This window comes from Desulforamulus putei DSM 12395 (genome assembly GCF_900129195.1).
In the GTDB taxonomy this organism is placed as follows: domain Bacteria; phylum Bacillota; class Desulfotomaculia; order Desulfotomaculales; family Desulfotomaculaceae; genus Desulfotomaculum; species Desulfotomaculum putei.
In genome coordinates this window covers 1-57,484 of the sequence record NZ_FQUY01000003.1, presented here as the reverse complement: position 1 = coordinate 57,484, position 57,484 = coordinate 1, and the positions used below count along the sequence as shown (strand labels likewise).

The window sequence follows — 57,484 nt, the reverse complement described above, 5'->3', positions numbered from 1 at the left end:
CTTCCCAGGCATCGGCCACTTTTTCCCATTCTTCGTCACTTTCAATGTCCACCAGGATTTCGTTGCCGTCTTCGTCACTGGCAAACTTAAGAATGACAGCCTCATCGGAGTCGTCTTCTACCGGTAACAAAATAGCATATTCGGAACCATCTACTTCGATAACGTCGATTACATTAAAATCGTGTTCTGCTCCGTCCTCATCAATCAAAGTGATTACTTCATCTTGTTCTGCCATCATGTGCACCTCTTTTCCAAAGATTGTCTGTATTGTAACCAAAAAACCTTGCCATGTCAAGGAAATCCGGGTTAAAGCCTGGTTATCCCGGTTAATTTTCTTTAGCCCACCTACTTGGCTCCCGCATCCAGGTAGCCCTGCAGTATCACGGCAGCCGCCATTTTATCAATCACTTTTTTGCGCTTACTTCTGCTGACATCCGCCTGGATGAGCATCCTCTCGGCGGCTACGGTGCTAAGCCGTTCATCCCACGTTTTGATGGGTAAATCAACCTTTGCCTTTAATTCTTCGATAAAAGCCAGTACCTTCTCCCCCTGGGGACCCATGGTGGCATTCATGTTTTTGGGCAAACCCACCAGAATTTTTTCAACGCCGTATTCTTTGATGATCTCGCACAAACGGGCAATGTCTTTGTCAATGTTCTGCCGGCGTATCACTTCCAGTCCCTGGGCTGTCCAGCCCATAGGATCGCTTAAAGCCACTCCTATGGTTTTATCTCCTACGTCCAAACCCATAATTCTCATAATGTTAACTCCTATTCCTAAATAACCTTGATGGCAAACAGCGGGCAGGCGGCGCCGCAGTAACCGCACAGGCGACACAGGCCGGCTTTTACCCGGGCTCTCTCTTCCTCTAAATAGAGGGCCCCCGCCCCGCACATTTCCACACAGGCTCCACACCCCTGGCACCATTCCTCGATATGGAGTCTCCTGGGCTGCCGGACCACCTGCTCCTTTAACTCCTCCGGTATATAAGTTTGACTAAAAAATCGTACATTATAATCCACCTCGGCAAAATTTTGCATGCCAACCGCCACTGCTGCCAGTTCCGGCACACCCAAAACGAAGGATAAAGCTTCTTCGGCGGTGGCAAGCAAATTGCCGCCTCCCAGCGCCTTCATGCCGTAGATCCCTTTACCGGCCCGGTGGGCCTTGCGGATGGCTGACAGCATATCTTCGGCGCTTCCGTCCGCGATGCCCACCCCGGCCATATTCAGAATGGGATGGATTACTTCAATTTCAGGGATCTCCGCCGCGGCCAGAACCGCCGCCACGTGATGGGTGGAAATTCCCACCGCCCTTACGATCCCTCTGGCTTTCGCTTCCAGCAGCGCTTCTACCGCTTCCCAGTGTCCCCTGATGGTAAGCAAGGATTCCTGCTCGTGCAGCATGAAAATATCGATATAGTCCCGGTCGATCCCCCTCAGGGCTGCCTCCAGACTCTCTTTCATGCCATCCCGTGTATAGGCGTAACTCTTGCTGCAAATAACAATTTCTTCTTTCCTTCCCTTAATGGCCTCGCGAATATACGGGTAGGTGCGGTACAATTCAGCCGTATCGATAAAGTTTACGCCTTGTCTCAGGGCCCTGTCAATGACTGCCGCCCCCTGTTCCAAGGGCAGTTTGGCCTGAAGAGGACCAATGGTGAGAGCTCCAAAACATAAACGGGACACTTTTATGCCTGTGTTCCCCAGTATTCGGTAATCCACAGCGCCACCCCCCCAACAACAGGAAAGGCGCGCTTCAATCAGTTTCCCTGACACGCGCCTTTCGGTAGTTTATTTCTGAGCCCTACCATCCATATGGCCGGGAATAAATTCCTAAAGTAAAACAAACCCCCGGGTAAGGGGTTATTTCTGTTCCAGGTAATTTTTTACGAGTTCTTCCAGCAGTTCGTCCCGCTCCAACCGGCGGATCAAACTGCGGGCGTTTCCATGACTTGTGATATAGGCCGGGTCGCCGGACAAGAGGTAGCCCACCAGCTGATTTATCGGGTTATAGCCCTTTTCCTTTAAAGCAGCATAGACAGCCAGCAGTATTTCACGGGCCTGGTTAACTTCTTCCGCCTGGACTTTAAACATTACTGTCTCTTGTGAAAAATCATTAGCCATGGCAAAGACCTCCCAGTCCTAATATTACCTGTACTAGCAATATTAATTCAACAAAATGTTGCTTTTCCCTCTATTTGTCAAAAAAATAAAAATAAAATACGAAAAATATTATTCTTAACAGTATAATGTTACAGTTCGGCCCTGGGAATCATTTGCAAAAAACAGCACCGGGGGACGGTGCTTAATAAATCTGCAAAACAATCTCAAGACATCATTCTTAACAGTTGTTGAAGCAGGGGATTCACATATGGGTTTCCTTGCGGTCTGGATGTTTCCCGTTGCACAGGTTTTACGTTTTGATACTTCGCAACCTTGGATTTTACCCTTAAAAATTCTTTTTGCACCGTCTCCATTTGAACAGAAATGGCTTCGGCAGCTTCCTGCATTTTCTGGATAAAAGCCACCAACTCTTCCAATTCGCTTTTAAAACCCGGACGCTGGCTTAGACCCATCATCAACAGGGTGCCAAGCAGTTGAAAGTGATCTACGTTTAAGTTCAGCTGTATTCCAGGTATTCCTGATATCACCGGCATACCCTTGGGGGGCGGGCCGGGCCTCCTGGGTGGAAAAAACATTGACATGACCCCCTTCCGGAAAATAAGAGAAAGATCTTCTGATTCTTCATCATATGAATGATCAAAGAATAAGGTTCCAAATACCGGGGGTGAATACAAAAAAGAGAGACGGCTGTCGTCTCTCGTGTAGACATAATTATTTTGGTTACTTAAGTTGTCCTTCCACAACAGAAGCCACTTTGTCGATGGCCTCCTGTAATTTGGCGGGGTCCTTACCGCCGGCCTGGGCCATGTCCGGCCTGCCGCCGCCACCGCCGCCTACCACTTTAGCAATCTCCTTCACCAGATTGCCGGCATGCAAGCCGCGGCCCAGCAGATCTTTGGTTACCGCAGCCACCAGGTTTACCTTCTCCCCGGCCACGCTGCCTAATAAGATAACGCCGGTTCCCATCTTATCCCGCAGCATGTCGACCATGTTTCGTAAATTGTCCATATCCGGTGCGGCAACCACAGAAGCAAGAACAGGCACACCGTTAATCTGTTTTACTTTGCCCAGGATTTCCTGTGCCTCGGATTTGGCCAGTTGACTTCTGAGGGTATTTATTTCCTGCTCAAGGGCTTTATTCTGTTGTATCAGCCCTTCAACCCGACGTACAAGTTCATGTACAGGACTCTTTATGACAGTGGCTATCTCCTGCAGTTGCCCTTCTTTCGCTGCCAGGTATTTTAACACGCCCGGGCCGGTCACCGCTTCGATACGCCGCAAACCGGCGCCGACGCTGGTTTCATTAACAATCTTAAACAGTCCCACTTCGGCGGTGGAAGTTAAATGAGTACCACCGCAGAGCTCCAGGCTGAAATCGCCCATTTTGACGACCCGTACTTGCCTGCCGTACTTTTCGCCGAAAAGGGCGGCAGCTCCCATTTCTTTGGCTTTGGACAAGAAGGTTTCAAAAACTTCGATGGGCAAGTTGGACAACACTGCGCCATTGACCAGGTCTTCGATGCGCCGCAGTTCCTCCGGTGTGACCGCTGCATAATGGGTAAAGTCAAAACGCAGGCGATCGGGCTCCACCAGCGAACCGGCCTGGTTGACATGGTCACCCAGCACCTCTTTTAAGGCCTTATGCAACAGGTGGGTGGCGGAGTGGTTGCGGGCAGTATCCTGCCGGCGTGTGCGGTCCACCATTACTTTAAGGGAATCGTGGCGCCTGAGAATGCCGGAGAGCACTTTGCCACGGTGAACGAACAGGCCTTCCACCGGTTTGCTGACAGAGGTTATTTCAACTTCCACATCGGGACCCTTTAATACGGCATAGTCTGCCACCTGCCCGCCGGATTCGGCATAACAGGGGGTCACGTCCAGAATAATCTCTACTTCTTCCCCGGCCACCGCGGAAATTTCCTGCAGACCGTCCTTTAACAGGGCCAGCACATTGGAGTCGGTTTCCAGGGTGCTGTAGCCTATAAACCGGGTTTCGCCCAGTTCCTCCCGCAGGGCTTTGTACAAAACACCCCGCTCGGATAAATACTCGGTCTCCTGCCGGGCGCTGCGAGCCCGTTTCCGTTGTTCTTCCATGGCGGCGGCAAAGCCATCCACATCCACGGTGAGGCCCTGTTCCGCCGCAATCTCCTGGGTTAATTCCAGGGGAAAACCAAAGGTATCGTATAATTTAAAGGCATCCTCGCCGGTGATCTCACTGACCCCACTGGCTTTGGCTTCATTAATCAGGGCAGACAGGATATCACTGCCGGCAGCCAAGGTTTCCAGGAACCTTTCTTCCTCGGTACGAATTACCCGCAACACGTGCTCGCTTTTTTGCCGGAGCTCCGGGTAAGCATCTTTCATTTGATTGATAACAGCCTGGGATACCTTATAGAGGAAAGGCTCGTGGACGCCCAGCACCCGGCCAAAGCGAACGGCACGGCGCAGCAGGCGGCGAATCACATAGCCCCGGCCTTCATTGCCCGGTAATGCCCCGTCGCTGACGGCAAAGGTCACAGCGCGACAGTGGTCGGCGATTACCTTTAAGGCAAGATCGATTTTGTTGTCCTGACCGTATTTTTGTCCTGCCAGGTCGGCGGTGTAATCCATGATTTCCCGGAACAAATCGGTATCAAAGTTGGATGCCACCCCTTGCAGAACAGAGGCAACCCGCTCCAAACCCATACCGGTGTCAATGCCTTTGTTCTTCAGTGGAGAGTAGTTGCCCTCTTCATCTCGGAAGAATTGGATAAATACTAGGTTCCAAATCTCCAGAAAACGGTCGCAGTCACAGCCCACCCGGCAGTCCGGTGAGCCGCAGCCCCTGGATTCCCCTAAATCAACATAAATTTCCGAACAGGGACCGCAGGGACCCACGCCAATCTCCCAGAAATTGGTGTCCTTACCCATGCGGACAATACGTTCCGCCGGTACACCCACCACTTTATTCCAGATTTCAAAGGCCTCGTCATCGTCCAGATAAATGGTAACCCAAAGTTTCTCCTTGGGTAAATTCAGATGTTCGGTAACAAATTCCCAGGCCCAGGGGATGGCGCTTTCTTTAAAATAATCCCCAAAGGAAAAATTGCCCAACATTTCAAAAAAGGTATGGTGTCTCGCTGTCCGGCCAACGGACTCAATGTCCGGCGTCCGAATGCATTTCTGGCAGGTGGTTACCCTTTTGTATTCCGGTACCGCTTGTCCGGTAAAAAAGGGCTTAAAAGGGACCATCCCCGCAGCGGTCCACAGAATACTGGGATCGTTATGAGGAATAAGGGAAGCACTGGGCAGGATCTGGTGTCCTCGCTCTTCAAAAAACTTGAGATACTTCTCCCTGATTTCTTTGCCGGTCATCAATTTATATTCCTCCTAATTGCATAAGGCTACAAATTCTTCAAATATTTATATCTTAATGCATAATTTACAGGTGGTCAAGCCAGCCTTTGGCCATTGGCTCTTGGCTATCGGTTATTGGTTGTTGGTCATTGATCAATTGGCCGTTGGCCCCAGGAATAAATATAAGGCCAAGGGCTGATGGCCGATGGCTGAAGGCCAGACCCCAAAGGAATACCCCAAAGACTAGTTCAGTTTTTCCCAGGCAAAAGAAACCAGAATACGGGCGATGGCGGCCAGGGGTACCGCCAGGAGCATACCGGCAATACCAAACAGGTGACCGCCTGCCAGCAGGGCGATAATGATGGCCAGGGGATGGAGTCCCACGCTGTGGCCTAAAATCTTGGGTGAAATAATATTACCCTCCAATTGTTGAATGACAAAAACGGCGATAACCACCTTCACGGCCAGCCATTTGGACTGCAGCAAGGCCATGGCCACCGCCGGTATAGCACCGATAAGGGGGCCGAAGTAGGGAATCAATTCGGCTAAACCGGCAATGATTCCCAGCATGGTGGCAAACTGGAGGCCGATCAACATGAAAGCGATACTGGTTAAAACCCCCACGATCAACACCACCGTCAGGTGGCCGCGGATAAAGCTGGCAAAAACATGGTCAATTTGTTTGGCCAGATACAGGACGTCCGTAGTCCATTCCCCGGGAACCTGGGAAATTGCCCATTTTTTCAAATGCTCTAAATCCTTCATCATATAAAATGCCAGAACAGGGGCCAGGGCAAAATTAAACAAGTTTCCTAAGAGAGCCAGCAGGAGGTCCATCACCTGGCGGACCATGCCCATTAGCCTCAATTCCGCCCAACGAATACGTTCATCCACAATCTGGTGCACACCGGGAGGAATTGTACTGTTATCAAAGCTTTGTTGAATGTTCTGTACCATTCCCTCCACCTGGTCGGTATAAACCGGGATGCTTTCCACCAAAGTTTCCAATTGATTAACCATCCTGGGCACTCCGTACATGAACAGGCCGGTTACCACAATAATAACTCCCAGGTAAAGAATTAAAATGGCCGCTACTCTGGGGGAGCCTCTTTTTTCCATGCGTCCTACCACGGGGTTTAACAGGTAAACAAGAATAATGGCCAGGATGAAGGGTAAAAACAGTTGCCGCACCAGATATAAAAAATAAAGTATCAGACCGATTAATATAGCAAGAAAAAGGTAGCGGTAGGTCCGTTTTTCCTTCCACCAGGACATAGGTTCCTCCCTCATGACCAAAAAAGTGAGGACCAGTGTCCCCACTCCCTGTTTTACTTGATCATATCGCTTACTCTCTTGGTCATACCCTTCATTATTTTTTGTGCCCTGCGACCGGCTTTTCGGGTGGTACCCAAAAACATGCGCTCAGGTTTTCTTTGTGGTCTTAAGGCCATACCCAGAGCTGCTCCCAACAGGCTGCCGGTAATAACGCCCCTCCAAAATCCCATCCTATTCACCCCCCAGGAACTTAATATAAGGCTGTATTATGCGGGTCAAAGGCAACCAGACTGCCGTCTTCTGCCACTTCAAATATGTCTACGCCTTCTTTGTTCATCCGGAATTCCACGCAGCAATCCCAGCAGTAATACTGATCGATGCCGACTTTGCCGGTGGCTTTCCCGCCGCAAACCGGGCAGTTCACCAGACGAGGCCCCCTTACACTCAGATTCTAACTGTCCATTATTATTGCCCAAATAAAAATCAAAAATGCGTCCGCAAACAAAAACCGTATCCACCGGCACCCGCGCAATTTTTTTACAAAGGCTTAGCAAACTTCCTCCCAGGCTTAATGTATCCTTAGTATCTGCTTTACAATGACAATTTATAATGAAAAAAATAATTCCGTGGGGTGTGATATGTTAAACGTTACAGCGATGTTCAGTTGGTCCGTTTCCATCGCTTCAAAATGCATTTCATCGTTTCCCATTCCTGTGGAATGGTTCAGAGGAACCAGCAGTACACACCCGTTTATAAATGAACAAGCCAGGCATATCTTAATGAATGACGGTTACAAACAGGCGGCGCAATTCTTTAATATGTTTGCTGACCAGTTAGACAGCGGCGTTGTATGGGTAGACAACGGTTTGCAGAGCGCCTGCCACCTTTACGACCCGGATACCAAGTCTGGAATGTGGCACTGGCCCAGCGCCGCCGAAAAATGCGTCGAATTTTACCACAAAGCTTTAAAACTTTGGCACAACAAAAAGCATGCCCGCGCCATGTTCTTTCTGGGAGCAGCCCTTCATCTGGTGCAAGATGTTTGTGTTCCCCATCATGCCTCCTGCAAGATCTTTAACGGGCATGTGGATTACGAAAGCTGGGTCGAAATCAGAAGACACCATTACCTGACAGAAGACGGCGGTATCTACCAAATTTCTGATCAACCGCAAGATTGGATTACAGAGAACGCAAAATTAGCCAAACAGTATTTTTCCCTGGTTAGCCAGGGTTTACCAGAGGATTATCACCGGGCAACCGCAGTATTGTTACCCAGGGCTCAGCAAACAACCGCCGGTTTTTTATTGCATTTCTACAACCAACTGTAAAATCCGGTTAGAAATCTGTAAAAAAAAGAGCGCTGTTGTGGCGCTCTATTGGTCCCCCTATGTTTTATTAACTGCCTTTTCAATGGTTCCGCCGCCCACCAGGTAGTCGCCTTGATAGTAGACCACTGCCTGACCGGGGGTGATGGACCGCTGAGGATATTTAAATGTCACCTTCACCAGCCCCTCTTCCATGGGCTCGATGACCGCCGGGGAGGGTTTGCTGTTGTACCGGACCTGGGCTTCCACTTCCCTGGGGCCGGTGAGTTTTTCAAATAAAATAAAGTTGTTATCCGAAGCCACCAGTTCGGTGCCCCAGATGGCATCTTCGGGACCCACGATGACGGCGTTTTTCTCCACATCAATGTCCACTACGTAAACCCTTTCCCCGGTGGCCAGACCGAGACCCCTGCGCTGGCCGATGGTATAAAAGGGAATTCCCTTATGCTGACCGATCACATTGCCCTGCAAGTCCAGGAAAGGACCCGGTTTAATACCACCTTCGGAACGCTCATCCAGGAAATTGCGGTAGTTGTTGTCATGTACAAAACAGATTTCCTGGCTTTCGGGCTTGGAGTAGGTGGGCAGCCCCCACTGTTTGGCCATTTCCCGCACCTGCTCCTTGGTGTACTCGGCTAGGGGCATCAGGGTATGGGCGATTTGGTCCTGGGTAAAACCGTACAGTACATAGGTCTGGTCCTTTCTCTCATCCCGCGCCTTGCGTACGGTATAACGGCCGTATTCCTTACTGTAGCCCAGCCTGGCATAGTGCCCGGTGGCAATGTAATCGAATCCCATCTGGCGGGCCTTTTGCAGCAATGCCTCGAATTTGACAAAACGGTTACAGGCGATACAGGGATTGGGAGTTCGTCCCCGGAAATATTCGTCTACAAAATATTGGATAACCTTTTCAGTAAACAGTTCCCTGAAATTCAAAACATAATAGGGGATCCCCAGGACGTCCGCCACCCGCCGGGCGTCGTCCACCGCGGTCAGGGAACAGCAGCCCACATAGTCGCCGTCCACCACCTCCACATCGGGGTCCCAAATTTGCATGGTTACTCCGACAACCTCATAACCCTGTTGCTGTAAAAGGGCGGCGGTGACAGAACTGTCGACCCCGCCGCTCATGGCTGCCATGACTCTTTTTTTGGTTGCCAAAAGGCTTCACCTACGCATTTTGTTTTTTTAGATAGTCCTCAATGGCTGCTTTTAAAGCATCGGCCGCCAGGTTGGAACAGTGCATCTTGGCCGGGGGCAGTCCTTCCAGGGCTTCGGCTACGCTCTTATTGGTAATTTGCAGGGCCTCTTCAATGGTCTTACCCATGGCCATCTCTGTTACCATACTGCTGGTGGCAACGGCGGCGCCACAGCCAAAAGTTTTAAATTTAATATCTTTAATGACGTTATCTTCAACCCTCAGGGTAATTTTCATAATATCACCACAACTAGGGTTGCCAACTTGACCGACACCGTCCGGATTCTCAATCTCGCCCACATTGCGGGGATTGGTAAAATGATCCATTACCTTTTCACTATACATAATGATAATGATACCTCCTCGTTCCCTTTCTATATTATCTAAAATTCCTCTTCAATTTCCCCGTGATCATGGTGATGGTCTTCCTCATGAACAGTGCAGGTACTGCAGGCACAGGGGTTGCACCCTTCACTCAAGGGGGACATGGCTCTCAGCCTTTCAATGATGGGAGGCAGTGTCTCCAGGAAGTACTCCACGTCCTCTTCCGTATTGTCTTTACCCATAGTCAGGCGCAACGAGCCGTGGGCAACTTCCTTGGACAGACCGATGGCCGTAAGTACATGGGAGGGTTCCAGGGAACCGGAAGTACAGGCGGAGCCGCTGGAAATGGCAATCCCTTTCATATCCAGCATCAGGAGCATAGATTCACCCTCGATAAAACGGAAGCAGAAGCTGACGTGGTTGGGCAAACGCTCCTTGGGATGTCCTGTTAAAATGGTATGGGGGATTTTTTCCAGAACCTTGGAAATAATGCGGTCACGATATTTGGATAAGCGCTCGGCATCGGCGTGCATGCGCTGGGTGGCCAGTTCAACGGCCTTGCCCAATCCCACGATGCCTGCCACGTTTTCCGTGCCGGGCCGCCGGCGGCGTTCCTGACCGCCCCCAAACATAATGGGATGCCAGAAGGTCCCCTTGCGGATATACATAGCGCCGACTCCCTTGGGCCCGTAAATTTTATGACCGGACAGGGTAAGCAAGTCCACTCCCAGTTCGTCTACATTGACGTGTATTTTACCCACACTTTGTACCGCATCGGTATGGAAAATGATCTTCCTTTCCCGGGCCACTTCACTGATTTCTTTGATAGGCATAATAGTGCCAATTTCGTTGTTGGCATGCATAATGGTAATTAAGATGGTCTTATCGGTAATGGCATCCGCCACCTGTTGGGCGGTCACTCTGCCGTATTGATCCGGCGGTAAAACTGTTACGGAGAACCCCTCCCGCTCCAACTGCTTACAGCAGTTGAGCACCGCGCTGTGTTCCACTGCAGAGGTAATAATATGATTTCCTTTATGCCGGTTGGCATAGGCTACACCACGGATGGCCATGTTATCGGCCTCGGTGCCGGTACCGGTAAAAGCGATTTCACCTACGCTGGAAGCGCCGATGGCGGTGGCCACCTGCTGCCTGGCCTTTTCAACGGCCTTGCGGGCTTCTCGTCCAAAGGCATGAATACTGGAGGGGTTGCCAAAATGTTCCGTCAGGTATTTCATCATTTCTTCCGCAACAGCCGGGTCCACCGGCGTTGTTGCCGAGTGGTCGAAGTAAACCTTTCTCATGATCTTCCTCCTTAAACGTTTGTCAGTCTATAAATCCGAATTATGCATCTGGTTTTTCTGCGCATCCCGGCACATATCTTCCAGGGTGATGGAGTCCAACACCTCCGCGATGCTGTCGCGGACCCTGGCCCAGATATCCCTTGAAATGCAGTAATCAACCTTTTCACAGGCTGCCGGTTCATGCTCGCTCACACATTCCAGCGGGGCAATGGGGCCCTCCAGAGCCCGCACGACATCTCCTACTTTTATTTCCGAAGGGGGCTTGGCCAATATGTATCCCCCCTGGGCTCCCCGGACACTTTTGACCAAACCAACCTTACGTAAAACCGCCATCAGCTGCTCCAGGTAGTTCTCGGATATGCCTTGCCGCTCGGCCACTACCTTTAAAGGGATTGGCTCGGATCCGTAATGCATCGCCAAATCAAACATTGCCTTAAGTCCATAGTGTCCCTTGGTGGACAGCCGCAAGCAACATCCCCCCCTTTATTAATCCCAAGTAATCCGCTCGGTTTTATAGAATATGATATCACGCGTCAAAGTCACTGTCAATCATTAAATCCGACTAAATTACTCAAGTTTAAAATATAGAAAGTCTAATATAAGAATAAATACCACCGCTGGGGTGGTACTATGCAAGGATGCTATAATATTTTGTTTAGGTTATGACTCGTATTCGTTATCCCCAGGATGTCCCGCACCACCGCTCCGGCCAGGACCAGTCCGGCGGCGGCAGGGACAAAGGAAATGCTGCCCGGCGCAAAGGAATTGCTCTGGCTCTCCGGGTCCGCAGAGTCCGCCTTGACCCTAGCTACCCTGACCTTAGGTGTGACAGGTTGCTCCGGGGAGAAAACCACTTTGACCCCTTTGTGAATCGCAAACTTTCTCAATTCCCGACGAATCACCCTGGCCAGGGGGTCCACCGAGGTCTCGGAAATGTCCGCCACCCGGAAAGCGGCGGGGTCAAGCTTATTACCGGCTCCCATGCTGGAGATGACAGGAATGTTCTGGAAGTAACACCTTTTGATGATGTCTATTTTACCTGTAACATTATCAATGGCATCCACAACGTAAGAGTATTGGGGCTTTATCAACCGGTCCCCTTTTTCCGGGGTATAAAATTGTTTCAGTGGGATGACTGTGGCCCGGGGGTTAATAAGTTTGACCCTTGCCGCCATTAAATCTACCTTGTTTTGGCCAACGGTATTTTCCAGGGCATGCAACTGCCGGTTAATGTTGGTAATATCCACCGTGTCAAAATCCACCAGCGTCAGTTCCCCAATGCCGGCCCTGGCCAGGGCTTCCACCACGTAGGAACCTACACCCCCCACACCGAAAACAATGACCCTGGCAGATGCCAGTTTGGCCAACCCTTCTTCACCTATTAACATAGCTGTTCTGGAAAACCTGTACTGTTCCACGGGAACCTCCTGATCATTCGTGCATTTGCTTAAGGACCGGGAATGTTACCTTGAAAACACTCCCCTTCTTGAGTTCACTCTCAACGCTGATTTCCGCCCTGTGCTGTTCGGCAATCCATTTGGCAATGGACAAGCCCAGCCCGGTTCCTCCCACCGGCCTGGATTTATCCGACCGGTAGAAACGTTCAAAGATCCGGTTTAATTCACCGGGGTCGATGCCCATACCGGTGTCTTTGACCAGCACCTGTACACGGTCCCCGCCGCATGCAACCGACAGTTCCACCGTACCCGCCGGCGGAGTAAATTTAAAGGCATTATCCAATAGTATGAGTAACAGCTGCTTAACATAATCAGGGTCAGCCATGATATAGGTGTCTTTGCAGCGTTCGTCGATGTCAATTTTAAAGTTGATTTGGCCGGCCAGGATTTTGGCTTGCCGACCAACCTGCTGAAGGATTTGGACAACGGGCAGGGGTTGCAGGGACAGGGTGAGACCGGCATCCGCCCTGGCCAGCACCAGCATATCCGAAACCAGCCGGCTCATACGCTCAGCCTCGGAGGCAATGTCCGCCAGGGCCTCTTGCCGGATGGCGGGGTGTTCATCCCCCATTTTCCGTAATAAATCAATATTGCCCCGGATGGTTGTCAACGGCGTCTTTAATTCATGGGACACATCCGCCACAAATCTCCTCTGGGCGGCGTGGGATTCCTCCAATTCCCGGTAAGCCGCCTCCAGGCTGTCCAGCATCCCGTTCAATGTTGCTGACAGCCGCCCCAGTTCATCGTTGGGTCCTTCCCAGGCAATTCGCTGGTGGAGGTTTAACTCCTGACGGATGAGGGCTGCCGTCTTTGTGATTTCCTCAACGGGCCGCAGGGCCGTCCTGGCCAACCACCAGCCAATGGAACCGGCTGCCAGGATCATTAAGCCGCTCAACAGCCACAACAACCATTTCAACCTGTTCAGGGCCGCTTGTATCCCTGAAAAAGGTTGACCCACCTGGAGCAGTCCCACTACACGGTGTTCCGCCATTAAAGGATAATTATAGGTCCGGATCCTCTGGCCGCCCACCTGCAGCCATTCGTAGAAGCTCTGTCCGGTGACACCCAGCTTCAAGGTGTCTTCACTTAAGGGCAAAGTCTGGTTGGACAGGTTGCTGGACTTCGCCACCAGGCGCCCGTAGGGATCCACCACCTGCAGGTAGGTATTGGGATAGCCAAAAACATCCACATCCGGCAGTACAATCTGCTGCTGGCGAAACCAGTTGGGCCCCACCACTTTGATGGACCGGACCACCCCAACAGCCCGCCCCGCCAGCTCCCTGTCAATCTCCTGGACCATGCTGTACGAAAGAAACGTATAGAGAATAAAGGAGAAGGCAATTAAGGTTAAGCTTACAACGGCACTATACCATAATGTAAGTTTCAGCCTGACGGTCATCATTCCTGCTCCCTCAGTACATATCCCACTCCCCGGACGGTGTGGATCAGCCTTGGTCCATGTTCCTCCGTCTTCTGACGCAGCATATTTATGTAAACTTCTACCACGTTGGAGCCCCCGGTGTATTCCAGGCCCCAAACCCGGTCAATGATCCGATCCCTGGTTAACACCTGGTTGGGATGGTTTAGAAAAAGGTTCAACAGGTCAAACTCCCTGGAGGTGAGGAATAAAGGTTTGCCGGCCCGGCGTACCTCCCTGGTCTCCAGATCCATTTTCAGGTCGGAAAACTGGATGACCTTGCTGACATTGGCCTTGCGGCGCAGCAGGGCCTGGATGCGGGCCAGCAGTTCTTCCAGAGCAAAGGGCTTGCCCAGGTAGTCGTCGGCTCCCAAATTGAGACCCTTTACCTTACTTTCCACTTCATCCCTGGCACTGAGGATAAGAATAGGAATCACGTTTTCCTTGCGAAAGCGCTGGCAGATTTCCCAGCCGTCCAGCCCCGGCAGCATAATGTCCAATATCAACAATTCCGGCGGGTTGTTTCTGGCCATGTTCAGGCCGGTATATCCGTCGTTGGCTACCTCCACCCGGTATCCTTCATAGGTCAAGGCCCTTTGCAACATGGCCGTAATTTTGGGGTCATCATCAATTACCAAGATCCTGGCGCCCATTTCCTTCCCCCACTTTGTTTCCTAAAAAACCGGGCCGGGGCCCGGTTAAATTCTCCTGGTACTTTTATCTCCTATTATGACCTGTACTTCTTTGCTTTGTCCAGCCCTGACAACCACCAGCGTCACTTTTTGTCCCGGCTGTGTTTGATCCACCGCATCAATTAGTTCCTGGGGGGTCGTTAAAGTTTTGCCGTTAAATTGCAGAATGATGTCCCCGGGTTTTAAACCAACGGTCATAGCCGGGCTGTCCGGCGCCACCCCGGAGACTACCACACCCCTCTGATCCTGTGAAGGTTGGATGTTAACTCCGATATAAGGATGGGCAACGGTTCCTTTGGTTATTAGTTGATTATAAACCGAGGCCACCGTTGAAGAAGGAATGGCAAAACCAATTCCCTGGGCCTTTGCGTTTACTGCTGTGTTTACCCCTACCACTTCACCGTTCAGGTTGAGCAACGGCCCGCCGGAGTTGCCGGGGTTAATTGAGGCATCGGTCTGCAGGAGGTTACGGAATCTCCTGTCCCCGATGTTCACCGGCCTGCCCTTGGCGCTGATGACTCCCACTGTTACCGTATGGTCCAGGCCGTAAGGGTTGCCGATGGCAATGACCCAATCTCCTACTTCAATCCTATCGGAACTGCCGAATTTCAAAGTGGGCAGTTTTCCCTCTGGATTAATTTTAAGCACCGCTAAATCCAATTCCCGGTCAGCTCCGACCACCCTGGCCCGGTATTGCTTGTTGGTGGCCAGCGTAACCTGGATCTGGCTGGCTCCTTCAATGACATGATAATTCGTTACAATATAACCGTCTTCCGAAACAATGAAGCCGGAACCCATGCCGGTCTGCACCTGGGTTCTCGGCACTCCCTGGATACCGAAAAACTGCCTGAAAAAGGGGTCGTTAAGAAAGGGATCCATCTCAACCTCCGACTGAACCACCGTCTCAATCTTTACCACCGCCGGCGCAGTCTGCTTAACCACTGCCGATATATTGGCCGGTCTGATAAAGCCCTGCTCCGCCATGGCCGGCTTGTCTCCAATGGAAATCAAATGTTGCTGGCTGCTTGACCAGTGAAGTCCTACAACCACTAACAAAATCATCAACAGGCTCTTGGTCAGCAAAACAAAGAGTGGTTTGGAAAGTTTTTCCGCCCTTACTTTCATAAACATCTCTCCCTTGCATATAATTTTAAATTTATCATAAACATTGATCCTTAAAATTACCTTAAAAAGAAAAAACATCTCACCAGAGATGTTGCAGAAAAATTTTACGTAAACCATAAGGAAACCCCACCGTGCCGTGTTTTTACCCAAAGTTTTTTGAACCTGTTCTCCAACAGGTGGGTGTCCTTCCGCAATTTCCTGTTTCCTTATCCTAAGTAAGGTCTACATTCCCTTGCGTGAAACCGGGCTCCCTTTTTCTTCAATGTTGGCTCAAAACTTCAGGTATACCACGCACAAAGCAGGGCAGTGTTTTGTGCAAAATATAATTTTTTCAATCATTATGTTAACATATCGTTATCAAATTCGCAAGTCCTCCAGTGCTGCTTCGGATGCTCTGATTTTTCCAAAAATCAAAAAATAACGACATTTTTTGTGTTGCCGGCTAATAAAATAATCACCCGGCTCACTGCGTGGTCTCTTTGGACTGCACAAAAGAAAAGGCAACTGGGATACTGTTGAGTCCAGTTGCCTGATAAGATGTTTATTATTTCGTTCCGTTATTCTTAATGACCGCTGTGCTGCGGATATGCAGTTCGGCCAGTTGAGCCGGGTCCACCAGGTCCGGCGCCTGGGTCATCAGGCAGGTGGCGCTGGCGGTTTTGGGGAAAGCAATGACGTCACGGATGCTGTCTTTGCCGGCCAGCAGCATGACCAACCGGTCAAAGCCAAAGGCAATTCCTCCATGGGGAGGAGCGCCGTATTCAAAGGCCTCCAGCATAAAACCAAATTTTTCTCTGGCCTCCTCGGCACTGAGACCCAGTGCCTTAAACATCAATTCCTGCACATCTCGGCGGTGGATACGGATGCTGCCCCCGCCAACCTCCACACCGTTTAATACCATATCGTAGGCCCTGGCGCGGACTTTGCCGGGATCGCTCTCCAGCAGCGGCAGGTCCTCTTCCACAGGGGACGTGAAGGGATGGTGCATGGCAAAATACCGGCCCTCTTCGGGGTCGAATTCCAGCAGCGGAAAATCAGTAACCCAGAGGAAATTCCACATTCCCTGGGGAATCAGGTTCAGACGTTCCGCCAGGTGTACCCGCAGGGCGCCCAGGGAGGCTGCCACTACCGCCGGTTTGTCTGCCACAAAGAGCAGCAGGTCCCCCGGCTGCGCTTCCAGCTTATCCTGAATGGCCGCTATTTCTTCCGGTGTAAAAAACTTGGCAATGGGTGATTTCACCGAGCCGTCTTCATTGATAATGAAGTAAGCCAGGCCTTTGGCCTTGTAAACTGCCACATAGGCTGTCAAGTCATCAATCTCCTTGCGGGAGAAAGCACCACAGCCCCTGGCGTTGATGCCTTTTACCTGCCCGCCGCCGGCGACGGCGCTGTGGAAGACCTTAAATCCACACCGGGCGGCAATGGGTGTGATGTCCTTCAATTCCAGTCCGAATCGTGTATCCGGTTTATCAGAGCCAAAACGGTCCATGGCTTCCTGATAGGAAAGGCGAGGGAACGGTGTAGGGATTTCCAGACCGATGGTATCCCGGCAGACCCGGGCAATCATTTGCTCCATGAGGCCCATGACATCCTCGGCGTCCACAAAGGACATCTCCAGGTCGATCTGGGTAAATTCCGGCTGGCGGTCCGCCCGCAGATCCTCATCCCGAAAACAGCGGACAATTTGGAAATAACGCTCCATGCCGGCCAGCATCAAAATTTGCTTGAATAGTTGGGGGGACTGGGGCAGGGCATAAAATTTGCCGGGGTTAACCCGGCTGGGCACCAGGTAATCCCTGGCCCCTTCCGGGGTGCTTTTGGTGAGCATGGGAGTTTCAATTTCCCAAAAGCCGTGGTTGTCCAGAAAATCCCGCACGCTTTTGGCAGCCCGGTGACGCAGCATCATGGCCCGCTGCATTTCCGGACGGCGCAGGTCAAGATAACGATAGCGCAGGCGTAAATTTTCATCCACATCAATGTTGTCCTCAATATAGAAGGGAGGCGTTTTGGCCCGGTTCAGCACCCGCAGGGCATGGGCATAGACCTCCACTTCCCCGGTGGCCATATTGGGGTTGGCGGTACCCTCGGGGCGGGCCGTCACCTTGCCCACCACCGCCAGGACGTACTCGTTTCTAACGCCTTCGGCCTTTTTAAAGGCTTCTTCATTCACTTCCGGGCTGAAAACCACCTGGACAATGCCGGAACGGTCCCGCAAATCCACAAAGATCAATCCACCGTGGTCCCGACGTCTTTGTACCCAACCCATCAGCACAACTTCCTGACCTTCATGTTGTTTCCTCAAATCACCGCAATAACTGGTCCGGCGCAAACCATGCATAGATTCAGACATTTGTTGTACCCTCCATTGCTTTACCTTTCAAAATATTTCTATAGAAATTAAACATTGAACATTAACTTTTGGCTTTTATATAGTCCACCATGCCACCCATGGGAACTTCTTGCTGTTCACCGGCCTGCATATCCCGGACCACCGCCACTCCCCGGGCCACTTCTTCTTCACCCAGGATGATGACCAGCCGGGCGTCCAATTTACCGGCGTACTTCATTTGGGCCTTCAGACTGCGGCCCAGGTAATCCTTTTCGGCAGCAATCCCCTGCCTGCGCAATTGCTGCAGCAGTGTGAAGGCCTGCTTTTCCACCTCGGTACCGACGGTGGCAATGAAAACTGCGGGTCCCCTGGTGACCGGGAAAGTGATACCCTGGCGTTCCGCCGTCAATAAAATGCGCTCCAACCCCAGCGCAAAACCAATGCCGGGGGTAGGGGGACCGCCGCATTCTTCAATTAACCCGTTGTAGCGCCCGCCCCCGCCGACGGAGCTCTGGGCACCAATATCCCGGGCCATAATTTCAAAGGCGGTACGGGTGTAATAATCCAATCCCCTGACCAGCCGGTTGTCTACGATATATTGAACCCCCACTGCATCCAGGTAAGACTTTACCAGCTCAAAATGAGAATCGCATGCGGCACAGAGAGCGTCCAATGTGGTTGGCGCATGACGGCCGATATTCTGGCATTTTTCGTTTTTACAATCCAGGATGCGCAGCGGGTTTCTCTCAAACCGCCCCTGGCAGTTGGGGCACAGGTTTGCCAAGTGGGGGCGGAAATGCTCCTGGAGTTTTTCCCTTAAAATCGGGCGGCAGTCAGGGCAACCCACACTGTTGATATGAAGTTCAAGGTCTTTTAAACCAATTCTTTCATAGATATCCATGGCCATGGCAATGACTTCAGCATCCACAGCGGGACTGTCAGACCCAAATACTTCCACCCCAAACTGGTGAAACTGGCGGTAACGTCCTGCCTGGGGCCGGTCATAGCGGAACATGGGGCCTATGTAAAACAACTTGATCGGTTGGGGCATGGCGTACAGCTTATTTTCCACATAGGCCCTCACGGCAGCGGCGGTGCCTTCAGGCCTCAGCGTAATGCTGCGGTCACCCCGGTCGGTAAAGGTGTACATTTCTTTTTCTACAATGTCGGTGGTCTCCCCGACGCCCCGGGCAAACAACTCGGTATGTTCAAAAACAGGCGTTCGAACCTCGCCGTAGCCATATTCCCGGCATACCTGCCGGGCGAGCTCCTCCAGGTACTGCCACTTTTCAACTTCTCCCGGCAAAATATCGTTGGTACCTCTCGGCCTGGTCGTTAGCACAAAGTAAACCTCCTTGCCATCATTCCATTTACAAAGCATGCTGTTTGCCAAAGCAAAAATAAACTCCCGCCCCGGGCATGCCGCAGCATCGCCAGGGACGGGAGATCTTCCCGTGGTGCCACCCTGATTGAACATAAAAGTTCCTCTCAAGTCAACGATAACGGTGTTGATCCGTACCGGCCTACTGGGACTTCATCCTTTCGGGGGTAACTCCCGGGGGTTCTTCAGCCAAAGTTCTTGCAGAGAAGCTTTCAGTCCGGGGCTTCTCCTCCCTGAGCAAGGTTTCTCAAGCCTACTCTCCCGATCATAGATTTATCCTTATTAAACCTGAGAATTATTGTATGCAATAGAACGAAATTTGTCAATGTCACAGGTTATAAGCACACTTTCTAACTGTTAAAAATGGTGGCCAATGCTATAATAGTAATAGTATTAGGATGCTTCGGGATCGAACTTGTTCCCCTTGGGCGCCCCATGCTATACTAAAAATTGAGGTGATTTCCATGATCACAAAGGAACTGGTTGATAGAATTAACACACTGGCCCGTAAGCAGAGGACCGAAGGGCTGACCCCGGAGGAAAAGGAGGAACAGCACCAACTGCGCCAGCAGTATCTCAAGGGTATTCGCGGGCAAGTGATTAACGCCCTGAACAATATCAGATTTGCCGAGGGTGAGGGTTCCTGCGGCTGCGGGTGCGGTCAGCCCAAGCATCAACACCAACACCGGCCTCAGCACGGCAAAAACGGCGGCTGTGGCTGCAGCGGACACCATCATGGTAAAAAAAGCCCCTTACATTAGAATACAACCAAAGCGGAGGAAAACATGCTGAAAACCATCCTGTTCGATTTGGACGGCACTTTGCTGCCCATGGACCTGAATCGCTTTCTAACGAGTTACTTTGATCGCCTGACCAAATCCTGTTCTCATATTGTGGATCCCAAGGTGTTACATAAAAATATCTGGGCTTCCACCGAAGCCATGATTCGGGATAACCGCCCGCACAAAACCAACCAGGAGGTTTTTATGGAGGATTTTATCCCCCGCTTTAACCTGCCTGCCGATGAATTAATGCCTTTGTTTGATAACTTCTATAACGGTGAGTTCAGGGAACTGATTTGCTGCACCACCCCCACCCCGTTGTCCAGACAAATTTGCCTGCAATTAGTGGACAAGGGCTACCAACTGGTGCTGGCCACCAACCCCATTTTCCCTGACGTTGCCACCGCTCACCGGATGCGCTGGGCCGGTATCGATGATATACCCTGGGCCCTAGTCACCACTTATGAACACTGTCACTTCTGCAAACCCAACCCCAACTACTACAAAGAAATTCTGGAGAAAGTCGGCGCCAAACCGGAGGAAACCCTCATGGTGGGCAACGATACCAAAGAGGATTTAGTGGCTGGGAAATTGGGCATTAAAACCTACCTGGTAACCGATAATCTGATCGACCATGGCAATCCCGACTACGATGCGGACTTTGAAGGACGCCTGGAGGATTTCATGGAATTTGTCAGGAAGCTGCCAAAGGTAACACGCTAATAAAAATTTTTGTAATCATTTTTTAATACCTTTTTAAACAATACCTGGTATTATTGAAATTTAAAGACCAGGATTTTTTTTGATATTTTTGGTATGCAAACAACTGATTTGCTGGTAACTACAATATTGACGGGGGCTGAGAAATGAAACCTTTGATATGGTTAACGGCGGTTTTTCTGATGCTATTCACAAGCGCCCTGCCGGCTATGGCCCAGTCCGGTGGTGAGATTACGGTTTCCATAGATGGCTTGCCGGTGGCCTTTGATGTAAATCCGGTCATCGACAACAACCGTACTCTGGTTCCTTTCCGTGCCCTGGCAGAAGCCTTAAATGTACAAGTCACCTGGGATCAGAAAACCCGGACCATCGTGGGGGCAGACGGTAAAAACACCATTACCCTTCAAATAGGCAGCAAAACAGCCTTGCGGAACGGTATGGCAATACCATTGGATATGCCGCCCAGGGTGTTGAAAGGGAAAACCTTAATTCCCTTGAGGTTCTTCAGTGAGGCCTTTGCCTGTCAAGTGGCCTGGAGCCCGGCTGAAAATAAAATAAAGATCCTTTCCCCACCCCGGGAGATGACTGTCATCGGGTTTTATGCCCTGGGGGATCGGCAGACCAGCAGTTGGACCAATCTTTTTGGCAAACCCTTTCCTGACGCAGGTGTGGGCAATACTGATGTAGTGAATACCGTGGCCCTGGGTTGGTACAGTTTGGACCGGCAAGGCAATCTGCTCACCAAGAGTAGCACCGGCTGGCAGAGGCCGGATGATTATGAAAAGGTTTTGGACAAGGCTGAAGAATTTGGTTTGAAAACCCAAATGGTGCTTCACATGACCGATGGAGACGGTTCTCTTACTAACTTGTTGGCTAACGAGATCGCCATGAGGAAGGCTGTAGCAGCCATCATAGAGGAAGCTAAAAACTACCAAGGGGTTCATCTGGACTTTGAAGGATTGGGCCGGCAGGACAAGGGCGAAGGTTTAACCCGGGTAAGAGACAGCTTCAGCAACTTTGTCAACCTGTTATCTCAACCACTCAAGGCGGCAAACCTCCCGTTAACCCTGACCCTGCACGCACCTAACAGTGCTTATCAGGGTTATGATTATAAAAAGTTGGGGCAAATGGCCGACGAAATTATTATCATGGCCCATGATTACGGGGTAAAGCCCGAGCCGGTGGATCTGGTCACCCAGGCCGTCAAGTGGGCCAGCCAGATGATGCCGCCGGAAAAATTAATCCTGGGTATCTCCGTTCCCAGCGAAACACCGGAAAGCCTGGTAACCAAAGTAGGCATTGCCAAGCGGTATCAACTAAAAGGGATTTCCCTCTGGCGGCTGGGACTGGTATCTGAAGAAATGTGGACCTCTCTGAGAACTTGTGTTGTTACGCGAAAACAGAAAACCTGAGCATGTCCTCTAAAGATTACAGCCCACCTGGAAAACCGGTGGGCTGTATCAACATAACGGATGCCGGTCAGGGAAAAGATAATCTTAACTCCCTTACGGAAAGGATGATACCATGCCTCGCAACAAGAAAAAAACCGAGAACAAGAGCCCTGTCGTAGCCCCCGGCATGTATGATTTTCTAGAACAGGACGCAACCCCTGAAGAAATCAAACGGGGTGAGTTTACCCGGGTAACTATGTTATCCTATGATGAAACACATTGATGCTTTTGATAAAACCTCAGGACTTTTCCTGGGGTTTTCTTGCGCAAGCCAGAGTGTTGACAAACCCGGGGGTGGGTGTTTCTATTATCCCCGTTCGTTCAAGGTCTCAGCGCCGACAGCACTGAGATTATTTCCAAATTAAATACAGATGTTTTAATTTTTGTATTTATAGATTAGAGATTATTTTGGCACAGTTTTAACTATTTATTTTAAGAAAGGATTATTTCACCCATAATAGAATTAGCCATTTAGGGACTTATTATAAATAAAGGTCAACCGGGAGTGATTTTACTGTGAGAATTGGCGTCATCAGCGATACCCATGGAAGCTTGCTGCATTTTGAAAAGGCCCTTGAAGTAATAGGAAATGCTGATTTTATTATTCACGGGGGCGATGTTTTATATCACGGGCCGAGGAATCCCCTTCCGGAAGGTTACTCTCCCAAGGAGTTGGCTGAAAAAATCAATTCCATGAATAACCTCATTTTTGTCAGGGGAAATTGCGATGCCGATGTGGATCAAATGGTGATCAAACACCCCTTGCAAAGTCCTTATGTTCTTTTACAACTTGGTAAGCTTAAAATCCTGGCCGTCCACGGATATACCCGGGAAAAACACCAGTACATACAAATGGCCAGGGATTTTAAGGTGGATCTTTTTATTTATGGCCATACCCATGTCAAAGAGCTCTATAAGGACGATGATTTAATTGTCTTAAACCCCGGCAGTACCGCTCTGCCCAAGGACGGTATTCATTCGGCAGCAGTCATCGACGATCTATCCATCCGGCTAACCAATTTAGACAACGGTCAGGTTGTCAAGGAGCTTCCTCTGGCTTAGGCAAAAAACAGAAATGGTACCCCGCCAACGAAAAAAGAGAGGCACCCTCTCTTTTTTGTTTGAGAAAAACATATCAAATATTTAAAACAGTTAACGAATATTTATGCTATAATCGTTTCTAAAATACCGACACTTATCGGAGGAATTTATGGATTGGACAGGATTATCACCTGATGAAGCCAGAAAGCTGCTGGTGAACAAGGATAAATCGAAACGGGACAAACGCATGGACCTGGCCAGGGCCGTTGCAACCTTTGTAAGGGACGGGGACAACATCGGGATTGCCGGTTTTGTCAACAGCCGGCAGCCGGTTGCCGCAGTCCACGAAATCATTCGGCAGGCTAAAAAAGACTTAACCCTCTCCTTCCACTCCGCCGGCCTGGCCGTTGAGTACTTGGCAGGAGCAATGGCATTGGAAGAAAGCAGTTGTACTATTAAACGCCTGGAATTTGCCTACTGGGGCATCGAGTTGTTTGGCATTTCCCCCATGCTGCGGTACCTGGCGGAAAACGGCAAGGTGGAGTTGGAGGACTGGAGCAACTTTAACATGTCGGCCAGGTTCAAGGCGGCAGCCATGGGGCTTCCCTTTATGCCCTGCCGCAGTCCCCTGGGCAGTGACGTCATGAAAGCAAACCGGGCCAAATTGATGGACTGTCCTTTCACCGGAACTCCCGTGGTCCTGGTGCCCGCCTGCCATCCTAATGTCGCCCTGATCCATGTCCAGGAAGCGGATATGTACGGCAACTGCAGAATTGAGGGACCGTTGTTTACCTGCCCTGAAATCTCAATGGCCGCCGGTTATACCATCGTGACCTGTGAGCGAATCATCGACCATGAAGAAATGGTGCGAGACCCTAACCGCATCAATATCCCGTTTTTTGCTGTTGACGCAGTGGTGGAGGTCCCCTTTGGAGCCTACCCGGGCAATTGCCACAGTTGGTATTATTTTGACGAAATACATATACGGGAATTTCGTTCCGCGGGAGAAGCATTTCGTAAAGGCCATAAAGATTCTTTGAGGAGCTATTACAATCGATATATCTGGGGCGTTCGGGATACAGACGGGTTTATTGAACAAATTCCCTATCGTCAATTAAAACATATCCAACAAATTGAGCTGCGGGAATTTCAACTTATGCGCAGCCAAAATTAAAAAGATTTAGGTGAAACTCCATTGGGAGGTAAATCATGCCGAATTACAATTTTTCACCCCAGGAAATGATCGTTGTTGCAGGTGCCAGGGTTCTGGAAAATAACAAGGTGGTATTTGCCGGCACAGGTTTGCCCATGGTGGCCATCACCCTGGCCCAGCTCACCCACGCTCCGGGAATCATTCCTGTTTTTGAAGCGGGAGCCGTCGGTCCCACCTTAAACCGGGGATTGCCCTTATCGGTTGGTTGTTCCCGCACCACCAGCAAAGCCATGTACCTGCAGGGCTTGAATGCCGCCTTTGAACTGGCCCAGAGAGGTTTCTGTGATTTTGGCTTCATTGGCGGAGCCGAAATTGACATGTATGGCAACCTGAACTCCACCATGATCGGGCAATTCCCGGAAGCATACCGGAGACCTCAACTCCGGCTGCCCGGCAGCGGCGGCGCCAGCGATATGGCGGCCTCCTGTGAGCGTACCATCGTTATCATGTCCCACGAAAAAAGAAGATTCAAAGAAAGGCTGAGCTATCGAACCAGCCCGGGATACCTGGACGGCAGTCCGGACGCCCGTCAAAGGGCCGGCCTGTTGGGGCAGGGTCCCTACCGGGTGATCACCAGCCGGGCCATCCTGGGATTTGACGAAGCTACCCGTCGCATGAAGCTCCTGGCCACCATGCCGGGGGAAACGGTGGCAAGCGTGCAGGAACATACGGGCTTTGAACTGCTGGTGGATGATAACGTATACCCGTATGAACCCCCTACACAGGAAGAACTGCGTTTGATCCGGGAAGAAATCGACCCCCGGGGCTATTTCATCGGGAGGAAGGGATAGTGTAAAAATAAGGAAATCCTGTAAGTAGGATTACTGCAGGATTTCCTTTGGTAGGATTTCTATTTTGTTGGTGGTTCGGTCTCTATCCCCTGTTCCTTCAGATATTCCTTTATTTTCTCTACGATGGCCCTGTCGTCGGGCTGGTTCATTAAAATAATCTCCCTTATGTTCACCAACATGGCTGTTAAAGCAGCCTTATCTCTTTCGTATAAATCAATAATCAGTTCGACATCGGCACTTGTTTTGGGCCTGCTCAGCATGTTTCAGCCTCCTAAAAAACGCCACAGTTTTCCGTGGCGTTGATTTTTTACAAAAAGGGGTTATGTCTTTTTTCTTCACCGATGGTGGAGGTTGGGCCATGTCCGGGATAAATCTTGGTATCTTCCGGAAGCGCCAGCAGTTTACTTTTAATGGACTTGATCAATGTGGTATGGCTGCCCCCGGGGAAATCGCTGCGTCCGATGGATCGGGCAAACAGCGTGTCACCGGTGAACAGGTCTTTGCCGGCTCTCAGGCAGATGCCGCCCGGGGTGTGGCCGGGGGTATGGATCACCTCCAGGGTGACAGTCCCCACCTGAATGGTATCTCCATCCTCCAGCAGCCTGTCGGCGGGCTTAAAGGACAGTTGCTCCCCCAACCAGGCAGACAGGTTGCGGGCGGGGTTGGTCAGCATTTCCCCGTCCTGGGCATGAATCATCACCGGCGCGCCGGTGGCCTTTTTTAGCTCCCCCACCGCCCCGATGTGATCGGCATGGCCGTGGGTCAGGACAACAGCAGCAACCTTTAATCCCCCTTTGGCCAGCCTGTCTAAAATGCGCCCGGCTTCGTCACCGGGGTCCACCACGGCTGCCTGGCCTGTTTCCTCGCAGCCGATGATATAACAGTTCACCTCTAAATTTCCCACTGGTAATGTTTCAATGATCAAAGGAACCATCCCCCAGTATGTTATTAAAAAGTTTTACGGCTGTCCAGCAATAGTGTAACCGGACCGTCATTAATAATTTCCACCACCATATGCTCCTGAAAGACACCGGTGGCAGTGGGCAGGCCGTTACATATCAGTCTCTGCACAAAGACCTGGTAAAGTTCCCTGGCTACTTCCGGGGGAGCCGCCTCGGAGTAACTGGGCCGCCGCCCCTTACGGCAGTCTCCGTAAAGGGTAAACTGGGATATGGCCAGTACACCGCCTCCCACATCCTGTACGGAGAGGTTTAACTTCCCCTGATCGTCATCAAAAATTCGCAGTTGGCTGATTTTATCCGCCAGGTAGCGGGCATCATCGGGGGTATCTCCCTGTCCCACCCCCAGCAAAACCACCAGACCGTGGCCGATTTCGCCGACCAGTTCGTTGTTGACTGTAACGGATCCTCTTTGTACACGCTGGACCACTGCTCGCAAGATTACACCTCCGTTTGGCCGTTGGCCATTGGCCATTGGCTTTTGGCTATTTATGGTCTAAAGGTTAAACATATTATTTAATGATTGAATTTCATAAACATGGTTTTCATGGTATACCCCAGTGGATTCTTCACTTCCTAAAAGCCAATGGCCAACGGCTAATGGCTAATGGCCAACAGCTAAGGGCCAATGGCCAACGGCCAATGTCCATGGCTGATCCTACCCGGTGGACACCCGCCGCACCCCATAGGTATCCTTAACCTTCTTAATCTTATTAACAAGATATTCCAACTGCTCTGTGTTGCGCACCTGCAGGGCCAGTTCAATGGTTGCCACACGGTCCTTGCGGGAGCGGGCATTCACCCGGCTGGCATTGATTTTTAAGTCAAGCAACACGTTTAATATCTCGTTGAGAAAACCAGCCCGGTCCAGACCGGTGATCTCCAGTTTTACATGAAAAGGTGATTGGAAGTCTTTATCCCAGGCCACTTCAACAATCCTTTCCGGCTCGTTGCTTTGGATGGGCTGTAAGTTGGCACAGTCCGCCCGGTGGATGGAAACACCTCTGCCCCGGGTGATATAACCAACGATGGGGTCGCCGGGTACCGGGTTGCAGCAATGGGCCAGGCGGATCAACAAATTGTCAATCCCTTTTACCCGAATGCCCTGGGTGGGCTTACCCCATTCCGCCGCCTTGCTCTCGGCCTTCTTCATCATTTCCTCGGCCAGCGGACGGCGTTCCTTTTCGGTGCGGTACTCTTCCCGGATCCTGGTTACTATCTGACTGGGCATCATCTGCCCATCCCCGATGGCTGCGTATAAATCATCTACCGATGACTGGGCCAGTCTCCTGGCGTATTCCTGCAGTTTTTCGCCCCGTACCAGTTCCAGATCCAGTCCCTGCTTGCGGGCTTCCCGTTCCAGGGCATCCCGGCCCCGGGCGATGTTTTCATCCCGCCTTTCTTTCTTAAACCACTGCCGAATACGGTTTTTGGCCTGGGACGTCTTGACGATGTTAAGCCAGTCCCTGCTGGGACCGTTGCTGGCCTTGGAGGTAATAATTTCTACAATGTCGCCGTTTTTTAGTTTATAATCCAGGGGCACGATGCGCCCGTTTACCTTGGCCCCCACTGTCCGGTGTCCCACATCGGTATGAATGCGGTAAGCAAAATCCAGGGGTACGGCGCCGGCGGGCAGTTCCATGACGTCACCCTTGGGAGTAAAGACAAATACCGACTGGGAGAACAAATCGATTTTGAGGTTTTCCATGAATTCCCTGGCATCCCGGGCCTCATGCTGGGCATCCAGCATCTGGCGAATCCAGGCCAGTTTCTTATCAAAATCCTTTTCTCCCTGAGCGCCTTCTTTATACCGCCAGTGGGCTGCAATACCGTATTCTGCAACCCTGTGCATTTCCCAGGTGCGGATTTGTATTTCCACCGGCTCACCGTTGGGCCCAATCACCGTGGTATGCAGGGACTGGTACATATTGGACTTGGGCATGGCAATATAGTCCTTGAAACGGCCGGGAATGGGTTTCCAAAGGGTATGGGCGATGCCCAGGGCGCCATAACAGTCTTTCACCGAATTTACCAGCACCCGCACAGCCTGTACATCAAAAATATCTTTTAATTCCTTTTGCTGCTCTATCATTTTCTGGTAAATGGAATACAAGTTTTTCGGCCTGCCCTGGATTTCTGCTTTTATGTTGACGGCGGCCAGCTTTTCCGCCAGTTCTTTGATAACCCCTTGAATGTATTCCTCACGCTTGGCCCTGGATTTGGCGATTTGCGCCTTCATGCGCTGGTATTGCTCCGGTTCCAGATAGCGAAAGGATAAATCTTCCAGTTCCCATTTAATCTTGTAGATCCCCAAACGGTGGGCCATGGGGGCAAAAAAGTGCAGGGTCTCTTCGGCCACTTCCTTTTGCTTCCGCTCGGACTGAAACTGGAGCGTGCGTAAATTATGCAGCCGGTCCGCCAGTTTAATTAAAATAACCCGGATATCTTTGGCCATGGCCAGGAACATTTTACGAAGGTTTTCCGCCTGCCGCTCCTCTTTGGTCTGATACTGAAGTTTGCCCAGTTTGGTGACGCCGTCCACCATGGTGGCCACTTCCGGGCCAAAGTTGTTTTCAATATCCGTCAGGGTAATGCCCGTGTCTTCCACCACATCGTGCAGCAGCCCTGCGGCCACCGTCTGCACATCCAACTGCAGTTCCGCTAAAATGATGGAGATGGCCAGCGGGTGAACAATATAGTCCTCTCCGGAGATGCGCTTCTGGCCCCTGTGGGCATTCTCTGCAAAGTTATAGGCCTTACGGAGGAAAGCAATGTCCGCCGAAGGATTATAAAGCAATACCTTTTGTTCCAGTTCAAACAGTGAAGACATGCTTCACCTCCTAACACCCGACTAAATTAATCTATGCTTCCAACTGCAGCAAAGTGACAACGGGATAGCCGCTGAGTTTTTCCCTGCCGTCCAGTCCCAGCAATTCAATCAGGAACGCAACGCCGGCAACCTCTCCACCGGACTTTTTTACCAACTCCACAGCTGCTGCAACCGTGCCGCCGGTAGCCAGTACATCGTCTACCAAAAGCACCTTCTGCCCCGGCTGAATAGCCCCTTCATGGACTTCCAGGGCATCCGACCCGTATTCCAACTCATAGCTGTGGCAAACGGTCTTGCCCGGCAGTTTACCCGGTTTTCTAAGCAGCACCACCCCTTTGCCCATGGCATAGGCCAGCGGCGCACCCAGTACGAACCCTCTGGCTTCCGGACAGGCAATGACATCCACAGCCAAACCTTTGCATAACTCCACCAGTTCGTCCACAGCCTGTCTAAAGGCTCCGGCGTCCTGCAGCAAGGTGGTAATGTCCCTGAAATTAATGCCGGGTTTGGGGAAATCCTTAATTAATCTTACTTTACTGGCTAAGTCCATTGCTTCTCCTCCTCAAAAGCTGCTGTTGAACAGCTGCAATAATTGTTCCCCGGTGGCCGACAGGTAGTGCCGCTGGAAACGCAGGCACTCTTCTTTGGTATGTAGGGCCCGGTGATAGGTTTGCGAATTTTTCAAATCGGAACGCACGTTTAGATTTATTTTAAAGAAATAAGTATTTCCCTGTTTACTGTAGTCTATAAGTCCCAGTTCCCGGAAAACAGTTAGACCGATCTCTATGGCAAGGTCGGCAGCCCGAGGATAAAAACCTTTTAAACATTGACGCAAATCTTGTTTGCCGGCTTGTCCTTTGCCCTGGTGATCAATCTTCAATCTTAAGAATTTAAACAATGCTGCCAGGGCTTCCCGGTCCGGCGCCATTGCCTGGATATGCTCCCGGGCCTCCAGTGCCTGGGCCTTTCCCCCCAGTAAGACCACCTTCCGGGTCCGCCAGTTGGCAATATGGCATTCTCCGGGATGGAAGGGTAAGTGAAAGAATATCATTTGGTCAAAATGAACCCCGTTAAAAGGTGCAAATGTGGTTGCAACCACCACTTTCACCCGGTTTGCCCGTAAATGGTCCGCCATTTTTTGCACTGCGGCGTCCTCCATAAGAGGGTGATAGACCAGCACTTCCCGGCGCCAGGGATATTCCCTAGTACATAGAAAAGCTGCCACTTGGATGGCCTGGGCAACACTCTCTACCATTACCAGGCTGGAGTTGTCGCGGTCAATTATTTGCAGAAGCTGGGCTAGCCGGTCCGGGCAGTCTCTGAAATCTTCCAGTTCTATATCGGTGTGGTTAAAACTTTGGCCGGGCTTATTGTTTGTATTGCCCCAGCACCATTGCAATATCCCCAAGGGGATCAGGCCCTCCGTAACTTTTTCTTCCGGTAGGTACAGAGCCTTCCTTAAAAACTCCTGCATTCCCTCCGAGGCCCCTAAACCATCCTCCCGGGGGGTAACTTCCCCTGCCTCTTTAAACTCCTTTACTTCCAGTTGCACAGAGGAACGGCCGTTCCAAAAGTTGATGGAAGGAACAAAGGCCATATCCACAGTATCGCCGGTGGCCAGCATTTCGCTGTAAGAGGCCAGGTTAAAGCCAATGCCGTCCAGAATCACCTGGTCTTCCCGCACCTTTATTTTTAAGTGACTGCCGTTTTTCCCCACTTCCCGGCAATGAAGCACCGTAGCCTGGCAGCATCCCAGGATGGGCCCGGGGTTGCAGTGCCCAAAGGGTGAAAGCTGATCCAGTTCCTGTACGGTATCCAGGGATAACTCGGTGAGATTCACCAGCGCATCCAGGTCCAGGTTCGGGGTTAAATGTTCCTCGGTTAAAATTTCATCGGCCAGTTTGTTGACAGCCCTGCGAAAGTCCATAATTTTATCCTCATGGATGCTGAAACCTGCAGCCATGGCGTGCCCGCCAAACTGCTCCAAATGTTCTTGGCAGCTAACCATAGCCTGATACAAATGAAAGCCCGGTATACTTCTGGCGGAACCTTTTCCTTTGCCCTCTTCGAGGCTGATCATGAAAACCGGACGGTAAAAGCGGTCCACCAGCCGGGAGGCCACGATGCCAATAACCCCGGGATGCCAGTTGGTGGACGCCAAAACCAGCACCTTTTCTTCCGCCATGGCCGGGTCTGCTTCCACCAGGGCCAGGGCCTCTGCCAGGACCTTTGACTCTACCTGTTGTCTTTCCTGGTTTCCTCGGTTTAAAGCCTCAGCCATGTGCTCTGCCTTTAAGGGATCGGTGGCCAGCAGGAGTTCCACCCCCAAAGCGGCATCCCCCATTCTGCCCGCCGCATTCAACCTGGGGGCCAGAGCAAAACCCAGTTCACGGGTTCCCAGACTTTCATTTTTAACGCCGCTGACCTTGATCAAGGCCTGCAGACCGGGGCGGTCGGTACGAGCGATTCTGTTTAACCCGTGCTTAACCAGAATGCGGTTCTCCCCCTGGAGGGGAACAATGTCCGCCACGGTGCCAAGGCAAACCAAATCCAGATATTCTTCCCACTCTCCCTGTCCCAGCCCGGCCCGTTCAAAGATGCCTTGAATTAACTTCAGAGCAACGCCCACCCCGGCCAATTCCTTAAAGGGATAGGTACAATCCGGCCTTTTGGGATCTAAAACCGCCATGGCTGCGGGTAACTGCTCCGGCGGTTCATGATGGTCGGTAATGATGACATCCAGCCCCAATTCTTTGGCTGTCTCAACTTCAGCGGCGCCGCTGATGCCACAGTCTACCGTGACCAGCAGGGCAACCCCTTGCTCCACTGCTCTTTCCAGCGCCTCCTTGTTGAGGCCGTATCCCTCTTCCAACCGGTGCGGTATAAAATAATCAACCCGGCAGCCCAGTTTGCGCAGTGCTAAAACCAGTACGGTCGTTCCGGTAATACCGTCCACATCATAATCGCCGTAAACCAGAATTTGTTCACCCTTTTGTCTGGCCTGGAGGATGCGTTCTACGGCTTTTTCCATATCTTTCATCAGCCAGGGACTAAAAAGCCTGTCCAATTCACTGCCTAAAAAAGCCCTGGCCTGATCCACTGTATATATTCCGCGGTTAATTAGCAACTGAGCAAGGATTTTTGAAATCCCTACTTCTGTGGCAAGGATTTGCCGCAAGGCGGCATGAGGCGCTTTGACACGCCATTTCTTTTGTCTTCTCATTCTGTCCCCCGGCAAATTCGATAAAGTATAGTATAAATTATAAATCAGTCACCCCCCCAGGTAAAGAAAAACACCTTTTCCGTTAGTTTTGCTATTTTATAATAAAATTTTTCTAAACTAACGAATAAATCAATGGAATTCGGTCAATAATTTGTTTTAGAAGAATATTAACTAGCTTTTTAGTAAGGGGGTTGCAAAGCATGACAGAACTTACCATGAAACAATATTTTAAGGAAGTGAACAACAGGCTGCCTGTGGAAGCGGAAAGAGTCCTCAGGGCGCTCATTGATGAGGGGAAGATGAATAAAGAAGAATTGTCCTTAACCGCAAAGGTTAAGCGGGCCGTGTTGGACCACGTCGTGATGCAGCTGTTCGCCCTCGGGCTGGTGGAAGTCACTTCCGAAGGCAAGAGCAAAATTTGCTCCTTAACCAAATTAGGGGAAGACTACCTCCAATTGATGAAGGAAGCCATTTGAGATGTGAGAAGTGAGAGGTTAGAGGTGAGAAACTGATAAACCAGGGCTAACTTAACTCACACTCAGTAAAACTGAATAGTAAGTACAGACCCCACCTTCCGGTGGGGTCCCTGTTTTGTTTATAGAATTTTATTTAAGAAAGATCTGGTGCGCTCGTTTTGCGGGTTGCCAAAGATTTGCTCGGGAGTGCCTTCTTCGATCACTTTTCCTTCGTCAATAAACAGCACCCGATCGCCCACTTCACGGGCAAAGCCCATTTCATGGGTTACCACCACCATGGTCATGCCGTCCCGGGCCAGGTCTTTCATAACGGCCAGAACCTCTCCCACCATTTCCGGGTCCAGGGCGGAGGTAGGCTCATCAAACAGCATCACCTTGGGCTTCATGGCCAGGGCTCTGGCAATGGCCACCCTTTGTTGCTGGCCACCGGATAACTGGTCCGGATAAGAAGACTCTTTATCCTGCAATCCTACCTTGCCCAGTAAATCCCTGGCAATAGCAATAGCCTCGTTTTCTGTGAGTCCCTTTACCTTTATGGGGGCCAGTGTAATATTCTCCAACGCAGTCTTATGGGGGAACAGGTTAAAACGCTGGAACACCATCCCCACATTCTGGCGGATTTTATTGATATCGGAGGTCTTGTCCGTCAAACACATGCCGTCAATAATAATTTCCCCGGAGGTGGGTTCCTCCAGTAGATTCAAGCAGCGCAGGAAGGTACTTTTACCGGAACCGGAGGGGCCGATAATGACCACCACTTCCTGTTCCTTTACATGTAAATCAATACCCCGGAGGACCTCAAGATGACCAAAGCTTTTGTGCACGTTTTTAGCTACGATCACCGGCCTGCAGCCTCCTTTCCATACGGTTCACAAAGAATTCGGAAATGAGCACCGTCAAAACAATATAGAAGATGGCAACCAGGAACCAAATCTGAAAGGCATTGTATGTGGTAGAAACAATAAGTTGTCCCGACCGTGCCAACTCCACCAGGCCAATGACCGACACCAGGGAGGTATCTTTCAACATAGCGATAAATTCATTGCCTAGGGGAGGAATAACCCGCTTAAAGGCCTGGGGCAAAATGACGTAACGCATGGCCTGTGTATGGGTCATCCCCAGGGAACGTGCGGCCTCCATTTGCCCCCGCTCAATGGACTGGATACCGGCCCGGAAAATTTCTGCGCAATAAGCGCCACTGTTCAAGCTTAGTACGGCTACCGAAGACCAAAATTTATCAACAGAATGACCCAGCACCTGAGAAAGACCGAAATAAATCAAGAAAATTTGTACTAACAAAGGGGAACCCCGGAAGAACTCCACATAAACCACCGAAGGAATTTTAATCAGTGGAATCCGGCTCATTTTACCCAACCCGACAAACAGACCGATAATAGAACCAAAAAAAACTGCCAAAACAGTAAGCTGAATCGTTAGTTTTAAACCTACCATCAATACCGGTAGAGCATCTTTCCAAATTTGTAAGAGTTCCATACCTTCACCTACCTAATTGACTAGTCACACAAAATATGCGTAACATTAACTGTTACGCATACTCTATTGTACAGGATATCCTTTTGTCAGTCGACTATTATTTTGGTTCTTCGCCAAACCACTTCTTGTAAATTTCGGCATACTTGCCGTTCTCTTTTAATTTTTTGAGAGCGGCGTTAATCTTTTCCAGGGTCTCGGTCTTGCCCTTGGGTACAGCAATGCCGTATTCTTCAGCGGAGAGAATTTCACCAACCAGTTTCACATCGTTGTTACCCTGTTGAATGAAGTAAGCGCTTACAGGATAGTCGTTAATCACCGCATCCACGCCGCCGTTTTTCAGTTCCAGCAGGGCCTGGTCGGTGTTGGTAAAGTAAGTGATCTTATCCTTGTCAGTGGCCTTTTCAGCCTGCATAGCGCCGGTGGTACCGCTTTGTACAGCAATCTTTTTACCTTTCAGGTCATTAAAACCTTTAATATCATTGTTTTTGGCTTGAACGGCTACAATCAGACCGGACTTGTAATAGGGCTCGCTGAAGTCTACTACTTTTGCACGTTCAGGGGTAATAGTCATAGCCGAAATGGCGGCATCAATTTGATTGGCCTGCAGAGCGGCAATTAAACCGTCAAAGGCCATACTTTGGAAATCCAGTTCGTAACCGGCTTCATCAGCGATGGCTTGAATTAAGTCCACGTCAAAGCCGATATATTTGCCGGTTTTAGGATCGGTAAATTCAAAGGGTGCAAAGGTGGTGTCGGATCCGACCACTAACTTGGGTTTAGCATCCGTTTTTGCGGGTTCCTTGGCTTGTTCTTTTGGCTGGCTGCCTCCGCAACCCACTGCGCTGACTACCAGGGCCAGCGCCATTACTGCCAGCATGGCAAATTTGAAAACCTTTCTCACCGAAACGCCTCCTTAAAAGTATTAAAGAATATAATTCCGCACCCCAGGTGCAAAAACTGCGACAGGGAATAAATACTTGCTGCAATTCATAAAAATGAATTCTCCTTCTTTTTGCAAATTCCTTCTTAACGTAAAGCTAAAATTCTAGAAATTATGATAAGATATGGTGTCTAAATTGACAGGCCAGGTTTTCGGTGAGAAAATATACAGGAATGTTCGCTGTCGGACGGAGGTGGGTTTGGGAGATATGTCGAAAATAAAGCAGCTGCAAGCTGATCTTGCTTTACTGGCGGTTACCTTTGTCTGGGGTGTCACCTTTGTGGTGGTTCAAGACGCCCTTTCCGGCATCGGACCCTATTATTTTATAAGCATCCGTTTCGCCATTGCCTTTGCCTTTCTGGGGCTCATTTACCGTAAGAGGTTTGCCCGTTTGGACATGGAAACCTTAAAGGCGGGTTTTATAATCGGCGCCGTTTTGTTTGCCGGCTATGCCTTTCAAACAGTGGGTTTAAAATATACCACCGCTTCCAACGCAGGGTTTATTACAGGATTGGCGGTGGTGCTGGTACCTCTTATTTCATCCGTAACTACAAAAAAACTGCCGGGTCCTGCCGCTCTGTTGGGAGTAACCAGCGCCACGGTGGGTCTGGCCCTGCTCTCCCTGGGCGATAACCTGACGGTGAATTTCGGAGATGTGCTGACTTTCTTCTGTGCCTTATCCTATGCCGGACATATTATCCTGGTGGGCCGGTACGCTCCCCGGCATGACCCGGTCCTGCTGGCCATCCTGCAAATCGGCGTGGTGGCGGTCATTAGCATGGGGTGCGGGGCCCTTTGGGAAACCATGCCCGGTCATTTTACCAGACCGGTCTGGACGGGACTCTTCATTACAGCCATCCCCGCCACCGCCCTGGCCTTTTTAATACAAAACTCGGTACAGAGATTTACCTCCCCCACCCATACCGCCATCATCTTTATCATGGAGCCGGTCTTCGCGGCGGCAACCGGCTGGCTGGTGGCGGGGGAAATCCTCACTGCCCGCCAGTGGGTGGGCTGCCTGTTGATTTTGGCAGGTATGCTGGTGGCCGAACTTAAAGATAGTCTGGTTACGGAAACACAGGTAAAGGAAGCCAAAGGAACCTGACCCGGCGGGAGACGGTACAACACATACCGTCTCTCTTTTGGTTTGCAGATAAATTTTTAAGTGTATTTTTTTGATACAATTGTTCCGTTTTAGAACGCGAAAACACCCGGGTTTGTCTCCCTTCGTTTCATTGCTGCCCTGCGAAAGCTGGCACATCTTTTGCGTAATCATTTGTTCAAAAAAGCACCATGCGCATCATGAAGGGAGTAACGATCATGGGGAAATTATACTTCGGCGGGCCCCTCAGTGTCATTAAAGATATTATCACCATGGGCTTTCAGCCTGGACAGATCTTGAGACATCATTTATTGGATGCAATGCTGGACGCCCGTAATGCCGTTGGTTTAAACCGCCGTTTCAGACCGGCAGTCTTAGTGCTGGAAAGGCCGGGCAACCTGCAGGTCCTTCATCAAAACAGTAATGCGGACATAACGGTGCTTGCTAATTTTTTACCCATGGCCTCAGAAATATTGTTGGTAAAAATTGATTTTAGCGCCCCCAGGTTGGTTCGAGCTGCCGGGACCATCTCTCCCCTTACCCTGTTTGATATGGGAAGCCACAGAAAACATTCCTCCTGCAAGAGAGTTGCCCGGGTAAAGAGGGTGATATCAACTTAACACAGAACACAGAATGCATGAAAGCCGTGGCAAACCACGGCTTGGTTATTTTTTATCCGCTATGGGACAGCGCCCCTGCGGGCAGCTGTCCTCCTTATCACAGGACGCTGCAGGACAACTTCCGTCAATACTGCAGGGTGCTGCAGAGCAATTAGCCTCCAGGGGCTCCTCCGCTTTCTCACAGGGCTCACAGTGGATCAATACTTGCACCTCGGGTAACGCCTCTTCGATTTCCTGCTCGATGCAATCACACAACATGTGAGCGGTCCCCACCGGCAGGTGCCTGGGAACCACCAGGTGCAGGTCCACATAACGATAAGGCCCCGATTTACGGGTTCGCAAACCATGGTACTCCAGGAATTGGTCCGCGTGCCTCAACAGCACCCGCCTGATAGCTTCCTCCTCCTCTGAGGGCAAACTAACATCCAGCATAACCCCCATGGACTCCCGGATCAAATCAAACCCGGCTTTCACAATGAGAAGGCCCACGGCGATCCCGATAATGGGGTCGAGAATGGTATAGCCCGTCAGATAAATGGCCCCCAGTCCGAAAAAGACACCCAGGGATGTGTAAACATCCGTCCGCAGGTGCCAGCCGTCCGCCGTTAGGGCCGGTGAGTCGGTTTCTTTGCCGACTCGTATCAGCTTTCGGGAAATAAGAAAGTTTACCGCCGCCGAGATGATCATGACCGCCGCGCCCCAGCCCAGGGCCTCGATTTCGCTGCCGCCGTGTAAAATCTTGGGTACCGCCTGGACAAAGATGCCGATGGCAGCAGCCAGGATCAACAGGGCCTCGATGATACCGGCCAGGTTCTCAAATTTGCCGTGGCCGTACGGATGGTTTTCATCCGCCGGTTTACCGGACTGCCGTACGGCCATAAAGGCGATTAAAGAAGCTATCAAATCCAGACCGGAGTGGACAGCTTCAGAAATGACTCCCACCGATCCCATGCTCAACCCCACCAGCAGTTTGCCAATGGTTAAACAGGTATTGGAAAGGATCGAAAGACGCGCCATTTTCAATTTTTTATCCAGTACGTGTACGTTTCCCACCGGTAGCCCCCCAGTCATAACAAAACCCGGGAGACCTCATCTTTTGAGGGTCAGATGAAGTCCCACGGGTGAATCCGCTGCCTAAACAGGCCCGGCCTTTTTACAATGGCCTGACGGTTACATTATATCACAGCCCAAATATGAAAAGCAACCTGCTGCCTGTCTCAAAATTTACTCAGGAAACCAGCCCAGCACCGGCTTGCGGGCGGCGGCGACCTCATCCAACCTGCGCACGGGGGTGGTATAGGGCGCGTTCTTCAGTGTCTCGGGATTTTCCCTGGCCTCCTCCAAAACCTTGATCAGGCTGTCTGCAAACCGATCCAGGGTCTCTTTACTTTCTGTTTCCGTGGGTTCAATCATGATGGCTTCCTCGACAATGAGCGGGAAGTAAACGGTGGGAGGATGATACCCGTAGTCCAACAGCCTTTTGGCAATGTCCAGGGTTTTGATGCCACGCTCCTTACACTCCCTGGGGGGTGAGGCCACAAACTCGTGCATGCAAACCCGCCGGTAAGGGATCCTTAAGTGGTTGGACAACCGCTTCATTAAATAGTTGGCATTGAGTACCGCAAATTCCGATACCTGCTTTAATCCCCGGCCGCCCAGGGCCCGCAGGTAGGTATAGGCCTTTACCACCACACCAAAATTACCATAAAAGGCTTTTACCCTGCCGATGGACTGTGGACGCTTGTAATCCAGCAGGTAGCTGTCGCCCTGTTTAATGACAACCGGTTTGGGCAAAAAGGGCTCCAACTCTGCCTTGACCCCTACGGGTCCGGCGCCCGGTCCCCCGCCGCCGTGGGGAGTGCCGAAGGTTTTATGCAAATTCAAGTGCACCACATCAAAACCCATATCGCCGGGTCGGGCATATCCCATAATGGCGTTCAGGTTGGCTCCGTCGTAATATAAAAGGCCTCCGGCCCGGTGAACCAGGTCGGCAATCTCTATGATATGGTCTTCAAACAGTCCCAGGGTGCTGGGATTGGTCAGCATCAGCGCCGCCACATCCGGCCCCAACACCTGCTTTAACGCTGCCAGGTCCACGCCGCCCCGCTCATCGGACTTCACTTCCACCACCTGGAAGCCGCAGAGGGTAGCGGTGGCCGGGTTGGTGCCGTGGGCAGAATCCGGTACAATCACCTTGGTCCGGCCGGTCTCCCCTTTGCTTTCCAGGTAGGCCTTGATCATCAGCATGCCGGTCATCTCACCGTGGGCGCCGGCGGCAGGCTGCAACGTAAAGGCGTCCATGCCGGTAATTTCGGCTAAATCCTGCTGGGTCTCATACATCAAACGCAGGGCGCCCTGGCTCAGTTCCGCCGGCTGGTAGGGGTGTAAATTGGCGAAACCGTTTAAAGCCGCGGCATCCTCCGCCACCTTTGGGTTATATTTCATGGTGCAGGAGCCCAGGGGATAGAACCCCACATCCACACCAAAATTCATGCGGGAAAGTCTTACATAGTGCCGTACCGCATCCAATTCACCCACCTCCGGCAGCGGTGGGGACTGTTCTCTCAAATATTCCCGGGGCAGCAATTCATGAAGGGCTGTTGCCGGGACATCACCGGCGGGAAATTCCACACCACGGCGCCCGGGCGAGCCCAGTTCAAAGATCAGTTTTTCCGTCATGACATGGCCCCCAATCGATCCGCCAGCAGGTCGATTTCCCGCCGGCTTCTTTTCTCGGTGACACAGAACAGCATGTGCCCGGCCAGTTCGGGGTAATAGCGCCCCAAATCCAGCCCCCCCAGGATGTTATGTTTTAGCAGCTCTCTGTTAATGATCTCCGGCGCTACCTTCGTTTCAATCACAAACTCTTTAAATACCGGGGACTGCCAGGGCAGCCGGTAGCCGGGTAACTTTGCCAGCAGGTTTCTGGCATAGGCTGTTTTTTGAAGGCATAGTTCAGCCACCTGCCGCAAGCCGTGCCTGCCCACCAGACTTAAATACACCGTAGCCGCCAGGGCGCACAGGGCCTGGTTGGAGCAAATGTTGGAAGTGGCCTTATCCCGGCGGATATGCTGTTCCCGGGCCTGCAGGGTCAGCACATAGGCCCGGCGGCCATCCACATCCGTTGTTTGACCCACAATTCTGCCAGGCATTTTTCTCAGGAATTTTTCCCGGCAGGCCAGGAAGCCCAGGTAGGGCCCGCCGTAGGACAGGGGGATCCCCAAGGGCTGTCCCTCCCCTACCACAATGTCCGCCCCGCACTGACCCGGCGACTTTAACATGCCCAGGGCGATGGGGTCGGCGCAGACCACCAGCAGGGCTCCCACCGAGTGAGCTGCCTCCGCCAGCTTCCTCAAGTCCTCAATGCAGCCAAAAAAGTTGGGATACTGCACCAGCAGCGCAGCGGTGTTTTGATCTAACAAACCGGCGGCATCCTCGGCCCGGGTCAGCCCCTCCCGGTAAGGCGCTTCACTGATTTTGATGCCGGGTCCATACAGGTACGTCCTTACCACTTCCCGGTATTCCGGGTGGACAGTCCTTGCCACCACCACACGGTCCCGCCTGGTGGAAGCACAGGCCATCAAGGCTGCCTCGGCCAGAGCGCTGGCGCCGTCGTACATGGAGGCGTTGGCCACATCCATGCCGGTGAGGAGACAGATCATACTTTGATACTCAAAGATGGATTGCAGTACACCCTGGCTGATTTCGGGCTGGTAAGGGGTATAGGCCGTATAAAATTCCGACCTGGACAAAATATGTTTTACGGCGCTGGGCACGTAATGATCATAGGCGCCGGCGCCCAAAAAGCAAATGGTTTTGTCCACCCCTGTGTTGACTTCGGCCAAAGAAGCCATGTGGCGGGACAGTTCCATTTCCGATAAACCGCCATCCACCTGAAGCTCCCGGTTGAGCCGGACCTCCCGGGGAATCCCTTCAAACAACCGGTCGGTGTTTTCAATCCCTAACAAGTTAAGCATTTGCCGGCGTTCTTCTTCCGTATGAGGAATGAATCGCAAAATACCTACCTTCTTTCCTCGTTATGCTTGTTCTTCCACCATTGCTTTGTATTGTTCGGCACTTAGTAAATTCTCTAACTGGGACGGGTCGGACATTTCCACCACAATCATCCATCCCTTGCCATAGGGATCTTGATTAATGACTTCCGGTGCATCCACCGGTTCATTGTTCACCTCTACCACCTCACCGCTGACCGGGGCATACAGGTCACTGGCGGTCTTTACGGATTCCACCACACCGAAGGGTTCTTCCGCTTCTACGGTATCCCCCACGGAGGGAAGTTCCACAAACACGATGTCCCCCATGGACTCCTGGGCAAAGTCGGTAATGCCGATAATGGCACGATTGCCTTCAACCCTTACCCATTCATGTTCTCTGCTGTACTTTAATTCAACCGGTACGTTCATTTTTATACCTCCCGTTTATAAAATGGTTTCGGCACAATGCGGGCTTTCAACAGTTTATGGCGGACCATGACATCCAGTTCGCCGCCTGTCGCCGCCCACTCAACCGCCACATAGGCCAGAGCTAAATTTTTGCCCAGGGTAGGTGCGAAGGTGCCGGAAGTAACCCAACCTACTTGCCGGCCCTCTTTAAAAAGAGGATAACCCTGGCGCGGGATTCCCCGGTCAATCATTTCCACCCCCACCAGCCTGTGGGTGGGACCCGCTTCCTTTTCCTTCAGCAACGCTTCTCTGCCGATAAACGCCGGCTTATTGAATTTCACTGTCCAGCCCAGTCCTGCCATCAGGGGGGAAATTTCTTCGGTCAGCTCGTGTCCGTAGAGGGCCAGGCAGGCTTCAAAACGAAGCGTATCCCGGGCGCCCAGACCGGCCGGTTTTATTCCTTCCCACTGGCCGGCTGCCAGGATGGCCTGCCACAGGGCCTCGGCATGCTCCGCCGGAAAATACAACTCAAAACCGTCTTCGCCGGTATAACCGGTGCGTGAGATCAGGCATTGGACCCCCTCCACCCGTCCGTAAACAAAACAAAAATACCGAATGTCGCCGAGGTTAATAGCGGTAATTTTCTGTAAAATCCCTTGGGCCGCCGGCCCCTGTAAAGCCAGCTGGCAGGTTACCTCGGATACATTTTCAATGGTAACGGTTGCCGGGGCTTGACTCCTGACCCAGTTATAATCCTTTTCGGTATTGGCTGCATTTACCACCAGCAGGTACTGGTCGTCTTCCAGTTGATACACCAGTAAATCATCGATGGTGCCGCCCTGTGGATTGCACATGGGCGAATAGAGAGCGCAGCCGGGTCTGAGGCGGGAAACATCATTGGTGATCAGTTTCTGAATAAACTCCCTGGCGCCCCGGCCTGAGATTTTTAGCTCACCCATGTGGGATACATCAAACAGCCCGGCGGCAGACCTCACGGCCTGGTGCTCTTTTATAATTCCTTCATACTGGACAGGCATCAACCAGCCCCCGAATTCCACCATTTTGGCCCCCGCTGCCACGTGGGCATTGTAAAGAGGTGTACGTTTTACCTCCGTCACACCATCCACCTCCTTGGTACTATTATGTTCTGGCCGGAGACGGTTTACCCGGCGGCAAAAAGAAATGGACAGAATTATACCGCTGCTGGTATAACCCTGTCCTTTTAACCTGAGAGATGACTTCCCAATGGAAAGCTTCCCCTTTGGTGTCCCGCGTGATGCAAAACGGCAGGAACTCTCCAGAGCCACGTCCGGCTGCAGTCCTTTTGCCTGAGAGTTTAACCGTTTCCCTCAGCTGGAAAACTGGTTTTGCTCCTTCGGCGCCCCCCGGGGGTCTCTCCCACAGCCATCATCCGTTGCTATGCACTTTTACACACCTGCTTATTTTCTTTCTATAACCGTAAAATTCCTTTTAGTGAAAAAATATTTTATCTTAAAATTCTTAACCGATCTTTTCTTTAAGTTATTTTATGACCGGCAACACCTTGGTCATTCATAAATATTTCCCCACAATCCAGGACATAATGATATTGCCGGGGTTTATCATGACAACCCGGGGGGCTATCTAATGATCCGCTCGTAATTATTTAGCTCTTTGGGGGATAACCTGGTTTATTTGCGGATGCCTTTCACCCCTTTGTGGGTCTGGGATTGCTAAGGCTGCTGCAGGATCCGGTTATGACCATGATGGCCCGGCAAAAAGAACCCCTCCGTTGTGGGGGGTTCTTGTTCAGGGAGGTATCATGGAATCAAGGATAAAAACGGCAAAATCCAGAGAACCTGGCAAGGGCCAAAACAAAAAGAAAAAGAAGCCTACACCTATGGATTTATTAAAGTTGGAAATCGCCGCAGAGTTGGGACTGGCTGAAAAGGTAAAAAAAGAAGGTTGGGGCGCTTTAACTTCCGCTGAATCGGGGCGTATCGGGGGTATCATCACCCAGCGGGCGAAAAAGGGACTGATTGATTTAGATGCCCTGCGGGCAGGAGAATTATAGTAAGGGAGTTGCCTTTCACAGCAACTCCCTCTTTTTTTATACAGTGTGGTATTCTTTTACCACGCGGGCACAGCGGGGGCAAAGGGTGGCGTGTTCAGCGTCACTGCCCACCTCTTCATGGTACATCCAGCAGCGTTCACACTTGGTTCCCGGGGCGGGAGACACTTTAACTGCCAGGTCCAGGTCCTCCGCTTTGACAGCTTCCGCCGGCGCTGCGGACAGGGGCTGCAGATTTACCCTGGAAACAATGAACAGGGTAGACAATTCACCGGCCATAGGCTTGAGCAGTTCTTCTACCTCCCCGGCCGCATACAGGTCAACGCCGGCCTCTAGGGCATTGCCGATCACCTTATTCTGGCGGGCCATTTCCAGGGCCTTCAATACCTCTTTACGGATGGCATGGATTTTATCCCACTTCTTCTCCAGTTCCGCATCCAGGTATTCCATATTTACTTCCGGCATATCCAGCAGCTGTACACTGGCTAGTCGCTCACCGGCCACCGGCATGTGCTTGTAGATTTCTTCGGTGGTGAAAGCTAAAACCGGCGTCAGCAGGCGGACCAGCGCATCCAGCACCTCAAAGAGAACCGTTTGAGCCGCCCGGCGTTCCAGGGAAGCCGGTGGCGCCGTGTACAGGCGGTCCTTGATGATATCCAGGTAGAAGGCGCTCAGGTCCACCACACAGTAATTGTGTACCGCATGATAAACCACGTGGAACTCGTAGTTTTCATAGGCCGCTAACACCTGCTTGATTAATTTATGGAGTTCCATCAGGGCCACCCGGTCCAATTCGGGAAGCTGGTCATAGGCTACTTTATCTTTTACCGGGTCGAAGTCATACAGGTTGCCCAGCAGGAAGCGGGCGGTGTTCCGTATCTTACGGTATGATTCGGCGATCTGTTTCAAAATATTTTGGGACAACGCCAGGTCTGACCGGTAGTCGGCAGAAGAAACCCAGAGACGTAGAATATCAGCGCCCATCTGGTCACAGATTTTTAACGGATCCACCACGTTGCCCAGGGATTTGGACATTTTACGCCCCTTCTCATCCACGGTAAAGCCGTGGGTCAACACCGTTTTATAAGGCGGTTTACCGGTGACGGCCACCGAGGTGGATAAGGAGGAGTTAAACCAGCCCCGGTGCTGGTCGCTGCCTTCCAGGTACAGGTCGGCGGGCCACCGGAGTTCCGGCCACAGCTCCGGCTGGTCCAGTACCGCCAGGTGACTGGAGCCGGAATCAAACCAAACATCCATGGTATCGGTCTCCTTGCGGAAGTCCTTGCCCTGCCCGCAGTGGTGACAGGTTAAGCCGGGAGGCGCCAGTTCATTGGCATCTTTGGCAAACCAGATGTCCGAACCATGTTCCTTAAACAACTTTTCAATATGGGCAATGGTTTCTTCAGTAATGATTTCTTTACCGCAGTCATTGCAGTAGAAGATGGGAATGGGCACGCCCCAAGTCCGCTGGCGGGATACGCACCAGTCGCCCCGGCCTTCCACCATGTTGTAAATGCGGTCTTCACCCCAGGCCGGCACCCATTTGACACTGCGGATGGCCTTTAAAGCCTCCTGGCGGAAGCCGTCCACCGAAGCAAACCACTGCTCGGTGGCCCGGAAGAAAATGGGCTGTTTGCAACGCCAGCAGTGAGGGTACTGGTGTTTAATCTGGCCGTGACCCATTAATACATCCTTTTCTTTTAATTCTTCAATAATGGCTTTGTTGGCATCCAGGACAAACTGGCCCTGGAATTTGCCGCCTTCAGCGGTAAATCTACCGCGGTTGTCCAGAGGCGCCAGAACCGGCAAGCCGTATTGTTTGCCGACCAGGAAGTCTTCTTCACCGTGTCCCGGCGCGGTGTGCACCGCTCCGGTACCGGCCTCCAGGGTGACGTGTTCACCCAAAATAACAAGGGAATCACGGTCCACAAAGGGATGGCGGCAAACCACCCGTTCCAGTTGTTCCCCTTTATAAGTGGCCAGGATTTCCGCTGTTTCAGCCTCCACCGCCTGCCGGAAGGTTTCCAGCAGCCCTTTGGCCACCACCACTTTGTGACCCTTCACCAGCGCCAGCACATAATCAAATTCCGGGTGAACCGCAATGGCCACGTTGGCCGGCAAGGTCCAGGGAGTGGTGGTCCAGATCACCACTGCTGCATCCTCCGGCAGTACCCCCTTGCCGTCCTTCACCGGGAATTTCACGTAAATAGAGGGAGAAGTTTTATCCGCATATTCCACTTCGGCTTCGGCCAGTGCGGTTTCACAGCTGGCGCACCAGTAAACAGGCTTCAGGCCCTTGTAAATATAGCCCTTTTTGGCCATTTCCCCGAATACACGAATTTGGGTGGCCTCATATTGGGGCAGCAGGGTGTAATAGGGGCGGTCCCAATCTCCCCGCACGCCCAGGCGTTGAAACTCTTCACTTTGAATTTTGGCCCACTGCAGGGCATAATCCCTGCACTTGGCGCGGAACTCCACCGGGTTGACCTGATGGCGGTTGATCCCCAGCTGTTTTATGGCCTGCTGCTCAATGGGCAGGCCGTGGGTATCCCACCCCGGCACATAGGGAGCATCGTAACCGGCCATGGAGCGGTATTTCACCACCATATCCTTCAAAACCTTGTTCAAGGTATGTCCCAGGTGGATATGGCCGTTGGCATAGGGGGGACCGTCATGCAAAATGTACTTGGTCTTTCCCCGGTTCTTTTCTTGCACTTTGTTGTACAGATCAATCTCTTTCCAGTACCGTAGAATTTCGGGTTCCCTCTGGGGCAAGTTCCCCCGCATGGGAAAATCTGTTTGGGGCAAGTTAAGGGTTTTACTGTAGTCCACTGAAACTTCACTCCTGCCTTTTTGCACTTTAAGTTAAAAATAAAAGCCCGCCCCCAAAGGGACGAGCTTATTACCCGCGGTACCACCCTCATGAACAGGATCATTCCTGAACACTCCGAACACCGTTAACGGCGGTGCACCGGCCAAACCTACTCCCTGGGTTTACAGGTTTCAGCAGGCACCTCCCGGGTGATATTCAAAGGATGGTTCTGATCCGGATTCCACCAGGCCCGGACTCTCTGTACAGCATCCATCATTTTACTTTCCCGTTCATAGGAACTTCAAATATTTAAATAACAGCAATATTATAACCAAATACGACACGCAGGTCAACCAGGGGAACTGCAAACCCAATTCAAGTTAAATTCAAGTCGGGGACGGTTCTTAAATTCAAGTCAAGAACCGTCCCTGACTTGAATACGACTTGAAAAAGGGGTCAGGCTCTCAGGACTGAGCGGGCCCGGGCTTCGCTGACCCCTTCGATGCGAACCAGCTTGTTCCGACCGGTGTGCCCCGAAATAATTGTAACATTGGTTTTCGCCACCCCGAATAGCTGAGCGAAAAATTTGCAGCAGGCTTCGTTGGCGGCGCCGTCCACCGGCGGAGCGGTTAAACGCACCTTAAGGGCCCCTTCCATCTCCCCGGCCAGGCTGTTTTGGGAAGCCCTGGGCTGAACCCGCACCTTGATCACAACACCTGTTCCATCCTGTCTGATATCCAGCACTTGACCACTCCCCCAAACCGCAACAGGACCCTAAAGGAATACCCCGGGGTCTAAGCGCTCTCTTCTTCAATGGCTTCGATTGCTTCCAGCTTTCCCTCCACCATTGCCAGCTGCGCTTCCAGCAGAGCCTTAAATTTTACCTTGAACACATTGGCTTGCTTCTCCAACCGGCGGTATTCCTCCAGAATGGCGCCAACCCTTTCGTCAGCCAGCTTAATCATTTCCTCGGCCTTTCTTGATGCCTCGTTGATCATCCTCTCTGCTTCTTCCTCAGCCTTTTGCTTGATTGTCCTGGCTGCCACCTCTGCCTGTTCCAGCATAACTTTGGATTCCCGTTCGGCATTGCTACGCATGTCTTCGGCATTTTTTTGGGCCATCACCAGCGTACGCTGCAGGGCATCTTCCAATTCCCGGTAATGTACCATGCTTTCTTCAGCCCGGGCCAGCTTCTCCCTTAACTCGTGGTTCTCCACATAAAGTTTTTCATAATGTTCCTTGATTTTTTGAACCCATGTGTCCACCTGCTTCACATCGTATCCCCGCAGGGCTTTGGTAAATTCCCTGGTCTGAATCTCCATGGGCGTCAGTACTGTCATAGGTTACACCCCCGTATGCTGCCTTTTGTGATGATGGTATCCCTTTACAAAAAACGCCTTATTACTATACCTATTCGGCCACTTCTGGTGCTTCCTTTAACCTCCGCCACCTCTATCCTGCCCCGGCCGCGCATGGAAATGATATCTCCCGGCCGCACCGGAGATGCCACATTTGAACAAGTGTGCCAGTTCAAACTTAGTTTCTCGGCTAAGATTTCCCTGGCAATGCGTGTCCTTGAGGTCCCGAAGCCGGCGGCCGCCACTGCGTCCAGTCTTAAGGAAGCCACGGTGGTCTTAATTTCTTTCACCTTTATTTCCGGCAGTACCAGCTCTTCCGGCTTGATTTCCCTGACATCCACCCGGACCCGGTGTACCCTGGTTAAATTGGCGCTCAGGTAGGGCGCCACCTCTTTGACCGCCACAACCTGGCACCCTGTGTCTGTGACAATCAAATCCCCCACCATTTCCCGTTTGATGCCCAAACCCAAGATGGAGCCCAAAAAGTCCCGGTGGGTTACCTTCACTATTTTAAAATTCCCCTCCACCGCCAGCAGGACCGTTTCATAATCAATGTTATTTTCATCCAGGTAATCGGGAAAAATGGCGGTGCGAACCCTTTCCGCCGTTTCATAACCGCCATTGGTGGCAAAATCAAGATCCGGGATTCGTTCCAACATAGAAATGATGAGACCCGTATGGTACGGGTCGTAAAAATTGGTGAGCAGCGGCCGGTGATTTTTCAACACGTTCTCGGCATGATCCAGTACTTTGGCAAGAATTGCTTTTTCTTCCTGATCCCTCAGGTGACCAATCAAGGCTTGCCGGTCCAGTTTCATTTATCTCACCAAACTGAATACAAATTGCTGAATCATCCGCAGCACCAGAAAAGCAAGGATGGGAGAAATATCAATCATGCCGATGGGCGGGATAAAACGCCTGAAAATGTTCAAATAGGGATCGGTTGTTTCATAAAGAAAGCGAGCAATCGGGTTGTAGGGGTTGTGCGGAATCCAGGACATTAAAATCCTGATCAACAGCATCATTTCATACACCCAAAAGGCCACATGAAGAAAAGCGACTATATTATTATTCATGGTTCACCCCGTCATTTATATACTAGACCCTACTGAGATCTGGCCCAGGAAAAAATACTTTTCTCCTTAGTTTCTCTCGCTGTTTCGTTGGCTATGTCGATATTGCTGGGAACAAATAGAAAAATGTTCTGCCCGACCTTTTGCATGTCACCGCTTAAAGCAAAGGTGGTTCCGCTGATAAAATCCACGATGCGCCTGGCCTGCTCAGACCCGGCCCTTTCCAAATTGACCACAACGGCTCTCCGGTTTTTCAGGTTATCGGCGATGTTCTGGGCTTCGTCAAAGGAAGTCGGTTCACAAACCACCACCCGCAGCTGACGTCCGGTGTGCAGACTTACCACCGGCGCATTTTTTCTTTTGGCCTGCTGCAGTGCTTCGGTTCTTTCTGCAGGATCTTCCTTGACCTGCTCTTCCACCTCTTCAAAACCGATAAAGCCAAGTATTTTATCGAACATCCCTATGGCCATACGGATCCCTCCTTTTAATGCCGGCTGCCAAAAATTGCCGTACCAATTCGTACCATGGTGGAGCCTTCCTCAACAGCAACTTGAAAGTCATTGGTCATACCCATCGACAGCTGTTCCATTTTAACACCGGGAATCTCTTTTAGCCCTTCCGCCATTTGTTTTAATCTACGGAATACCGGCCTGACTTCCTCCGGGTTCTCCACCAGGGGTGCGATGGTCATCAATCCTTGAATGGAAACTCCCGGCAGCCCCGCTGCTTCCGTTACAAAGTCGGTAACCTCGTCCACCGGCAGGCCAAACTTAGTTGATTCCCCGGCCACATTGACCTGAACCAACACCGGCGTTACCAAGCCGGCTTCCTGGGACCTGCGGTTGATTTCCAGCGCCAGTGACCAGCGGTCCAAGGAGTGCACCAAGGTCACCTTCCCGATGATATATTTAACCTTATTGCTCTGCAGGTGCCCGATCATGTGCCAGCGGGCACCAGCCACTGCCGGGTATTTGTTGCACAGTTCCTGCACCCTGTTTTCTCCCAGGTCTGCCACACCGGCGGCCACGGATTCCATGGCCCTGGCGGCGGACACATTTTTGGTTACCGCAATGAGTCTGACGGATGCAGGGTTTCTGCCGGCCTTTAATGCGCTTATAACAATTTGTTTTTGAATCCTTGCCAGGTTTTCAGCAACACTCAAGGTTTTCCCCGCCTTATTTATAGCTTGTCCCCTTCCCGGGCAAAGGTGGGATTGACCACATACCGGATGCCCGGCTGAATGTCTTTACCCTGGATGGCTGCCTGCCCCCTCAGACGCCCGGTAATTTCCACCGGAACCCAGCGGACAAACCCTTTCCACACCAGGTATATACCCACCTGATTGTCCCTTTGTACCAGGGATCTTTCATCTACCAGAATGCCTTTCAGCATGGCTGTGGTGACATGAAAATTAATTTTACGGTGATGAAGAATTTCATCCGGATAATTTTTTACTATAAACAGGACAGCCGGTTGTTCCCCCGGGAATACCTTATCGATCCTGGCCTCAATGACTTGATTTTCCCATTTTATCTTAAAGACAGGCTCCTTTTGTCGCTGGATCTGTTTTACGTCTTCCTCGGTAAACAGGCCGTAAATGTACACCGGAGCCAGATTATCAATAACTTTGGCCACAGGCTGTCCATTCTCAACCAAACCGGTTTGCCCGGCAGGGCTGTTACTTTTTATTTTATCCAAAGCAGATATTTCCACAACATCAAGATTCCCGGGAAGCAAAATTGTTTCCAGGCCATCGATATGACTGCACACCACCCCGCTAACCGGGGCCTTCACCGCATATTGCCTCACTCCGGAGGCAGATTCCATATCGGAAGCCATGAGAACGCCAAAGGTTGTGCCGGCCTTTACCCGTTCACCGTCGGGAACCGAAAATTTCATGGTACCCTTTAGCGGAGCGTTGACCAGGTATTCCTGTTTAATGAGGATGCCCTGACCCGCATAGTCCTGCTCGGCAACACCCGGTTGGAGAGTATCAACGGTAATCAACTGTTTAAAAATAAAAGATTTTACCCCGCTGGCCAGAAACCAGCATAAGGTCAAAAAAATCACGCAAAGAAACAGAAAAAAGAGGAGACGACCCTTGTTTACCACCCATACCTTGCGGTGGCGTCCCGGCCTGTGTTTGATGCCTGATTCTTCTGTCACGACCACCACCTGCCTTGTTCTTCCAGTAAAAGGTTTTCGACAGTTAATTGATAAATTCCTTCGTAAAAAAAACGCCCTTTTGGGCGTTTTTTCTTTTCTTTTTTCTAATTGAGTTCCAACCGTTCCCCGGTGGCCTGGTATACCACAGCTTCTCCGATGTTGGTGGCATGGTCGGCAATGCGTTCCAGGAACCTGGCCACAAACAGCAAGTAAGTTGCCTGGCCGATGGTAGACGGGTCCCTCTTCATATAGGCCACCAGGTGTTTAAAGGTCTGGTGGTAGATGTGGTCTACTTCGTCGTCGGCTTGACACATCTCCCGGGCTTTGTCCGGGTCATTATGGACGTAGGCATCCAAACCGTCCTTCACCATTTGCTGAGCCAGTTTGGCCATGGCGGTGATGCCCACCAGCGGTTTGATCAATTTTTGATCCGCCAGGCACATGGTGACCCTGGCAATATCCACCGAATGGTCCGCCATCCGCTCCAAGCTCATGACAATGCGAATGCCGGTTATGAGAATGCGAAGGTCCTTTGCCATGGGCTGCTGGGTGGCAATAATTTTAATGATTTTGTCTTCAATTTGATAGCGCTGCTCATCGACAACATCATCGCCTTCGATGACTTCCCCGGCCAGAACGGGGTCCTGGGTTGCTAAGGATTTTACCGCGTTGTAGATGGATTTCTCCACCACACTGGCCATACGCAGCACATCCTGCTGCAGTTCTGCCAAAGCTTTATCAAAGGACTGACGGGTGGCCAATACCAATGTACCCCCTTATGGTAAATTTTTATCCAAAACGACCGGTAATGTAATCCTCCGTCCGCTTGTCCCGGGGACTGGTAAAGATCAGTTCGGTATCGCCGAATTCAATGAGTTCCCCGTTTAAGAAGAAAGCGGTGCTGTCGGAAACCCGGGCCGCCTGCTGCATGTTGTGGGTCACGATAACAATGGTGTAGTTGTTTTTTAACTCCCGGATCAATTCTTCCACCTTAAGGGTGGAAATGGGATCAAGGGCAGAGGTGGGTTCATCCATCAACAGCACCTCCGGTTCCACCGCTAAAAGCCTGGCGATACAAAGGCGCTGCTGCTGACCGCCGGACAGTCCCAGGGCAGTCTTATGCAGCCTGTCTTTTACCTCATCCCAAAGGGCTGCCGACTTGAGGCTTTTTTCAACAATTTCATCCAAAACACGCCGGTCCTTTTGACCGTGAATGCGTGGTCCATAGGCAACATTATCATAAACCGTCATGGGGAAAGGGTTTGGCCGCTGGAAGACCATGCCGACCCTTTTGCGCAGCGCCACCACATCCACCTCGGGGCCATAGAGGTCCTGCCCGTCCAGGAGGACCTGACCCTCCACCCGAACCCCTTCAATTAAATCGTTCATGCGGTTTAAGGTCCGTAAAAAGGTGGACTTGCCGCATCCCGAGGGACCGATCAGGGCTGTTACTCTTTTCTCCTCTATATCAAGGTTGATGTTTGTCAGGGCCTGCAGGTCACGGTAAAACAAGTTTAAATCTCTGACCGTTATCTTGTACGCCACAGCGTTACCTCCCGTTTGAGAAATGGTAAGGGAAAGGTTAGAGGTGAGAAAAATGAATTAACATCTCACTTCTCACCTCTCACATAACACTTATCAAAGTGTAACAATTTCATGTTATGCATTTATTGCTGTAATGTTAAAATAACGTTAACAAATTAAACTGTGAAAATTATTCATGTAAAGGCAAGGTAAAGCTAAAGGTGCTGCCGTTCTGGTCGCTTTCCGCCCAGATCTTGCCGCCGTGGGCCTCAATGATATGTTTTGAGATGGACAGTCCCAACCCGGTGCCGCCCATTTCCCTGCTCCTGGCCTTGTCCACCCTGTAAAATCTCTCAAACACCCGGGGTAAACTCTCCGGCGGAATGCCAATCCCCGTGTCGGAAACGGCCGCTGTCACTTCTTCCTGGTTAAATGTTACCTTCACCTGAACTTTACCGCCGGGCAGCGTATATTTAATAGCGTTATCCACCAGGTTTATCATCACCTGGGACAGAAAGCCCTGGTCCCCCGGCACCGGGGGCATCTCCCGGGGCAGCACCCTGGTCAGCTCAATATTTTTTTCTAAAGCCCTGGCCTCAAACATTTTAACGGTGTTGTGGATCACTTCAGCCAAATCCACCGGTTGCTTATTGAGTTTGGTCCGCCGGTCCTCCAAACGGGACAGCTTCAGCAAGTCGTCGATTAAGTTGGCCAGGCGCTTGCCCTCCGCGTTAATAATTTCCAAAAAGTTTTTGGCAGTGGCGGGGTCTTCAATGGCCCCATCCAGCAGGGTTTCTACAAAACCGTTGATGGAGGTGAGGGGAGTCCGCAATTCGTGGGAAACATTGGCCACAAACTCCGACCGCATTCTTTCCAGTTTCCGCCGCTCGGTAACATCCGTCAGCAGGCCCACTACACCCATTTTTTCCTCATGGTTTCCTTTTAAAGGAGAAATCTGAACTCGGAACAAGCGAGGCTCGGGCGTAAGCACCTGCAGTTCATTGTTTAACACCGGTTGCATGCTGTTCAGGGCTCGGATAAAAAGTTCTTCCAGTTCGTGGTTGCGAATGACCTTAATTAATTGATTGCCAACCCACTCTTCTTCCTTAATCTTAAAGATGCCTTCCACCACCGGGTTCACCAGGATCACCCGGCCGTCCTTGTCCAGGGCGATCACACCGTCGGCCATACTGTTTAAAATGGCGCGGGCGCGGTTTCGTTCTTCCGTGATGACAAACAAATTCTTCCTCAGTTCCCGGGCCATGTAGTTGATGCTCCAGGCCAGGTCGTCCAGTTCCTCTTCTCCCTTGACCCGGATTTCGGTATCCAGAAAGCCCCCGGCCATTTCCTGGGCCACCGAAGTGATCTGCTCCACCGGGGTGATCAACCGCCGGTTGGTCAGCCAGGCCATGACCACCGTGGCCCAGAAGGACCCCAGCAGCACCGTCAGCATGTCCACCACTCCCAGGGACCTGAGGAAAGTTAATATCATAAAAACGAAAAAAAGAAAAGCATAGCTGCCAATGGTCCGCTGACGAATGCCTTTTAGCACCCTTGGACCTCCTTAAAGCGGTAGCCTACTCCCCGTACCGTTTCAATAAATTGAGGGGCCCCCGGAATTTGCTCTAACTTCTGGCGGATATGGCGAATATGAACGTCTACTGTTCTGGAGTCGCCGGCAAAATCATACCCCCAAATTTGCTCCAGCAAAAAGTCCCGGGTAAACACCTTGCCGGGGTTGCGGGCCAGATAACGCAATAACTCAAATTCCTTGGGGGTGAGATCCTGTTTGATGCCGTTATAGGAAACGATAAAGCGGTCTTGATCAATGACCAGTTTCCCCACCGTGATTCTGCCGGACTGTTCATTGACCTGTGCCTCCGCCGTCTGACGGCGCAGCCGGGCCTTTACCCTGGCCACCAGTTCCCGGGGACTGAAGGGCTTGGTAATATAGTCGTCGGCTCCCATTTCCAGCCCCAGCACCTTGTCTAATTCCTCTCCCCTGGCGCTGAGCATAATAATGGGAATGGAATGGGTATACGGGTCCTGGTGCAAACTGCGGCAAACGGTTAAACCGTCCTGCCCCGGCAGCATAACATCGAGAACTATCAGATCAGGGTTTTCACTGCGGGCCAGGGTCAGGGCGGCATTGCCGTCCCCGGCCTGCAATACCTGAAACCCCTCCCGTTCCAAATTGAACTTAACCAGCTCACGGATGGGCTGTTCGTCGTCAACGATCAATATTTTTGGCAATGCTTGCACCCCTTTTTCTCGCTCATTCCTTGATCATGATTAAAGATGCCATGCGACCGGTTTTTCCTTGCTCCATCCGGTAGGAAAAAAACAAGTCGGTCCGGCAGGCAGTACACAAACGAGCCACCGTTATATTTTCGGCTTTCACACCTGCATCCATCAAAACTCTCCGGTTGGTTTCCCATAAATCCAGGAGCCAGCGGTCCGGCCCCACGGGTTTAAGCAGTTCTTCCCAGTAGGAAAAAACTTTGGCCAAAGCCTGCTGGACCGGCACATCCACCTGGTAGCAGCAGGGGCCTATGGAGGGGCCGATACCTGCCAGGATGTCCCCGGCATCGCAGCCATATACTTCTCTCATTTTAGCAACCGCTGCACCGGCAATGCCCTGGACGGTGCCCCGCCAACCGGCATGGGCCAGTCCGATGCAGGTGCGGACCGGGTCATACAGGAGAATTGGTACACAGTCCGCATAATAACTGGAGAGCGGCAGGCCGGGGGTATTGGTGATCAGAGCGTCGGTATCCGGGATCGCCGTGCTGTAGTCCACCGCTCCCCTGCCCCGGTGCTGCGGGCCCACAACTTCCACCCTGCTGCCATGGACCTGCACAGCAGCCACCAGATCCGCCGGGTTGATGCCAAGGGCCGCACAGGCCACAGCACGGTTGGCCCGAACGTGGTCGGGCCGGTCCCCCACGTGCAGGGCCATATTTAAGTTATGGTAAGGAAAGGCGCTGAAGCCGCCTCTACGGGTGGTAAAACCATGGGTTATCCGGCCGCTGCGGGCAAAGGCGTCAAATTGAAGGTATTGTAAATCTCCCTTTTGTTCAATGCGAATCCCCTGCATCCGGTACCTCCCGGTTACGCTAACTTGTTCCGGAGTTCTTCCTCTTGGAGGACTTCGTTCATTTGGACCTCCAGTTCGGTCAGCTGGCGAAGCAGCACGGAGTATTTAGCAGCAGGTAAATCCCCCTGCAACACTCGCTGCATTTTCTCGTTAATACTCTGCCAGGTATCTACAAAAATTTGCGGCACCCGCTGGTGAACGGGGGACGTTAAATCCACCTTCTCCAGCCAGTGGGGCACACAGGCGTTAATGCCTTCTGCTTTGATTAATTTTTCCAGGGTGGCGGCTGCCCTAGCCTCCCCGTGCACGATAAACACCTGTTTTAAGTTACTGGAAAATTGTTTGATCCAGTTTAACAGGGCCGGTTGGTCGGCGTGGGCAGAATACCCATCGATATTGCGGATTTCTGCTCTCACCACCACTTCCTCCCCGTGTATACGTACGGTCTTTTCACCCGAAAGAATGCGCCGTCCCAGAGTTCCTTCAGCTTGGTAACCCACAAATAAAACGGTGCATTCCGGACGCCAAAGGTTGTGACGCAGGTGGTGTTTAATCCGCCCGGCGTCGCACATACCACTGGCGGAGATAATGATGGCCCTGCCCTTCAAAAAGTTTAACTCCCGGGATTCTTCCATGGTTAACGTGGTCTTTATATTGGACATTTCCAGGGGGTTACAGCCTTTGGCGATTAACTCCCGGGTCTCATAGTCACAAATGTCACAGTTCTTACGGAAGATCTCGGTGGCTTTAATGGCCATGGGACTGTCAATATAAATGGGGATTTCCGGAATGGCCTTTTTCATCCTCAGTTCGTTGATGCTGTAAAGGATATCCTGGGTGCGGCCTGCGGCAAAGGCCGGGATAATTAATTTGCCACCTTTGTTATAGGTGTCCACGATGGCCTTTTGCAGCAGTTCCAGTTTATTGTCTGCATCCTGGTGCAGTCGGTTGCCGTAGGTGGATTCCATAATGACATAATCCGCCTCGGCAATAAAGGCCGGGTCTTTGATGAAGGGTTGATCGGTATTGCCGATATCCCCTGAGAAAACCAGCTTGGTCTCCTTGCCGTCGTTTTCTCTCACCCACATTTCAATCATGGAGGAACCTAAAATATGCCCGGCGTCCCGAAAACAAATTTTTACATCGGGGCTGACGGAAATGGTTTCATTGTAATTTACCCGTTCAAAATATTTCAATGCATTGGCGCCGTCAGCCGCGGTATAAATGGGCTCGATGAGCTTGCGACCCTGGCGGCGGTATTTACGGTTTTTCCTTTCAACTTCCATCTCTTGAATGTGCCCGCAATCCGGTAATAATATTTCACATAAATCCACCGTGGCGGAGGTGGCAATAACCCGGCCCTTAAACCCGTGCTTGATAAACTTGGGCAGCAGCCCGCTATGGTCAATATGGGCATGGGTTAACAGGACATAATCCACACTGGACGGAGCGATGGGGAAATTACGGTAGTTTCGCTCTTTAATTTCCTTGGAACCCTGGAATAACCCGCAGTCCACCAACAGACGGGTAAGACCTGTATCCACTAAAAAACAGGAACCGGTAACGGTTTCGGCAGCTCCTAAAAATTGAATGTACATTCTATACCCTCCCCGTTCAATCATTGTACTTACTATTTCTTGCAATTATGATGAAAAACCTTTATTTTCTTGCAAAATTCTTTTCCACTCGTATCATGGGGCCTCCGCTGCCGCCCGTCCGTCCATCAAAGAAACGCCACATGCATCATACAATTCGCCCTTTAATAATATAACCGGATTGTCTACCCCGCCTAACAGGGCCTTGACAATTCTCAAAAGGTGGTTTTAACTAAGAACTGGTGATACTTTCACAAAGTTTGATGTTCATTGTAGGAATTTCGAAAACGGAGGTATGTAACAGCTACCTTATTTCCAACAAACCTTGATAAAACTTAACAAACATAATACAATAAACTTATGGAACTATTAACTATAAGCAAAGCGGCAAAGAAATTAGGTGTACATCCGAACAGCCTGCGCAACTGGGAGAAGCAAGGTTTGATTAAGCCTGTCCGTTTACCTGGCGGTCAGC

The 57,484-nt window shown here is 51.2% G+C and carries 60 protein-coding genes, 1 other RNA gene, 1 riboswitch and 2 other annotated features (1 of these 64 cut by a window edge); of the genes, 13 read left to right on the top strand and 48 right to left on the bottom strand.

Annotated elements, in window-relative coordinates:
* From BUB67_RS03455 to BUB67_RS16550, 9 genes are all read right to left on the bottom strand, one after another.
* Positions 1-235 carry the 5' portion of a DUF1292 domain-containing protein gene (locus BUB67_RS03455; protein ID WP_073235798.1) on the bottom strand. 32 nt of this gene lie to the left of the window's left edge, so 235 of the gene's 267 nt are visible here — the first part of the coding sequence; its start codon is at positions 233-235; its stop codon lies beyond the left edge, outside the window.
* Between the two features lie 110 nt (positions 236-345).
* Positions 346-759, bottom strand: a complete 414-nt coding sequence (ruvX, locus tag BUB67_RS03450) for a Holliday junction resolvase RuvX (protein WP_073235794.1) — start codon at positions 757-759, stop codon at positions 346-348.
* Positions 760-776: 17 nt separating this feature from the next.
* On the bottom strand, positions 777-1,724 hold the full coding sequence (locus BUB67_RS03445; protein ID WP_073235791.1) for an aldo/keto reductase: 948 nt from the start codon (positions 1,722-1,724) through the stop codon (positions 777-779).
* A gap of 141 nt (positions 1,725-1,865) precedes the next feature.
* A complete protein-coding gene (locus BUB67_RS03440; RefSeq protein WP_073235789.1) occupies positions 1,866-2,126 on the bottom strand; it encodes an IreB family regulatory phosphoprotein in 261 nt (86 codons plus the stop codon).
* A 203-nt stretch (positions 2,127-2,329) separates the two neighbouring features.
* Positions 2,330-2,701 (bottom strand): hypothetical protein, encoded by a 372-nt coding sequence (locus tag BUB67_RS03435; protein ID WP_073235784.1) that lies wholly within the window; start codon positions 2,699-2,701, stop codon positions 2,330-2,332.
* 145 nt (positions 2,702-2,846) lie between these two features.
* The gene (alaS, locus tag BUB67_RS03430; RefSeq protein WP_073236180.1) at positions 2,847-5,480 is read right to left on the bottom strand and encodes an alanine--tRNA ligase; all 2,634 of its coding nucleotides are present in this window, start codon (positions 5,478-5,480) and stop codon (positions 2,847-2,849) included.
* A gap of 225 nt (positions 5,481-5,705) precedes the next feature.
* Positions 5,706-6,737, bottom strand: coding sequence for an AI-2E family transporter (locus tag BUB67_RS03425; RefSeq protein WP_073235781.1), 1,032 nt, complete (start codon positions 6,735-6,737; stop codon positions 5,706-5,708).
* Positions 6,738-6,790: 53 nt separating this feature from the next.
* On the bottom strand, positions 6,791-6,967 hold the full coding sequence (locus BUB67_RS16110) for a YtxH domain-containing protein (protein WP_143156991.1): 177 nt from the start codon (positions 6,965-6,967) through the stop codon (positions 6,791-6,793).
* Positions 6,968-6,987: 20 nt separating this feature from the next.
* The gene (locus tag BUB67_RS16550; protein ID WP_200798115.1) at positions 6,988-7,161 is read right to left on the bottom strand and encodes a hypothetical protein; all 174 of its coding nucleotides are present in this window, start codon (positions 7,159-7,161) and stop codon (positions 6,988-6,990) included.
* A gap of 214 nt (positions 7,162-7,375) precedes the next feature.
* Between BUB67_RS16550 and BUB67_RS03420 the strand changes: the two genes are divergently transcribed.
* On the top strand, positions 7,376-8,065 hold the full coding sequence (locus BUB67_RS03420) for a zinc dependent phospholipase C family protein (RefSeq protein ID WP_073235778.1): 690 nt from the start codon (positions 7,376-7,378) through the stop codon (positions 8,063-8,065).
* A gap of 57 nt (positions 8,066-8,122) precedes the next feature.
* Here BUB67_RS03420 and mnmA read toward each other — a convergent pair whose 3' ends face one another.
* The 11 genes from mnmA to hisS all read right to left on the bottom strand — a co-directional run bounded on the left by mnmA (position 8,123) and on the right by hisS (position 19,250).
* Complete coding sequence (mnmA, locus tag BUB67_RS03415; RefSeq protein WP_073235775.1) at positions 8,123-9,223, bottom strand: tRNA 2-thiouridine(34) synthase MnmA; 1,101 nt, start codon at positions 9,221-9,223, stop codon at positions 8,123-8,125.
* A gap of 10 nt (positions 9,224-9,233) precedes the next feature.
* Positions 9,234-9,605, bottom strand: a complete 372-nt coding sequence (gene nifU / locus BUB67_RS03410; protein WP_073235772.1) for a Fe-S cluster assembly scaffold protein NifU — start codon at positions 9,603-9,605, stop codon at positions 9,234-9,236.
* 38 nt (positions 9,606-9,643) lie between these two features.
* On the bottom strand, positions 9,644-10,888 hold the full coding sequence (gene nifS / locus BUB67_RS03405; protein WP_073235769.1) for a cysteine desulfurase NifS: 1,245 nt from the start codon (positions 10,886-10,888) through the stop codon (positions 9,644-9,646).
* 27 nt (positions 10,889-10,915) lie between these two features.
* A complete protein-coding gene (locus BUB67_RS03400; RefSeq protein WP_073235766.1) occupies positions 10,916-11,356 on the bottom strand; it encodes an RrF2 family transcriptional regulator in 441 nt (146 codons plus the stop codon).
* Positions 11,357-11,529: 173 nt separating this feature from the next.
* Positions 11,530-12,306, bottom strand: coding sequence for a tRNA threonylcarbamoyladenosine dehydratase (locus BUB67_RS03395; protein WP_238456938.1), 777 nt, complete (start codon positions 12,304-12,306; stop codon positions 11,530-11,532).
* 13 nt (positions 12,307-12,319) lie between these two features.
* The gene (locus BUB67_RS03390) at positions 12,320-13,747 is read right to left on the bottom strand and encodes a sensor histidine kinase (protein ID WP_238456937.1); all 1,428 of its coding nucleotides are present in this window, start codon (positions 13,745-13,747) and stop codon (positions 12,320-12,322) included.
* On the bottom strand, positions 13,744-14,415 hold the full coding sequence (locus BUB67_RS03385; RefSeq protein ID WP_073235760.1) for a response regulator transcription factor: 672 nt from the start codon (positions 14,413-14,415) through the stop codon (positions 13,744-13,746). The genes BUB67_RS03390 and BUB67_RS03385 overlap by 4 nt, the downstream gene beginning before the upstream one ends.
* 45 nt (positions 14,416-14,460) lie before the next feature.
* Positions 14,461-15,579 (bottom strand): S1C family serine protease, encoded by a 1,119-nt coding sequence (locus BUB67_RS03380; RefSeq protein WP_143156990.1) that lies wholly within the window; start codon positions 15,577-15,579, stop codon positions 14,461-14,463.
* A 119-nt stretch (positions 15,580-15,698) separates the two neighbouring features.
* Positions 15,699-15,887, bottom strand: a non-coding RNA gene (gene ssrS / locus BUB67_RS03375) — 6S RNA.
* Between the two features lie 236 nt (positions 15,888-16,123).
* Entirely contained in the window at positions 16,124-17,929 is a 1,806-nt protein-coding gene (gene aspS / locus BUB67_RS03370; RefSeq protein WP_073235757.1) for an aspartate--tRNA ligase, read from the bottom strand.
* Between the two features lie 61 nt (positions 17,930-17,990).
* Positions 17,991-19,250: a histidine--tRNA ligase gene (gene hisS, locus BUB67_RS03365; protein ID WP_073236173.1), complete on the bottom strand. Its 1,260-nt coding sequence runs from the start codon at positions 19,248-19,250 to the stop codon at positions 17,991-17,993.
* A 90-nt stretch (positions 19,251-19,340) separates the two neighbouring features.
* Positions 19,341-19,567: a binding site (T-box leader), on the bottom strand.
* 186 nt (positions 19,568-19,753) lie between these two features.
* Here hisS and BUB67_RS03360 point away from each other — a divergent pair.
* The 7 genes from BUB67_RS03360 to BUB67_RS03335 all read left to right on the top strand — a co-directional run bounded on the left by BUB67_RS03360 (position 19,754) and on the right by BUB67_RS03335 (position 25,287).
* Positions 19,754-20,050, top strand: a complete 297-nt coding sequence (locus tag BUB67_RS03360; protein ID WP_073235754.1) for a DUF896 domain-containing protein — start codon at positions 19,754-19,756, stop codon at positions 20,048-20,050.
* A gap of 24 nt (positions 20,051-20,074) precedes the next feature.
* Positions 20,075-20,794 carry an HAD family hydrolase gene (locus BUB67_RS03355; protein WP_073235751.1) on the top strand — a complete coding sequence of 240 codons (720 nt, stop codon included), beginning with the start codon at positions 20,075-20,077 and terminating at the stop codon, positions 20,792-20,794.
* Between the two features lie 143 nt (positions 20,795-20,937).
* Complete coding sequence (locus BUB67_RS03350) at positions 20,938-22,203, top strand: stalk domain-containing protein (protein WP_073235748.1); 1,266 nt, start codon at positions 20,938-20,940, stop codon at positions 22,201-22,203.
* Between the two features lie 112 nt (positions 22,204-22,315).
* The gene (locus BUB67_RS16545; RefSeq protein WP_200798114.1) at positions 22,316-22,465 is read left to right on the top strand and encodes a hypothetical protein; all 150 of its coding nucleotides are present in this window, start codon (positions 22,316-22,318) and stop codon (positions 22,463-22,465) included.
* 293 nt (positions 22,466-22,758) lie between these two features.
* Complete coding sequence (yfcE, locus tag BUB67_RS03345; protein WP_073235746.1) at positions 22,759-23,304, top strand: phosphodiesterase; 546 nt, start codon at positions 22,759-22,761, stop codon at positions 23,302-23,304.
* Positions 23,305-23,452: 148 nt separating this feature from the next.
* The gene (locus BUB67_RS03340; RefSeq protein ID WP_073235744.1) at positions 23,453-24,457 is read left to right on the top strand and encodes a CoA transferase subunit A; all 1,005 of its coding nucleotides are present in this window, start codon (positions 23,453-23,455) and stop codon (positions 24,455-24,457) included.
* A 35-nt stretch (positions 24,458-24,492) separates the two neighbouring features.
* On the top strand, positions 24,493-25,287 hold the full coding sequence (locus BUB67_RS03335) for a CoA-transferase subunit beta (RefSeq protein WP_073235742.1): 795 nt from the start codon (positions 24,493-24,495) through the stop codon (positions 25,285-25,287).
* A 59-nt stretch (positions 25,288-25,346) separates the two neighbouring features.
* Here the strand turns inward: BUB67_RS03335 and BUB67_RS03330 are convergent, their stop codons facing one another.
* The 6 genes from BUB67_RS03330 to recJ form a co-directional block, all read right to left on the bottom strand.
* Positions 25,347-25,547 (bottom strand): peptidase, encoded by a 201-nt coding sequence (locus BUB67_RS03330; protein WP_073235740.1) that lies wholly within the window; start codon positions 25,545-25,547, stop codon positions 25,347-25,349.
* 47 nt (positions 25,548-25,594) lie between these two features.
* The gene (locus BUB67_RS03325; protein ID WP_073235738.1) at positions 25,595-26,212 is read right to left on the bottom strand and encodes an MBL fold metallo-hydrolase; all 618 of its coding nucleotides are present in this window, start codon (positions 26,210-26,212) and stop codon (positions 25,595-25,597) included.
* A gap of 23 nt (positions 26,213-26,235) precedes the next feature.
* The gene (gene dtd / locus BUB67_RS03320; protein WP_073235735.1) at positions 26,236-26,685 is read right to left on the bottom strand and encodes a D-aminoacyl-tRNA deacylase; all 450 of its coding nucleotides are present in this window, start codon (positions 26,683-26,685) and stop codon (positions 26,236-26,238) included.
* Between the two features lie 219 nt (positions 26,686-26,904).
* Complete coding sequence (locus BUB67_RS03315) at positions 26,905-29,076, bottom strand: RelA/SpoT family protein (RefSeq protein WP_073235732.1); 2,172 nt, start codon at positions 29,074-29,076, stop codon at positions 26,905-26,907.
* A 31-nt stretch (positions 29,077-29,107) separates the two neighbouring features.
* The gene (locus BUB67_RS03310; RefSeq protein ID WP_073235729.1) at positions 29,108-29,626 is read right to left on the bottom strand and encodes an adenine phosphoribosyltransferase; all 519 of its coding nucleotides are present in this window, start codon (positions 29,624-29,626) and stop codon (positions 29,108-29,110) included.
* A 12-nt stretch (positions 29,627-29,638) separates the two neighbouring features.
* A complete protein-coding gene (gene recJ, locus BUB67_RS03305; protein ID WP_073235726.1) occupies positions 29,639-32,299 on the bottom strand; it encodes a single-stranded-DNA-specific exonuclease RecJ in 2,661 nt (886 codons plus the stop codon).
* Positions 32,300-32,499: 200 nt separating this feature from the next.
* Between recJ and BUB67_RS03300 the strand changes: the two genes are divergently transcribed.
* On the top strand, positions 32,500-32,775 hold the full coding sequence (locus BUB67_RS03300) for a transcriptional regulator (protein ID WP_073235724.1): 276 nt from the start codon (positions 32,500-32,502) through the stop codon (positions 32,773-32,775).
* A 119-nt stretch (positions 32,776-32,894) separates the two neighbouring features.
* Here BUB67_RS03300 and BUB67_RS03295 read toward each other — a convergent pair whose 3' ends face one another.
* The 3 genes from BUB67_RS03295 to BUB67_RS03285 all read right to left on the bottom strand — a co-directional run bounded on the left by BUB67_RS03295 (position 32,895) and on the right by BUB67_RS03285 (position 35,170).
* Positions 32,895-33,617 (bottom strand): amino acid ABC transporter ATP-binding protein, encoded by a 723-nt coding sequence (locus tag BUB67_RS03295; RefSeq protein WP_073235721.1) that lies wholly within the window; start codon positions 33,615-33,617, stop codon positions 32,895-32,897.
* Positions 33,604-34,269, bottom strand: coding sequence for an amino acid ABC transporter permease (locus tag BUB67_RS03290; RefSeq protein WP_073235718.1), 666 nt, complete (start codon positions 34,267-34,269; stop codon positions 33,604-33,606). Before BUB67_RS03290 ends, BUB67_RS03295 begins: the two co-directional genes overlap by 14 nt.
* 97 nt (positions 34,270-34,366) lie before the next feature.
* Entirely contained in the window at positions 34,367-35,170 is an 804-nt protein-coding gene (locus tag BUB67_RS03285) for a basic amino acid ABC transporter substrate-binding protein (protein WP_073235714.1), read from the bottom strand.
* 247 nt (positions 35,171-35,417) lie between these two features.
* Between BUB67_RS03285 and BUB67_RS03280 the strand changes: the two genes are divergently transcribed.
* Positions 35,418-36,314 carry a DMT family transporter gene (locus BUB67_RS03280; RefSeq protein ID WP_073235711.1) on the top strand — a complete coding sequence of 299 codons (897 nt, stop codon included), beginning with the start codon at positions 35,418-35,420 and terminating at the stop codon, positions 36,312-36,314.
* 215 nt (positions 36,315-36,529) lie between these two features.
* Positions 36,530-36,931 carry a hypothetical protein gene (locus BUB67_RS03275; protein ID WP_073235709.1) on the top strand — a complete coding sequence of 134 codons (402 nt, stop codon included), beginning with the start codon at positions 36,530-36,532 and terminating at the stop codon, positions 36,929-36,931.
* A 45-nt stretch (positions 36,932-36,976) separates the two neighbouring features.
* Here the strand turns inward: BUB67_RS03275 and BUB67_RS03270 are convergent, their stop codons facing one another.
* The 5 genes from BUB67_RS03270 to gcvT form a co-directional block, all read right to left on the bottom strand.
* A complete protein-coding gene (locus BUB67_RS03270; protein ID WP_238456943.1) occupies positions 36,977-37,948 on the bottom strand; it encodes a cation diffusion facilitator family transporter in 972 nt (323 codons plus the stop codon).
* Between the two features lie 207 nt (positions 37,949-38,155).
* A complete protein-coding gene (gene gcvPB, locus BUB67_RS03265) occupies positions 38,156-39,610 on the bottom strand; it encodes an aminomethyl-transferring glycine dehydrogenase subunit GcvPB (RefSeq protein ID WP_073235704.1) in 1,455 nt (484 codons plus the stop codon).
* Complete coding sequence (gene gcvPA / locus BUB67_RS03260) at positions 39,607-40,947, bottom strand: aminomethyl-transferring glycine dehydrogenase subunit GcvPA (RefSeq protein ID WP_073235700.1); 1,341 nt, start codon at positions 40,945-40,947, stop codon at positions 39,607-39,609. The genes gcvPB and gcvPA overlap by 4 nt, the downstream gene beginning before the upstream one ends.
* A 21-nt stretch (positions 40,948-40,968) precedes the next feature.
* Positions 40,969-41,355 (bottom strand): glycine cleavage system protein GcvH, encoded by a 387-nt coding sequence (gene gcvH, locus BUB67_RS03255; protein WP_073235697.1) that lies wholly within the window; start codon positions 41,353-41,355, stop codon positions 40,969-40,971.
* 2 nt (positions 41,356-41,357) lie between these two features.
* Positions 41,358-42,452 carry a glycine cleavage system aminomethyltransferase GcvT gene (gene gcvT, locus BUB67_RS03250; protein ID WP_073235694.1) on the bottom strand — a complete coding sequence of 365 codons (1,095 nt, stop codon included), beginning with the start codon at positions 42,450-42,452 and terminating at the stop codon, positions 41,358-41,360.
* 188 nt (positions 42,453-42,640) lie between these two features.
* Positions 42,641-42,745: riboswitch (glycine riboswitch) on the bottom strand.
* Between the two features lie 390 nt (positions 42,746-43,135).
* Here gcvT and BUB67_RS03245 point away from each other — a divergent pair.
* Positions 43,136-43,387, top strand: coding sequence for an alpha/beta-type small acid-soluble spore protein (locus BUB67_RS03245; RefSeq protein ID WP_073235691.1), 252 nt, complete (start codon positions 43,136-43,138; stop codon positions 43,385-43,387).
* Between the two features lie 36 nt (positions 43,388-43,423).
* On the opposite strand, the gene ileS is transcribed toward BUB67_RS03245, so the two are convergent.
* From ileS to BUB67_RS03175, 14 genes are all read right to left on the bottom strand, one after another.
* The gene (gene ileS, locus BUB67_RS03240; RefSeq protein WP_073235689.1) at positions 43,424-46,216 is read right to left on the bottom strand and encodes an isoleucine--tRNA ligase; all 2,793 of its coding nucleotides are present in this window, start codon (positions 46,214-46,216) and stop codon (positions 43,424-43,426) included.
* A gap of 54 nt (positions 46,217-46,270) precedes the next feature.
* Positions 46,271-46,499: a binding site (T-box leader), on the bottom strand.
* Between the two features lie 153 nt (positions 46,500-46,652).
* Positions 46,653-46,940, bottom strand: coding sequence for a DUF167 domain-containing protein (locus tag BUB67_RS03235; protein WP_073235686.1), 288 nt, complete (start codon positions 46,938-46,940; stop codon positions 46,653-46,655).
* A gap of 50 nt (positions 46,941-46,990) precedes the next feature.
* Complete coding sequence (locus BUB67_RS03230; protein WP_073235683.1) at positions 46,991-47,536, bottom strand: DivIVA domain-containing protein; 546 nt, start codon at positions 47,534-47,536, stop codon at positions 46,991-46,993.
* Positions 47,537-47,580: 44 nt separating this feature from the next.
* A complete protein-coding gene (locus BUB67_RS03225; RefSeq protein ID WP_073235680.1) occupies positions 47,581-48,372 on the bottom strand; it encodes a YlmH family RNA-binding protein in 792 nt (263 codons plus the stop codon).
* Complete coding sequence (locus BUB67_RS03220; RefSeq protein ID WP_073235677.1) at positions 48,373-48,630, bottom strand: YggT family protein; 258 nt, start codon at positions 48,628-48,630, stop codon at positions 48,373-48,375.
* Between the two features lie 29 nt (positions 48,631-48,659).
* The gene (locus BUB67_RS03215) at positions 48,660-49,097 is read right to left on the bottom strand and encodes a cell division protein SepF (protein ID WP_073235674.1); all 438 of its coding nucleotides are present in this window, start codon (positions 49,095-49,097) and stop codon (positions 48,660-48,662) included.
* 14 nt (positions 49,098-49,111) lie between these two features.
* Positions 49,112-49,789: a YggS family pyridoxal phosphate-dependent enzyme gene (locus tag BUB67_RS03210; protein ID WP_073235671.1), complete on the bottom strand. Its 678-nt coding sequence runs from the start codon at positions 49,787-49,789 to the stop codon at positions 49,112-49,114.
* 17 nt (positions 49,790-49,806) lie between these two features.
* The gene (locus tag BUB67_RS03205) at positions 49,807-50,793 is read right to left on the bottom strand and encodes a biotin/lipoyl attachment domain-containing protein (RefSeq protein ID WP_238456936.1); all 987 of its coding nucleotides are present in this window, start codon (positions 50,791-50,793) and stop codon (positions 49,807-49,809) included.
* Between the two features lie 104 nt (positions 50,794-50,897).
* Positions 50,898-51,554 carry a phosphate signaling complex protein PhoU gene (phoU, locus tag BUB67_RS03200; protein WP_073235666.1) on the bottom strand — a complete coding sequence of 219 codons (657 nt, stop codon included), beginning with the start codon at positions 51,552-51,554 and terminating at the stop codon, positions 50,898-50,900.
* A 28-nt stretch (positions 51,555-51,582) separates the two neighbouring features.
* Positions 51,583-52,338, bottom strand: a complete 756-nt coding sequence (gene pstB / locus BUB67_RS03195) for a phosphate ABC transporter ATP-binding protein PstB (protein ID WP_073235664.1) — start codon at positions 52,336-52,338, stop codon at positions 51,583-51,585.
* Between the two features lie 169 nt (positions 52,339-52,507).
* On the bottom strand, positions 52,508-53,869 hold the full coding sequence (pnpS, locus tag BUB67_RS03190) for a two-component system histidine kinase PnpS (protein ID WP_073235661.1): 1,362 nt from the start codon (positions 53,867-53,869) through the stop codon (positions 52,508-52,510).
* The gene (locus BUB67_RS03185) at positions 53,863-54,570 is read right to left on the bottom strand and encodes a response regulator transcription factor (RefSeq protein WP_073235658.1); all 708 of its coding nucleotides are present in this window, start codon (positions 54,568-54,570) and stop codon (positions 53,863-53,865) included. Before BUB67_RS03185 ends, pnpS begins: the two co-directional genes overlap by 7 nt.
* Positions 54,571-54,592: 22 nt before the next feature.
* Positions 54,593-55,414 (bottom strand): peptidoglycan editing factor PgeF, encoded by an 822-nt coding sequence (gene pgeF, locus BUB67_RS03180; protein WP_073235655.1) that lies wholly within the window; start codon positions 55,412-55,414, stop codon positions 54,593-54,595.
* Positions 55,415-55,428: 14 nt separating this feature from the next.
* Positions 55,429-57,012, bottom strand: coding sequence for an MBL fold metallo-hydrolase RNA specificity domain-containing protein (locus BUB67_RS03175; protein WP_073235652.1), 1,584 nt, complete (start codon positions 57,010-57,012; stop codon positions 55,429-55,431).
* A gap of 357 nt (positions 57,013-57,369) precedes the next feature.
* Between BUB67_RS03175 and BUB67_RS03170 the strand changes: the two genes are divergently transcribed.
* Positions 57,370-57,484, top strand: a 115-nt coding sequence (locus tag BUB67_RS03170) for a MerR family DNA-binding transcriptional regulator (protein ID WP_143156989.1), incomplete at its 3' end; no start/stop codon positions are given.

Excerpts from the sequence above, each read along its gene's own strand:
- ruvX (WP_073235794.1), bottom strand. The coding sequence starts at position 759 with ATGAGAATTATGGGTTTGGACGTAGGAGATAAAACCATAGGAGTGGCT.
- BUB67_RS03440 (WP_073235789.1), bottom strand. The coding sequence starts at position 2,126 with ATGGCTAATGATTTTTCACAAGAGACAGTAATGTTTAAAGTCCAGGCG.
- BUB67_RS03435 (WP_073235784.1), bottom strand. The coding sequence starts at position 2,701 with ATGTTTTTTCCACCCAGGAGGCCCGGCCCGCCCCCCAAGGGTATGCCG.
- alaS (WP_073236180.1), bottom strand. The coding sequence starts at position 5,480 with ATGACCGGCAAAGAAATCAGGGAGAAGTATCTCAAGTTTTTTGAAGAG.
- BUB67_RS03425 (WP_073235781.1), bottom strand. The coding sequence starts at position 6,737 with ATGTCCTGGTGGAAGGAAAAACGGACCTACCGCTACCTTTTTCTTGCT.
- BUB67_RS16110 (WP_143156991.1), bottom strand. The coding sequence starts at position 6,967 with ATGGGATTTTGGAGGGGCGTTATTACCGGCAGCCTGTTGGGAGCAGCT.
- BUB67_RS03420 (WP_073235778.1), top strand. The coding sequence starts at position 7,376 with ATGTTAAACGTTACAGCGATGTTCAGTTGGTCCGTTTCCATCGCTTCA.
- nifU (WP_073235772.1), bottom strand. The coding sequence starts at position 9,605 with ATGTATAGTGAAAAGGTAATGGATCATTTTACCAATCCCCGCAATGTG.
- nifS (WP_073235769.1), bottom strand. The coding sequence starts at position 10,888 with ATGAGAAAGGTTTACTTCGACCACTCGGCAACAACGCCGGTGGACCCG.
- BUB67_RS03390 (WP_238456937.1), bottom strand. The coding sequence starts at position 13,747 with ATGATGACCGTCAGGCTGAAACTTACATTATGGTATAGTGCCGTTGTA.
- BUB67_RS03385 (WP_073235760.1), bottom strand. The coding sequence starts at position 14,415 with ATGGGCGCCAGGATCTTGGTAATTGATGATGACCCCAAAATTACGGCC.
- BUB67_RS03380 (WP_143156990.1), bottom strand. The coding sequence starts at position 15,579 with ATGAAAGTAAGGGCGGAAAAACTTTCCAAACCACTCTTTGTTTTGCTG.
- aspS (WP_073235757.1), bottom strand. The coding sequence starts at position 17,929 with ATGTCTGAATCTATGCATGGTTTGCGCCGGACCAGTTATTGCGGTGAT.
- BUB67_RS03360 (WP_073235754.1), top strand. The coding sequence starts at position 19,754 with ATGATCACAAAGGAACTGGTTGATAGAATTAACACACTGGCCCGTAAG.
- BUB67_RS03355 (WP_073235751.1), top strand. The coding sequence starts at position 20,075 with ATGCTGAAAACCATCCTGTTCGATTTGGACGGCACTTTGCTGCCCATG.
- BUB67_RS03350 (WP_073235748.1), top strand. The coding sequence starts at position 20,938 with ATGAAACCTTTGATATGGTTAACGGCGGTTTTTCTGATGCTATTCACA.
- BUB67_RS16545 (WP_200798114.1), top strand. The coding sequence starts at position 22,316 with ATGCCTCGCAACAAGAAAAAAACCGAGAACAAGAGCCCTGTCGTAGCC.
- BUB67_RS03340 (WP_073235744.1), top strand. The coding sequence starts at position 23,453 with ATGGATTGGACAGGATTATCACCTGATGAAGCCAGAAAGCTGCTGGTG.
- BUB67_RS03335 (WP_073235742.1), top strand. The coding sequence starts at position 24,493 with ATGCCGAATTACAATTTTTCACCCCAGGAAATGATCGTTGTTGCAGGT.
- BUB67_RS03330 (WP_073235740.1), bottom strand. The coding sequence starts at position 25,547 with ATGCTGAGCAGGCCCAAAACAAGTGCCGATGTCGAACTGATTATTGAT.
- BUB67_RS03315 (WP_073235732.1), bottom strand. The coding sequence starts at position 29,076 with ATGTCTTCACTGTTTGAACTGGAACAAAAGGTATTGCTTTATAATCCT.
- BUB67_RS03310 (WP_073235729.1), bottom strand. The coding sequence starts at position 29,626 with ATGGACTTAGCCAGTAAAGTAAGATTAATTAAGGATTTCCCCAAACCC.
- recJ (WP_073235726.1), bottom strand. The coding sequence starts at position 32,299 with ATGAGAAGACAAAAGAAATGGCGTGTCAAAGCGCCTCATGCCGCCTTG.
- BUB67_RS03300 (WP_073235724.1), top strand. The coding sequence starts at position 32,500 with ATGACAGAACTTACCATGAAACAATATTTTAAGGAAGTGAACAACAGG.
- BUB67_RS03290 (WP_073235718.1), bottom strand. The coding sequence starts at position 34,269 with ATGGAACTCTTACAAATTTGGAAAGATGCTCTACCGGTATTGATGGTA.
- BUB67_RS03280 (WP_073235711.1), top strand. The coding sequence starts at position 35,418 with ATGTCGAAAATAAAGCAGCTGCAAGCTGATCTTGCTTTACTGGCGGTT.
- BUB67_RS03275 (WP_073235709.1), top strand. The coding sequence starts at position 36,530 with ATGGGGAAATTATACTTCGGCGGGCCCCTCAGTGTCATTAAAGATATT.
- BUB67_RS03270 (WP_238456943.1), bottom strand. The coding sequence starts at position 37,948 with ATGGCGCGTCTTTCGATCCTTTCCAATACCTGTTTAACCATTGGCAAA.
- gcvPB (WP_073235704.1), bottom strand. The coding sequence starts at position 39,610 with ATGACGGAAAAACTGATCTTTGAACTGGGCTCGCCCGGGCGCCGTGGT.
- gcvH (WP_073235697.1), bottom strand. The coding sequence starts at position 41,355 with ATGAACGTACCGGTTGAATTAAAGTACAGCAGAGAACATGAATGGGTA.
- BUB67_RS03245 (WP_073235691.1), top strand. The coding sequence starts at position 43,136 with ATGGAATCAAGGATAAAAACGGCAAAATCCAGAGAACCTGGCAAGGGC.
- BUB67_RS03230 (WP_073235683.1), bottom strand. The coding sequence starts at position 47,536 with ATGACAGTACTGACGCCCATGGAGATTCAGACCAGGGAATTTACCAAA.
- BUB67_RS03225 (WP_073235680.1), bottom strand. The coding sequence starts at position 48,372 with ATGAAACTGGACCGGCAAGCCTTGATTGGTCACCTGAGGGATCAGGAA.
- BUB67_RS03220 (WP_073235677.1), bottom strand. The coding sequence starts at position 48,630 with ATGAATAATAATATAGTCGCTTTTCTTCATGTGGCCTTTTGGGTGTAT.
- BUB67_RS03215 (WP_073235674.1), bottom strand. The coding sequence starts at position 49,097 with ATGGCCATAGGGATGTTCGATAAAATACTTGGCTTTATCGGTTTTGAA.
- pgeF (WP_073235655.1), bottom strand. The coding sequence starts at position 55,414 with ATGCAGGGGATTCGCATTGAACAAAAGGGAGATTTACAATACCTTCAA.
- BUB67_RS03175 (WP_073235652.1), bottom strand. The coding sequence starts at position 57,012 with ATGTACATTCAATTTTTAGGAGCTGCCGAAACCGTTACCGGTTCCTGT.